Source organism: Brevundimonas sp. Bb-A, assembly GCF_009394735.1.
Classification (GTDB): Bacteria; Pseudomonadota; Alphaproteobacteria; order Caulobacterales; family Caulobacteraceae; genus Brevundimonas; species Brevundimonas aurantiaca.
Genome location: NZ_CP045456.1, coordinates 776,484 through 832,980, shown reverse-complemented (window position 1 = coordinate 832,980; position 56,497 = coordinate 776,484). Strand labels below are relative to the sequence as shown.

52 protein-coding genes (1 of these 52 running past the window's edge) are annotated in these 56,497 nt (G+C 66.3%); 29 read left to right on the top strand and 23 right to left on the bottom strand.

The genetic code is table 11. The features are described from left to right. A protein-coding gene (locus tag BSP_RS04095) for an ABC transporter permease (protein ID WP_054764582.1) crosses the window boundary here: on the bottom strand, positions 1-603 show its 5' portion. 177 nt of this gene lie to the left of the window's left edge; 603 of the gene's 780 nt are visible here — the first part of the coding sequence; the start codon lies at positions 601-603; its stop codon lies off the left edge, out of view. Positions 604-718: 115 nt separating this feature from the next. Next, entirely contained in the window at positions 719-3,850 is a 3,132-nt protein-coding gene (gene putA, locus BSP_RS04090) for a bifunctional proline dehydrogenase/L-glutamate gamma-semialdehyde dehydrogenase PutA (RefSeq protein ID WP_054764581.1), read from the bottom strand. 109 nt (positions 3,851-3,959) lie between these two features. Between putA and BSP_RS04085 the strand changes: the two genes are divergently transcribed. Both BSP_RS04085 and BSP_RS04080 read left to right on the top strand, forming a co-directional pair. Next, complete coding sequence (locus BSP_RS04085; RefSeq protein ID WP_054764580.1) at positions 3,960-4,421, top strand: Lrp/AsnC ligand binding domain-containing protein; 462 nt, start codon at positions 3,960-3,962, stop codon at positions 4,419-4,421. Positions 4,422-4,545: 124 nt separating this feature from the next. Then, complete coding sequence (locus tag BSP_RS04080; protein WP_227976034.1) at positions 4,546-6,762, top strand: AGE family epimerase/isomerase; 2,217 nt, start codon at positions 4,546-4,548, stop codon at positions 6,760-6,762. A gap of 70 nt (positions 6,763-6,832) precedes the next feature. On the opposite strand, the gene BSP_RS04075 is transcribed toward BSP_RS04080, so the two are convergent. Next, a complete protein-coding gene (locus tag BSP_RS04075) occupies positions 6,833-7,687 on the bottom strand; it encodes an FkbM family methyltransferase (RefSeq protein ID WP_082382588.1) in 855 nt (284 codons plus the stop codon). A 358-nt stretch (positions 7,688-8,045) separates the two neighbouring features. On the opposite strand from BSP_RS04075, the gene BSP_RS04070 reads away from it, so the two are divergent. The 4 genes from BSP_RS04070 to BSP_RS04055 are packed head-to-tail and all read left to right on the top strand — an operon-like array spanning position 8,046 to position 11,750. Next, positions 8,046-9,131, top strand: coding sequence for a glycosyltransferase family 1 protein (locus BSP_RS04070; RefSeq protein ID WP_054764579.1), 1,086 nt, complete (start codon positions 8,046-8,048; stop codon positions 9,129-9,131). A gap of 56 nt (positions 9,132-9,187) precedes the next feature. After that, a complete protein-coding gene (locus BSP_RS04065) occupies positions 9,188-10,687 on the top strand; it encodes a phosphomannomutase/phosphoglucomutase (RefSeq protein WP_152949386.1) in 1,500 nt (499 codons plus the stop codon). Positions 10,688-10,746: 59 nt separating this feature from the next. After that, positions 10,747-11,010 (top strand): hypothetical protein, encoded by a 264-nt coding sequence (locus BSP_RS04060; RefSeq protein WP_152949385.1) that lies wholly within the window; start codon positions 10,747-10,749, stop codon positions 11,008-11,010. After that, a complete protein-coding gene (locus BSP_RS04055) occupies positions 11,007-11,750 on the top strand; it encodes a Crp/Fnr family transcriptional regulator (RefSeq protein ID WP_152949384.1) in 744 nt (247 codons plus the stop codon). The genes BSP_RS04060 and BSP_RS04055 overlap by 4 nt, the downstream gene beginning before the upstream one ends. A 15-nt stretch (positions 11,751-11,765) precedes the next feature. Here BSP_RS04055 and glmS read toward each other — a convergent pair whose 3' ends face one another. Then, a complete protein-coding gene (gene glmS, locus BSP_RS04050; RefSeq protein WP_152949383.1) occupies positions 11,766-13,580 on the bottom strand; it encodes a glutamine--fructose-6-phosphate transaminase (isomerizing) in 1,815 nt (604 codons plus the stop codon). Between the two features lie 166 nt (positions 13,581-13,746). Here glmS and glmM point away from each other — a divergent pair, with 166 nt between their 5' ends. Then, the gene (gene glmM / locus BSP_RS04045) at positions 13,747-15,096 is read left to right on the top strand and encodes a phosphoglucosamine mutase (RefSeq protein ID WP_082382587.1); all 1,350 of its coding nucleotides are present in this window, start codon (positions 13,747-13,749) and stop codon (positions 15,094-15,096) included. A gap of 248 nt (positions 15,097-15,344) precedes the next feature. Further along, positions 15,345-17,180 (top strand): DUF885 family protein, encoded by a 1,836-nt coding sequence (locus BSP_RS04040; RefSeq protein WP_152949382.1) that lies wholly within the window; start codon positions 15,345-15,347, stop codon positions 17,178-17,180. Between the two features lie 9 nt (positions 17,181-17,189). Here BSP_RS04040 and BSP_RS04035 read toward each other — a convergent pair whose 3' ends face one another. The 3 genes from BSP_RS04035 to BSP_RS04025 are packed head-to-tail and all read right to left on the bottom strand — an operon-like array spanning position 17,190 to position 19,452. Then, positions 17,190-18,098, bottom strand: coding sequence for an NAD(P)/FAD-dependent oxidoreductase (locus BSP_RS04035; protein ID WP_227976033.1), 909 nt, complete (start codon positions 18,096-18,098; stop codon positions 17,190-17,192). After that, on the bottom strand, positions 18,095-19,243 hold the full coding sequence (locus tag BSP_RS04030; protein WP_152949380.1) for a DUF1176 domain-containing protein: 1,149 nt from the start codon (positions 19,241-19,243) through the stop codon (positions 18,095-18,097). The genes BSP_RS04035 and BSP_RS04030 overlap by 4 nt, the downstream gene beginning before the upstream one ends. Then, entirely contained in the window at positions 19,240-19,452 is a 213-nt protein-coding gene (locus tag BSP_RS04025) for a DUF2945 domain-containing protein (RefSeq protein WP_152949379.1), read from the bottom strand. The genes BSP_RS04030 and BSP_RS04025 overlap by 4 nt, the downstream gene beginning before the upstream one ends. A gap of 308 nt (positions 19,453-19,760) precedes the next feature. Between BSP_RS04025 and BSP_RS04020 the strand changes: the two genes are divergently transcribed. From BSP_RS04020 to BSP_RS04010, 3 genes are all read left to right on the top strand, one after another. Further along, on the top strand, positions 19,761-20,981 hold the full coding sequence (locus BSP_RS04020) for an NADP-dependent isocitrate dehydrogenase (RefSeq protein ID WP_152949378.1): 1,221 nt from the start codon (positions 19,761-19,763) through the stop codon (positions 20,979-20,981). 180 nt (positions 20,982-21,161) lie between these two features. Next, positions 21,162-21,743: a DUF2939 domain-containing protein gene (locus BSP_RS04015; RefSeq protein ID WP_152949377.1), complete on the top strand. Its 582-nt coding sequence runs from the start codon at positions 21,162-21,164 to the stop codon at positions 21,741-21,743. A 45-nt stretch (positions 21,744-21,788) separates the two neighbouring features. After that, positions 21,789-22,340 (top strand): DUF2939 domain-containing protein, encoded by a 552-nt coding sequence (locus tag BSP_RS04010; RefSeq protein ID WP_152949376.1) that lies wholly within the window; start codon positions 21,789-21,791, stop codon positions 22,338-22,340. A gap of 137 nt (positions 22,341-22,477) precedes the next feature. Here BSP_RS04010 and alaS read toward each other — a convergent pair whose 3' ends face one another. Beyond that, positions 22,478-25,126, bottom strand: a complete 2,649-nt coding sequence (gene alaS / locus BSP_RS04005) for an alanine--tRNA ligase (protein ID WP_152949375.1) — start codon at positions 25,124-25,126, stop codon at positions 22,478-22,480. Positions 25,127-25,317: 191 nt separating this feature from the next. Here alaS and BSP_RS04000 point away from each other — a divergent pair, with 191 nt between their 5' ends. Next, positions 25,318-25,620, top strand: coding sequence for a hypothetical protein (locus BSP_RS04000; protein WP_152949374.1), 303 nt, complete (start codon positions 25,318-25,320; stop codon positions 25,618-25,620). A 43-nt stretch (positions 25,621-25,663) separates the two neighbouring features. Here BSP_RS04000 and BSP_RS03995 read toward each other — a convergent pair whose 3' ends face one another. Next, entirely contained in the window at positions 25,664-26,530 is an 867-nt protein-coding gene (locus tag BSP_RS03995) for a pirin family protein (protein ID WP_152949373.1), read from the bottom strand. A gap of 265 nt (positions 26,531-26,795) precedes the next feature. Between BSP_RS03995 and sdhC the strand changes: the two genes are divergently transcribed. The 9 genes from sdhC (at position 26,796) to BSP_RS03950 (ending at position 35,505) form a co-directional block, all read left to right on the top strand. Next, the gene (gene sdhC, locus BSP_RS03990; protein WP_152949372.1) at positions 26,796-27,260 is read left to right on the top strand and encodes a succinate dehydrogenase, cytochrome b556 subunit; all 465 of its coding nucleotides are present in this window, start codon (positions 26,796-26,798) and stop codon (positions 27,258-27,260) included. Then, entirely contained in the window at positions 27,257-27,661 is a 405-nt protein-coding gene (gene sdhD, locus BSP_RS03985) for a succinate dehydrogenase, hydrophobic membrane anchor protein (RefSeq protein WP_152949371.1), read from the top strand. The genes sdhC and sdhD overlap by 4 nt, the downstream gene beginning before the upstream one ends. A gap of 7 nt (positions 27,662-27,668) precedes the next feature. Further along, positions 27,669-29,453 carry a succinate dehydrogenase flavoprotein subunit gene (sdhA, locus tag BSP_RS03980; RefSeq protein ID WP_054764564.1) on the top strand — a complete coding sequence of 595 codons (1,785 nt, stop codon included), beginning with the start codon at positions 27,669-27,671 and terminating at the stop codon, positions 29,451-29,453. A 12-nt stretch (positions 29,454-29,465) separates the two neighbouring features. Further along, complete coding sequence (locus BSP_RS03975) at positions 29,466-30,263, top strand: succinate dehydrogenase iron-sulfur subunit (RefSeq protein WP_054764563.1); 798 nt, start codon at positions 29,466-29,468, stop codon at positions 30,261-30,263. A 10-nt stretch (positions 30,264-30,273) separates the two neighbouring features. Further along, on the top strand, positions 30,274-30,648 hold the full coding sequence (locus BSP_RS03970) for a gamma-glutamylcyclotransferase family protein (RefSeq protein WP_227976032.1): 375 nt from the start codon (positions 30,274-30,276) through the stop codon (positions 30,646-30,648). Positions 30,649-30,768: 120 nt separating this feature from the next. After that, entirely contained in the window at positions 30,769-31,710 is a 942-nt protein-coding gene (locus BSP_RS03965) for an SIR2 family protein (RefSeq protein WP_152949370.1), read from the top strand. Further along, a complete protein-coding gene (locus BSP_RS03960; protein ID WP_152949369.1) occupies positions 31,625-34,546 on the top strand; it encodes a hypothetical protein in 2,922 nt (973 codons plus the stop codon). Before BSP_RS03965 ends, BSP_RS03960 begins: the two co-directional genes overlap by 86 nt. Before the next feature lie 178 nt (positions 34,547-34,724). Continuing rightward, positions 34,725-35,045, top strand: coding sequence for a 2Fe-2S iron-sulfur cluster-binding protein (locus BSP_RS03955; RefSeq protein ID WP_054764560.1), 321 nt, complete (start codon positions 34,725-34,727; stop codon positions 35,043-35,045). Between the two features lie 112 nt (positions 35,046-35,157). Continuing rightward, the gene (locus tag BSP_RS03950; protein ID WP_152949368.1) at positions 35,158-35,505 is read left to right on the top strand and encodes a PilZ domain-containing protein; all 348 of its coding nucleotides are present in this window, start codon (positions 35,158-35,160) and stop codon (positions 35,503-35,505) included. Positions 35,506-35,507: 2 nt separating this feature from the next. On the opposite strand, the gene BSP_RS03945 is transcribed toward BSP_RS03950, so the two are convergent. Next, positions 35,508-36,368 (bottom strand): haloacid dehalogenase-like hydrolase, encoded by an 861-nt coding sequence (locus BSP_RS03945; protein ID WP_054764558.1) that lies wholly within the window; start codon positions 36,366-36,368, stop codon positions 35,508-35,510. Positions 36,369-36,410: 42 nt separating this feature from the next. After that, positions 36,411-36,938 (bottom strand): S-type pyocin family protein, encoded by a 528-nt coding sequence (locus BSP_RS03940; RefSeq protein WP_227976031.1) that lies wholly within the window; start codon positions 36,936-36,938, stop codon positions 36,411-36,413. 108 nt (positions 36,939-37,046) lie between these two features. On the opposite strand from BSP_RS03940, the gene coaBC reads away from it, so the two are divergent. Next, on the top strand, positions 37,047-38,270 hold the full coding sequence (coaBC, locus tag BSP_RS03935) for a bifunctional phosphopantothenoylcysteine decarboxylase/phosphopantothenate--cysteine ligase CoaBC (protein WP_152949367.1): 1,224 nt from the start codon (positions 37,047-37,049) through the stop codon (positions 38,268-38,270). Beyond that, positions 38,267-38,725: a dUTP diphosphatase gene (gene dut, locus BSP_RS03930; RefSeq protein WP_152949366.1), complete on the top strand. Its 459-nt coding sequence runs from the start codon at positions 38,267-38,269 to the stop codon at positions 38,723-38,725. The genes coaBC and dut overlap by 4 nt, the downstream gene beginning before the upstream one ends. Positions 38,726-38,811: 86 nt before the next feature. Here dut and BSP_RS03925 read toward each other — a convergent pair whose 3' ends face one another. The 4 genes from BSP_RS03925 to BSP_RS03910 all read right to left on the bottom strand — a co-directional run bounded on the left by BSP_RS03925 (position 38,812) and on the right by BSP_RS03910 (position 43,114). After that, a complete protein-coding gene (locus BSP_RS03925) occupies positions 38,812-40,539 on the bottom strand; it encodes an ATP-binding protein (protein WP_194166999.1) in 1,728 nt (575 codons plus the stop codon). 102 nt (positions 40,540-40,641) lie between these two features. Then, positions 40,642-41,859 carry a beta-ketoacyl-ACP synthase I gene (gene fabB / locus BSP_RS03920; protein ID WP_152949364.1) on the bottom strand — a complete coding sequence of 406 codons (1,218 nt, stop codon included), beginning with the start codon at positions 41,857-41,859 and terminating at the stop codon, positions 40,642-40,644. A gap of 66 nt (positions 41,860-41,925) precedes the next feature. After that, on the bottom strand, positions 41,926-42,462 hold the full coding sequence (gene fabA / locus BSP_RS03915; protein ID WP_152949363.1) for a 3-hydroxyacyl-[acyl-carrier-protein] dehydratase FabA: 537 nt from the start codon (positions 42,460-42,462) through the stop codon (positions 41,926-41,928). A 79-nt stretch (positions 42,463-42,541) separates the two neighbouring features. After that, on the bottom strand, positions 42,542-43,114 hold the full coding sequence (locus tag BSP_RS03910; RefSeq protein WP_224761158.1) for an SH3 domain-containing protein: 573 nt from the start codon (positions 43,112-43,114) through the stop codon (positions 42,542-42,544). 63 nt (positions 43,115-43,177) lie between these two features. Between BSP_RS03910 and BSP_RS03905 the strand changes: the two genes are divergently transcribed. Continuing rightward, positions 43,178-44,164 (top strand): D-glycerate dehydrogenase, encoded by a 987-nt coding sequence (locus BSP_RS03905; protein WP_152949362.1) that lies wholly within the window; start codon positions 43,178-43,180, stop codon positions 44,162-44,164. A 116-nt stretch (positions 44,165-44,280) separates the two neighbouring features. Then, positions 44,281-44,532, top strand: a complete 252-nt coding sequence (locus BSP_RS03900; protein WP_054764550.1) for a hypothetical protein — start codon at positions 44,281-44,283, stop codon at positions 44,530-44,532. Between the two features lie 10 nt (positions 44,533-44,542). Here the strand turns inward: BSP_RS03900 and BSP_RS03895 are convergent, their stop codons facing one another. Continuing rightward, positions 44,543-45,280, bottom strand: a complete 738-nt coding sequence (locus tag BSP_RS03895) for a molybdopterin-synthase adenylyltransferase MoeB (protein ID WP_054764549.1) — start codon at positions 45,278-45,280, stop codon at positions 44,543-44,545. Positions 45,281-45,331: 51 nt separating this feature from the next. After that, positions 45,332-45,751 carry a BLUF domain-containing protein gene (locus BSP_RS03890; RefSeq protein ID WP_152949361.1) on the bottom strand — a complete coding sequence of 140 codons (420 nt, stop codon included), beginning with the start codon at positions 45,749-45,751 and terminating at the stop codon, positions 45,332-45,334. Between the two features lie 237 nt (positions 45,752-45,988). Here BSP_RS03890 and hslV point away from each other — a divergent pair, with 237 nt between their 5' ends. Continuing rightward, on the top strand, positions 45,989-46,543 hold the full coding sequence (hslV, locus tag BSP_RS03885) for an ATP-dependent protease subunit HslV (RefSeq protein ID WP_152949360.1): 555 nt from the start codon (positions 45,989-45,991) through the stop codon (positions 46,541-46,543). A 10-nt stretch (positions 46,544-46,553) separates the two neighbouring features. On the opposite strand, the gene BSP_RS03880 is transcribed toward hslV, so the two are convergent. Both BSP_RS03880 and BSP_RS03875 read right to left on the bottom strand, forming a co-directional pair. Then, positions 46,554-47,135: a peptidase S14 gene (locus tag BSP_RS03880; protein WP_152949359.1), complete on the bottom strand. Its 582-nt coding sequence runs from the start codon at positions 47,133-47,135 to the stop codon at positions 46,554-46,556. Continuing rightward, positions 47,132-47,359 carry a hypothetical protein gene (locus tag BSP_RS03875; protein WP_224761157.1) on the bottom strand — a complete coding sequence of 76 codons (228 nt, stop codon included), beginning with the start codon at positions 47,357-47,359 and terminating at the stop codon, positions 47,132-47,134. The genes BSP_RS03880 and BSP_RS03875 overlap by 4 nt, the downstream gene beginning before the upstream one ends. A 127-nt stretch (positions 47,360-47,486) precedes the next feature. Here BSP_RS03875 and hisS point away from each other — a divergent pair, with 127 nt between their 5' ends. Beyond that, complete coding sequence (gene hisS / locus BSP_RS03870) at positions 47,487-48,974, top strand: histidine--tRNA ligase (RefSeq protein WP_152949358.1); 1,488 nt, start codon at positions 47,487-47,489, stop codon at positions 48,972-48,974. A 370-nt stretch (positions 48,975-49,344) separates the two neighbouring features. On the opposite strand, the gene BSP_RS03865 is transcribed toward hisS, so the two are convergent. After that, on the bottom strand, positions 49,345-51,465 hold the full coding sequence (locus tag BSP_RS03865) for a M13 family metallopeptidase (RefSeq protein ID WP_054764544.1): 2,121 nt from the start codon (positions 51,463-51,465) through the stop codon (positions 49,345-49,347). A gap of 155 nt (positions 51,466-51,620) precedes the next feature. Between BSP_RS03865 and BSP_RS03860 the strand changes: the two genes are divergently transcribed. Both BSP_RS03860 and BSP_RS03855 read left to right on the top strand, forming a co-directional pair. Next, positions 51,621-53,456, top strand: a complete 1,836-nt coding sequence (locus BSP_RS03860) for a cation:proton antiporter (RefSeq protein WP_152949357.1) — start codon at positions 51,621-51,623, stop codon at positions 53,454-53,456. A 203-nt stretch (positions 53,457-53,659) separates the two neighbouring features. Next, positions 53,660-54,301: a TetR/AcrR family transcriptional regulator gene (locus tag BSP_RS03855; protein ID WP_054764542.1), complete on the top strand. Its 642-nt coding sequence runs from the start codon at positions 53,660-53,662 to the stop codon at positions 54,299-54,301. A gap of 413 nt (positions 54,302-54,714) precedes the next feature. Here BSP_RS03855 and BSP_RS03850 read toward each other — a convergent pair whose 3' ends face one another. The 3 genes from BSP_RS03850 to BSP_RS03840 are packed head-to-tail and all read right to left on the bottom strand — an operon-like array spanning position 54,715 to position 56,197. Continuing rightward, entirely contained in the window at positions 54,715-55,326 is a 612-nt protein-coding gene (locus tag BSP_RS03850; protein WP_152949356.1) for a Smr/MutS family protein, read from the bottom strand. After that, entirely contained in the window at positions 55,323-55,562 is a 240-nt protein-coding gene (locus tag BSP_RS03845) for a helix-turn-helix transcriptional regulator (protein WP_152949355.1), read from the bottom strand. The genes BSP_RS03850 and BSP_RS03845 overlap by 4 nt, the downstream gene beginning before the upstream one ends. Before the next feature lie 23 nt (positions 55,563-55,585). Then, positions 55,586-56,197 carry a DUF2975 domain-containing protein gene (locus tag BSP_RS03840; RefSeq protein WP_054764539.1) on the bottom strand — a complete coding sequence of 204 codons (612 nt, stop codon included), beginning with the start codon at positions 56,195-56,197 and terminating at the stop codon, positions 55,586-55,588. Positions 56,198-56,497: the final 300 nt, after the last annotated feature.

Genomic DNA, 56,497 nt, shown 5'->3' with positions numbered 1-56,497 from the left:
CCGATAAGCGGCAGGTATCCAATCGACCATGAAGAAGGCCCCGGAAATCGGGATCAATGCATACGATAGGACAGGAACCAAGCGCTCCATCACCTCAAACCGTATAGACAGCGCCGCAAGCGTTATGGCCAAGCCCATACCCAGCCAATTCATAATGAGCCAGCCCAGGTACAGAAGACCTGGGTCTTTCGGTAGCGCCACCTGACCGAGAAGCATGAGAATAACGTACACCACAATAAAGGCCGCGGTGGCACCAAGACCTTCTAAAATATTTCGTGCCAAATAAAGGTGGAGCACTTTTATTTGTCTGTGATGAAGAAGCCCTATATTTGCTTGCAAAGCACCCATACTGAAGCTGATCTGATGTCGCAAAAGCAAAAGAGACATGTACCCGGTCATAACAAATGGGCCAAGCCTTACCCCGTGCTCGTACTCAGGCTTGATGATCGACCACATGACCAACACGCCCAGGCAAAACAAAAGAGGCTCGCCGATGAGCCAGAAAAATCCCAACCCCTCACGACCAAATCGAGTCACGATTTCGCGCATCATCAACGCATGAATGATGCGGCGATTTCGCTTCGCTAAATTGATCACGCTCATGAGGAACGGGTGCTCGCCATCTTCGCCGTGAGCGTGACCAAGGCCGCCCAGCCCGATTTGGCGGGGAACATAGACCGGTTCGCGTTCAGTGCAAGCACCCCAAGTCCTGGGCGCCTTAAAGATTCAACAGCGCCGGATCGCCCCCCTGGGCGGCGATGTTCACGCTGATCGCCTTTTCCGCCGCATAGCGGATCAGGCTGTTCGGTCCGCCGGCCTTGGGGCCCGTTCCGGACAGCCCCTCGCCGCCGAAGGGCTGGACGCCGACGACGGCGCCGGTGATGGAGCGGTTGACGTAGACGTTGCCGGCGGGGACCAGGGCCGTCACCTCGGCGGCGAAGGCTTCGATACGGCTGTGGACGCCCAGGGTCAGGCCATAGCCGCGCGCGGCTAGGCGCGAGGCGACCGATTGCAGCTCGGACGGCTCGTAGCGGTAGATGTGCAGGATGGGCCCGAACACCTCGCGCTCCAGGAAGTCAGGCGTGGGGATTTCGGCGATGGTGGGGGCGAAGAGATCGCCCTTTTCCGAACCCAGCGGCAGGGCGGCGCGGGCGATCACCTTGGCTTCGCGGGCCAGACGTTCGACGTGGGCCTCCAGGGCGCGGCGCGATTCGGAGTCGATGACGGGGCCGATGTCGGTCTTGGGATCGGCGGGGTCGCCGACGGTCTGGACCGCCAGGGCGCCCTTCAGCCCCTCGATCAGGGCGTCGGCCGACTCCTTGGGCGCATAGAGGATGCGCAGGGCCGAGCAACGCTGGCCGGCCGAGCCGAAGGCGGACTGGATCACGTCGTCGATCACCTGCTCCTTTAGGGCCGTGGTGTCGATGAACATGCCGTTCAGTCCGCCGGTCTCGGCGATGAAGGGAATGATGGCGCCGGGGCGGGCGGCGATCGACCGGTTGATGGCGCCGGCCGTGTCGGTTCCGCCGGTGAAGGCGACGCCGTCGATCCCCGGATGGGCGACCAGGGCCGCGCCGACCGTCTCGCCGCGCCCAGGAACCAGGGCCAGCAGGTCCGGGTTCAGGCCGGCCTTGTGATACAGGCGCACCGCCTCCGCCGCGATCAGGGGCGTCTGTTCCGCCGGCTTGGCCAGGACGGCGTTGCCGGCGGCCAGGGCGGCGGCGATCTGGCCGGTGAAGATGGCCAGGGGGAAGTTCCACGGGCTGATGCAGGCGAAGACGCCGCGCCCGTGCAGGATCAGCTGGTTGGTCTCGCCGGTCGGTCCCTTCAGGGTCTGGGGCGCGGCGAAGTCGCGCTCGGCCAGCAGGGCGTAGTATCGGCAGAAGTCGGCGGCCTCGCGCACCTCGGCGACGCCGTCGTTCAGGGTCTTGCCGGCTTCGCGGCTGAGCAGGGCGACCAGTCGGTCCAGATCGGCTTCCAGGGCGTCGGCCATGGCGCGAAGGACGACGGCGCGTTTGGCTCCGCCTTGGCGGTCCCAATCGATCTGGGCGCGGCCGGCGGCTTCGACGGCGGCGTCTATGTCTGTGCTCGTCGCTTCCGAAACATGGCCCAGCACCTGGGACCGGTCGAACGGATTGGTCACCGCCTGAGGGTCGATCCCGGCGCGCAGCTTGCCGCCGATGATCGGGCCGGAGGTCAGCTTCTCGCGGTCGACCGTCTCCAGCGCCTTGGCATGGGCTTCGCGGTCGGCGGCCTGGGAATAGTCGCGGCCGAGGGAGTTCTGACGATCGCCGTACATGTCTTTGGGAACCGGAATCTTGGGGTGGCGGTCGGGCGCCTGCTCGACCAGGGAGATGGGATCGGCCGCGACGGCCGAGGCGGGCACCCGCTCGTCGAGCAGGGCGTGGACGAAGGAGGAGTTGGCGCCGTTTTCCAGCAGGCGCCGCACCAGATAGGGTAGAAGCTCCTCATGTCCGCCGACCGGAGCATAGGCGCGAACGATGACGGTCTCGTCCTTCCACGCCTCCTGCGCCGCGTCGTAAAGAGCCTCGCCCATGCCGTGCAGCCGTTGATGCTCGACGGCGACGCCGCGATCCCGCGCCATGCGGCGGACGGCGGCTAGGGTATGGGCGTTGTGGCTGGCGAACTGGGAATAGAGGGCCGGCGCCGCCTCGATCATGGCGCGGGCGCAGACCAGATAGTTCAGATCGGTCGCCGCCTTGGTGGTGAAGACCGGGTAGTCGGTGCGGCCGAAGACCTGGGCGCGCTTGATCTCCGTGTCCCAATAGGCGCCCTTGACGAGGCGCACCATCAGCCGGCGACCCGAGCGGCGGGCCAGGTCGGCGACCCGCTCAATCGTCTCCAGCCCGCGCTTCTGATAGGCCTGAACCGCCAGGCCCAGGCCGGTCCAGCCGCCCAGGCTGGGTTCGTGCGCCAGCCGATCCAGCAGCTTCAGCGATAGGGCCAGGCGGTCCGCCTCTTCCGCGTCCATCGTATAGTTGATGTCGTACTTGGCCGCGATCTGGGCCAGGCGCAGGATGCGGGGATAGAGGGTCGCCCAGACGTCGTCCTCGTGCGTCGCCTCATAGCGGGGCGACAGGGCCGACAGTTTCACCGAGACGCCATGACCGTGTTCCGGTCCCTGGCCCTTCGAGGTCTTGCCGACCGCCTCAATGGCGTCGGCGTAGATCTTTTCGTAGCGGTCGGCGTCGGCGACGGTGCGGGCGCCTTCGCCCAGCATGTCGAAGCTGCACAGCCAGCCTTCCTTGTTCGACCGTTTCAGCGCGCCCTGGATAGTGCGGCCGACCACGAACTGCTCACCCATGATCTTGACGGCGGTGGCCACCGCCTGACGGATCACCGGCTCGCCCAGACGACCGGCGATCCGCTTCAGAAAGCCCGGCAGGTCGCTGCGCGCCTGGTCGTCCACATCCACCAGCTTGCCGGTCAGCATCAGACCCCAGGTCGAGGCGTTGACGAACAGGCTGTCGGATTGGCCCAGGTGAGACGCCCAGTCGGCGGATCCGATCTTTTCCGCGATCAGCCGGTCGCGCGTCTCCTCGTCCGGCACGCGCAGCAGGGCCTCGGCCAAGCACATCAGGGCCAGGCCCTCGCGGGTGCCCAGCGAAAACTGCTGCAGGAAGCTTTCGACTACCCCCTGCTTCTTCTGGCTGCGCCGGGCGTGTTCGACCAGGGCCGTCGCCTCCGCCACCACGGCGGCGCGTTCGGCGGCGTCCAGCTGGATGCGCGCCAGATTGTCGGCGACGACCGCGCGCTCGTCGCGGAACTTGTCCCGATCCAGACCGTCCCAGGCGGCCAGGCTCGAAGGCGTGAAGGCGGGCGTGGTCATCGGCGAGAAATCCTGTGGATTTACGCCGTATATGCCGGAGTTCGTTGAAGGTGCTTCGTATGATATGAGGTTGATCCGAATATAATTCGGCGCAAGGGACCGATTTCTGATGATCGATATAGACGCCGTCGACCGCCGCATTCTGCGGGTGCTTCAAACCGATGGCCGCCTGTCCAACGCCGAACTGGCCCGCCAGTGCAACCTGTCGCCGGCCGCCTGTTTCGAGCGGGTCAAGCGGCTGCGCGAGCGCAGGATCATCACCGGCTACGCCGCTTTGGTGGACCCGGCCAAGGTCGGGCGTGACCTGCTGATCTTCGTCGAGGTCCTGCTGGACCGCACCACCGGCGACGTCTTCGAAGCCTTCGCCGCCGCCGTCCGCAGCCAACCGGAGGTGCTGGAGTGCCATATGGTCGCCGGCGGGTTCGACTATCTGATCAAGGCCCGTGTCGGCGACATGGACGCCTATCGCACCTTTTTGGGCGACGTGCTGGTGCGGATGCCCGGCGTGCGGGAAACCCGGACCTATGCGGTGTTGGAAGAGGTGAAATCGACGACGGTGCTGCCGATTTGATATCGGGATATCGAAGTCCGGTAGCCGGCTCCACACGATACAACTGAGAATCGGTAAAAGGCGTGACGGTGGAAAACGATTCCCTTAAAAGGCTTCACCATCTGACAAATCCCGGCGTAGACGCATGACCACCATCTATCCCGTCATCATGTGCGGCGGCTCCGGCACGCGCCTCTGGCCCGCGTCCCGGCCTTCGCGCCCAAAGCAGTTCATCCCCCTGGCGGGCAACAGGTCGCTGTTCCAGGAAACCGCCGCCCGGGTCGCCGAACTTGCGGGTGAAGACGGGGAACTGGTCGTGGTGGGCGGCGCGTCTCACAAGCAGACGATACTGGATCAGCTCGAAGAAATTGGCGTCACAGCCGCCGTGATTCTGGAGCCTGAGGGACGTGACTCTTCTGCGGCCATGGCCGCCGCCGCCTTGTGGACGGCGGGACGCAAACCGACCGCCGTCAACCTCTTCGTCGCGTCGGACCATCATATCCCGGACGCCGGAGCCTTCCGGCAATCCATTGCGGAGGCGGTCGCCGCAGCGGCTGAAGGGCGCATCGTCACCTTGGGAGTCGTTCCTTCAGAGCCCTCTTCCGCCTACGGCTATATAGCGCCGACAGGTCTCGGGCTTTCGAACGTGCTGGCTTTCGTAGAAAAGCCCGATCCGATCACCGCCCAACGATACATCGCTGAGGGCTACCTCTGGAACAGCGGCAACTTCATTGTTCGTGCTGATGTCTTGGCCCAAGAGATCGCTGATCGCGCGCCTGCCGTCGGAGAAGTGGTTCGTGTCGCTTTGGAACAGGCGGAAAGCGACGGATCGTGCTTGACTCTAGGCGACGGCTTCAAATCGGCTCCGAAAATTTCAATCGACTACGCCGTCATGGAAAAGACGACCCGAGCGTCTGTCCTCCCTGTCAAATTCGAATGGTCTGATCTCGGCGCCTGGGACGCCGTGCATGCGTCGGGCGAGGGCGATGTGGGCCTTCATATACTGGAAGATTCCGAAGGCTGTTTGGTCAGGGCTTGCGACGGCGTCATGGTGGCGGCCATAGGACTGAGAGATGTCGGCGTCATTGTCGAACGAGACGCGGTCCTGGTCACCGATCTCAAACGAAGCCAGGACGTCAAGCGTGTCGTCGAGCGACTGAGGATCTCGTCGCCGCAGCATCTCGATTTTCCGGCCGATCCTTCTCCTGAGTCTTTAGAAGCCGGCGCCGCCCGCCTCGCCACCTGGATGAGGCAGGCTGCCCTGCCGATCTGGTCGACGCTCGGCCAGGACGCGGCGGGCGGGTTTGAAGAGGTCCTCGCGCTGGACGGCCGCCAAATCGCTACGCCACGCCGCGCGCGCGTCCAGGCCCGCCAGTTGCAGGTGTACGCCGAAGCAGGTCGGCAGGGCTGGCGTGGGCCTTGGAGATCTGTCGTAGCCAGCGGCCTTGATCGTCTTAGGCTATCCTACTTGCGACCGGACGGACGTATGCGCACGCTGCTGTCGCCTGAGGGGAGGCCGCTCGACGAAACCGCCATGGTTTACGATCAAGCATTTTTGATTTTTGCCCTAGCAGCCATCTCCGAGGCCACGGAAAATGTTGAGTTGGAGCGTGAGGCGGCGGAGATTCACAATCTCCTGATCCAGACAGCGGACGCCCAAGGGGGGATTAAGGAAGCGGGAGGCCATCCATATCAGTCCAACGCCCACATGCATCTTTTGGAGGCGGCCCTGGCCTGGGAGCAGAGCGGCGGCAAGCCGCTCTGGAGCGCTTTGGCCGATCAGATTGTCCTCCTGGCACGCACCCGTTTCATCGACGCAGAAACCGGCAGCCTGCGCGAGTATTTCAACTCCGACTGGTCGCCTGCCAGCGGCGAGGACGGTGAACTGATCGAGCCCGGCCACCAGTTCGAGTGGGCATGGCTACTGGCGCGATATGGTAAGGCTCGAAAGGATTCGAAGGCGATCTCGGATGCATGGCGGCTTTACGAATCCGGCTTGCGTGGCGTCCCCGCCAAGCGAGGCGTCGCCATCGACGCAATGAACATGGACGGAAGCGTTCGCAATGGACGCTCTCGGCTTTGGCCCCAGACCGAATGGCTAAAGGCGTCTCTAATCCTTGCAGAACTAAACGAGGGGGGGCGACGGAATGATTGCCTCGAACAGGCAGCTCACGCACTGCGAGCGCTATGGCGGTATTTAACGCCGCAAGGTCTTTGGCGCGACAAGATGCTCGAAAATGGAAGCTTTATTGACGAGCCCGCGCCAGCAAGCTCTTTCTACCACATTATGGCAGCTTATTGTGAGTTGCGGCGGACCATGGCCGTGCTAAAATTTCCTAACTCCAAGAGTATCGATCTATAATCTTGATCTAAGAACAGAAGAAAGACACTAACAACATGAAATAGGAAAACATAAACCCGCCAGATAAAACCTAGGATATTATGACTGGCTCTGATCGAGCAATCACAAGATCACAAGCGCTCAAATTACCCAGTTGATTACACTCGACAGGCACAATTTCAGACGAAACAGAAATCCGCCAAAATTTGAACCCCATTTGGCTGAGACGATCCGCGAACTTTTGGGGGTCAGCTCTCGAACGCATCTGCACTACGTCCCACTCGATACAGAGAATAATATCCGGCTGCCTTAAGAGATTTTCCGCGCCGCCCAGGATCAAGGGTTCTGAGCCTTCGGCATCAATGCGCAGCAATCGGACAGTCGGCAGGTTGAGATCATCTAACCGAACGGTTTCCACCTCGAGCACCTGCGTGTCATTACCAAGCGTGTTTTCTCCGACGTAAATGTGGCCGCCACCCCCGTATTGCCTGGATGTCGAAAAGCGGACGAGACCGGAAGCATCACTTGCGGCCTTTTGAACGATTTGCACCCATGGCGCATAGCCGTTCAATCTGACTGATCGAGCGGATAGAGTTGCAAGCCTTGGATTGGCTTCAAAAGTGAGAACGCTTCCCTGCCGCCCTACCCGGTGAGCCATCTCAAGCGTGTAGAATCCTACGTGTCCACCGACCTCCACGACATGATCGCCAGGCCTGAGTAAACTCAATACGACTCTCTGAATCCAAGGCTCCCAAGTTCCGTGAGCAATGAGATGCGCGCATACGCTCTCCTCAAGCGGATCAACATAAATGTAATGACCACTCTTAAGTCTCGTCAGAGCCAGACCTTCTCCAAGGTAAAAATAAGGCCTATCGGTAGCCAAATTACGTTCGACAACTCTTTTCGAGCCTCGCGCCCGGAACAATGACTTCAACGATTTTTTCATAGCGCTTTCCGGCTCAAATGCGGATCAGGCGTCTGATCCCAACCCCGCCCCTCGGCTAATTTGGCCGCTTAGCTGATTGACACAGATCAAACAACTGCAAATAGCTAGATACTGTCTGTAGAATAGGCATAGATTGCGGTCGGGCGCGGCGCCCCTGAATGTTTGGCAACCATCCTTACTCTGCACGAGCCAGATTCACTGTCGCAAATCCACGTCTAATTTGGGTGCCGACTGCGCGGCTCACATTCGTCGCCAACTGACCAAATGACGGCGTAGCGACCTCTGCAGTCTCGCCATCGTCATTCGAACCGTCTAGAAGTTCCGCTCTTACTCAACGGCTCAGGGTCCGCCCGCCTCCATGCGCATCGTTCTGGCCACCGACGCCTGGGAACCTCAGGTCAACGGCGTCGTCCGCACCCTGACCCGCACGGTCGCGGAATGCCGCGGCATGGGCCATGAGGTAGAGGTCATCGAGCCCAGCCTGTTCAAGACCATCCCCTGCCCCACCTATCCGGAAATCCGACTGGCGCTGGGGGCCGAGGAAGAAATCCGCGAAATGCTGCGGGCCTTCGAGCCGGAGGCCGTCCATATCGCCACAGAGGGGCCGATCGGCATCGCCACGCGCCGCATATGCGTGGAATGGAAACTGCCCTTCACCACCAGCTACCATACCAAATTCCCGGAATATGTGTCGGCGCGTTTCCCGATCCCGGTCCAGGTCGGCTACGCCTATATGAAGTGGTTCCACAAGCCGTCGGGCCGTCTGATGGTGGCGACCCCGACCTTGCGTGACGAACTGGTCGAGCACGGCTTCAAGAACGTTTCGCCCTGGTCGCGCGGCGTGGACACCGAGGTGTTCCGGCCCGACCTCGAGCCCATCTATGAGGAGGTGGGCGCAAAGGACTGGCCCCGCCCCTTCTTCCTGAACGTCGGCCGGGTGGCGGTTGAGAAGAATATCGAGGCCTTCCTGGAGCTGGATCTGCCCGGCACCAAGATCATCGTCGGCGACGGCCCCGCGCGCGCGGAACTTCAGGAAAAATACCCCGAGGCCAAATTCCTGGGCGCGCGCTTCGGCGGCGAACTGGCTCGGTGCTTCCGGGACGCCGACGTCTTCGTCTTCCCCAGCTGGACCGACACCTTCGGCCTGGTGATCCTGGAGGCCATGGCGGCGGGCACGCCGGTCGCCGCCTATCCCGCCCACGGGCCGATCGACATCATTCCCGGGTCAAACGCCGGGGTGATCGACGACGATCTGAAGACCGCCTGCCTGAAATGCCTTGATCTGGATCGGGGGACGGTCCGGGCCTATGCGCAGAAGTTCAGCTGGCGGGCTTCGGCCGAGCAGTTCGTGGAGAATCTGCAGGCCTATCCTGAGCCCGAACGCGGCCGTTTCTGGCGACGCCTGCGCCGCATCGCCCGAATCCGCAAACGCGCCGCCGCTTAGCTCTGCGCGGCCGGCAACTCTCACCACCGATAAACTTACGCCTTCAAGGACGCTCCATGCTCAAGCCCCGCCAGGACCTGAAGCCGAACACGGCCGCCTATGAAACAGAACCCTTGGTGAAGCCGACGGGATTTCGCGAATACGACGCGCGCTGGATTCTGGAAAAGGAAATCAATCTTCTGGGGATTCAGGCCTTGGGGTTGGGGCTGGCGACCTATGTCCACGAGATCGGCGTGGCGCCGAAGATCGTCGTCGGCCATGATTTCCGCGGCTACAGCCTCAGCGTCAAACAGGCCCTGATCATCGGCCTGTTGGAAGGCGGGATGGAGGTCCTGGACGTTGGTCTGGCCCTATCGCCGATGGCCTATTTCGGCCAGTTCGCCCTCAAGGCGCCCTGCGTGGCCATGGTCACCGCCAGCCACAACGAGAACGGCTGGACCGGGGTGAAGATGGGCGCGAACAAGCCCCTGACCTTCGGCCCCGACGAGATGGGGCGGCTGAAACAGATCGTGCTGAACGGCGAGGGCGTGGCGCGACCGAACGGCAAACTCGTCCGGGTCGAGGACTTCCGGGAGACCTATGTCGCCGACGTCGCTTCCAAGGTGCAGATCAAACGCCCGCTGAAGGTGGTCTGCGCCTGCGGCAACGGCACGGCCGGCGCCTTCGCGCCCGACGCCCTGCGCCGGATGGGCGTCGAGGTGATCGAGATGGACACCGACCTCGACTACACCTTCCCCAAATACAATCCGAACCCGGAAGATCACGCCATGCTGGTGCAGATGGCTGAGCGGGTGAAGGAGACCGGCGCCGACCTGGCCCTGGGGTTCGACGGCGACGGCGACCGCTGCGGCGTGGTCGATGACACGGGCGAAGAGATCTTCGCCGACAAGATCGGCCTGATGCTGGCGCGCGACCTGTCCAAGGTCCACCCGAACAGCACCTTCGTGGTCGATGTGAAATCGACCGGCCTCTACAAGACCGATGAGATCCTCAAGGCCAACGGCGCCGAGGTCGTCTACTGGAAGACCGGCCATTCCTACATCAAGCGCAAGACGGCCGAACTGGGCGCCCTGGCCGGTTTCGAAAAGTCGGGCCACTTCTTCATGGCCGGCGACCTGGGCCACGGCTATGACGACGGCCTGGTGGCGGCAGGCGCAGTCCTGGCCATGCTGGACCGCAATCCGGGCAAGAAGCTCAGCGAGCTGAAGGCCGCCCTGCCCGACGCCTGGACCAGCCTGACCATGTCGCCCCATTGCGAAGACGAGCTGAAGTACGGGGTGCTGGAGCGGATCGTGAAGGAATACGCCGACCTGGCCGCAGCGGGCGGCGAGATCCTGGGGCGCAAGATCGTCGAGGCCATCACCGTCAACGGGGTGCGGGTGCACCTGGAGGACGGCTCCTGGGTCCTGGTCCGCGCCTCGTCGAACAAGCCCGAACTGGTCGTGGTGGTCGAGAGCATGCGCTCCGAAGACGACATGCGCGACCTGTTCCGCAAGGAGATCAAGCCGCGCCTGGCCGCCTATCCCGAGATCGGCGCCTTTAACCAGGAAATCTGAAAAGGCTGAACCAATCCGGCCGGTCGTCGCTTCTTGCAGGTCTGCTGCTGGAGGTGGGGTTGCCGCGCTATTTCTTTCATACCCAGAATAGGGAACGCATTCGCGACGACCAGGGCGAGGACCTGCCGAACGTCGACGCCGCACGAGAGGAGGCGGTCACGGTCCTGGGGGAAATTCTGCGCTATCGCAGCGCCGGATTTTGGGACACGGGCGTCTTCAGCGTCATCGTCACCGATGCAGAGGGCGTGACGGTGGTCAGTGTGACGGCCAAGGCGTCCCAAGAGGCTCCCCAGGGTTGGGCCTTGGCGGACGCCGACGAATGAACGCCGTCCCAACCCATCCGACGACAAGAACCCTGGTCGATAAGCTGGCGCTTCGCGACCGGCTGTCGCCCGAGGAGATCGCCGCCCTGGACAAGGTGCTCGGTCCGCCGAGGGAGGTCCGCAGCGGGACGGACTTCGTCCAGCGCCACAGCCATCCGACCCACAGCACCCTTCTGATCAGCGGCTTCGCAGCGCGCCATATGTCCCTGGCCGACGGCGGCCGGCAGATCACCGAGATCAATGTCGAAGGCGACTTCGTCGATCTGCACAGCCTGCTGATGAAACAGATGGATCATGGCGTGCAGGCCCTGACGGACTGCGTCATCGCCCAGGCGCCGCACGCGGAGCTTATCGCCCTTACGGAAAATCACCCGCATCTGGCCCGACTGCTGTGGCTGGACACCTTGATCGACGCGGCGATCCACCGGCAGTGGCTGGCCGTCATCGGCCGCCGCAGCGGCCTCGGCGGCCTGGCCCATCTGTTGTGCGAACTCTATTTGCGCCTTGAGGTCGTGGGACGGGCGGAAGAGCGAAGCTTAAGGCTTCCACTGACGCAATCGGTACTGGGCGACATGCTGGGCCTGTCGACCGTCCATATCAATCGTCTGGTCGCCGAGTTGCGCGCCCAGGGCCTGGTCAACTGGACCGGCGGCCAAGTCGAAATCCTGGATTGGCCGCGGCTGGCCGCGATCGCGGAATTCGATCCCGCCTATCTGCGTCTGCAGCGAGAACCGGTGTGACCCGCGCCCCGCGCGTCACTCCACCGTGACGGACTTGGCCAGATTGCGGGGCTGATCGACGTCCGTGCCTTTCTGAACGGCCGTGTAGTAGGCCAGAAGCTGCATCGGCACGGCGTAAACCAAGGGCGCGATCAGGGGGTGGCAGTCCGGGGCGTGGATACGGCGAATGCCGGCGCCGTGCGGGTCGGGGGCGTTTTCCGGGGCGATCATGATTACGGGGCCGCCGCGCGCGGCGACTTCCTGCAGGTTTGAGGCGGTCTTTTCGAACACATCGTCCAGGGGGGCCAGGGCGATGGTCGGGGTTTCCTCGTCGATCAGGGCGATCGGGCCGTGCTTCAGCTCGCCGGCGGCGTAACCCTCAGCGTGGATATAGCTGATCTCCTTCAGCTTCAGAGCGCCCTCCATGGCCAGGGGGAACATGGCGCCCCGGCCCAGGAACAGGATGTCGTCGGCCTTGGCCAGATCCTGGACCACGGCGCGGATGCTGGCGTCCATGCGCAGGGCTTCGGCGATCAGGCGAGGGCTTTCGAACAGGGCCTTGACCAGTTCCGCCTCCTGGGCCGCGTCGATCCGACCACGCGCCACGCCCGCCGCGACGGCCAGGGCCAGCAGGGCCGCGACCTGGGCGGTGAAGGCCTTGGTCGAGGCGACGCCGATCTCCGGCCCGGCATGGGTGGGCCACAGCACCTCGGCCTCACGCGCCATGGAGGAGGAGTGGACGTTGACCACCGCGGCCGTCTTCAGCCCCTGGGCCTTGCACCAGGTCAGGCTGGCCAGGGTGTCGGCGGTCTCCCCCGACTGGCTGACGGCGACGGCCAAGGTCTTGGGCGACACTGCCGGCGAGCGGTAGCGGAACTCGGAGGCGATCTCGACGTCGCAGGGCAGGCCCGCCAGCCTTTCAAAGGCATAGCGACCGATCTGGCCGGCGTAGAAGGCGGTGCCGCAGGCCACGATCTGAATCCGCTCGACGGCGGCGAAGTCGATGGCGTTCGTCTTGGCCTTTCCGGTCACCAGATCGAGGTATTCCGACAGGGTGTGCTGGACGCTGTCGGGCTGTTCATGGATCTCCTTCTCCATGAAGTGGCGGTATTCGCCCTTCTCGACCATGGCCGAGGAGGCCGAGACCTGGACGACGGCGCGTTCGACCGGCTTGCCGGCGACGTCGAACATCTGGGCGCCGGTTCGGGTGACGGCGACATAGTCGCCCTCTTCCAGGTAGGAGATCTTCTGGGTGAAGGGCCCCACGGCCAGGGCGTCAGAGCCCAGATACATTTCATCCTCGCCCCAGCCGACGACCAGGGGGCTGCCGCGGCGGGCGCCCAGGATCAGATCGTCCTCGCCGTCGATCAGCACCGCGAGGGCGTAGGCGCCGGTCAGACGGTCCAGAGTGATCTTGAACGCCTCCAGGGGGCTACGACCAGTGTTGAGCTCGGCGTCCAGCAGATGGGCGATGACCTCGGTGTCGGTCTGGCTTTCGAAGACATGGCCCTCTGCGGCCAGTTCCGCCTTCAGCTCGGCGAAGTTCTCGATGATGCCGTTGTGGACCAGGGTGACGCGGCCGGCCTTGTGCGGGTGGGCGTTGGCGGTGGTGGGCGCGCCGTGGGTGGCCCAGCGGGTGTGGCCGATGCCGACCGTGGCCTTCAGCGGCGCTTCGGCCAGGACGGCTTCCAGATTGCGGATCTTGCCCTGGGCGCGCCGGCGCTCGACCGCGCCGTCCACAACGGCGGCGACTCCGGCGGAGTCATAGCCTCGGTATTCCAGCCGTTTCAGGCTGTCGATCAGCCGGGGAACGACGGGTCCATTGCCGGTGACGCCGATGATGCCGCACATGCGCTGGGAACTCCGAAGAGGAAGGAAACAGAAGGGCGCCGCTTTGCACTGGCGGCGATCCGGGGCTAAGCCACGCATCAGACCCCACCCGCCGTCTAGGCAATCTTAAGGCGGACTGCATCAAAAATGGGGTTTCGGAACGTTACCCGAAACGAAGGACGACGCCTTGGGCGACAGGAAATATTTCGGCACCGACGGCATTCGCGGGCGCGCCAACACCTATCCGATGACGGCCGAGGTCGCGCTGCGCGTGGGTCTGGCCGCAGGGAAACTGTTCCGCACCGGCGACGACCGCCGCCATCTGGTGGTGATCGGCAAGGACACGCGCCTGTCGGGCTATACGATCGAGCCGGCCCTGGTCGCCGGTTTCGCCTCAGTGGGCATGGACGTGCGCACCTTCGGCCCGGTGCCGACGCCGGGGGTGGCCATGCTGACCCGGTCGATGCGCGCGGACCTGGGGGTGATGATCTCGGCCTCGCACAACGACTATGCCGACAACGGGATAAAGCTGTTCGGCCCGGACGGCTACAAGCTGTCGGACGAGATCGAGCTGAAGATCGAGGCCCTGATGGACGACGGCCTGGACCAGGGGCTGGCGCCGTCGAACAAGCTGGGTCGGGTCAAGCGGATCGATGACGCCCAGGCCCGCTATATCGAGATCGCCAAACAGGCCTTCCCGAAACGGCTGTCGCTACAGGGCCTGCGGATCGCCGTCGATTGCGCCAACGGCGCCGGCTACAAGGTCGCCCCCACCACACTGTTCGAACTGGGGGCCGAGGTCTTCCCCGTGGGGGTGGCTCCGAACGGGACCAATATCAATGCCGAATGCGGCTCCACCCATCCGCAAACCCTGGTCGAGGCGGTCAAACGCTACCGGGCTGACATCGGCATCGCCCTGGACGGGGACGCCGACCGGGTCATCATCTGCGACGAGAAGGGCCAGGTGGTGGACGGCGACCAGATCATGGCCCTGGTCGGCCTGGACTGGGCCCGGCGCGGCCGGCTGGCGGGCGGCGGGGTGGTGGCCACCGTCATGTCCAACCTGGGACTGGAGCGGCGGCTGAAGGCCGAGGGCCTGACGCTGGAGCGGACCAAGGTCGGCGACCGCTATGTGATGGAGCGGATGCGCGAGGGCGGGTTCAACATCGGCGGCGAACAGTCGGGCCACATCATCCTGCACGACCACGCCACTACCGGCGACGGCCTGATGGCGGCGCTGCAGGTGCTGGCGGTTCTGGTCGAGTCCGGCAAGCCGATGAGCGAACTGGCCCGCCAGTTCGACCCGGTGCCGCAGAAGCTGGAGAATGTGCGCTTCACCGCCGCAAAGCCGCTGGAGAACGAGAAGGTCAAGGCGGCCATCGCCGAGGCGGAGGCGGCGCTGAACGGCTCGGGGCGGCTGCTGGTGCGGCCCTCGGGCACGGAGAAGCTGATCCGGGTCATGGCGGAAGGCGACGATGCGGCCCTGGTGAAGCGCGTAGTGTCGGAGGTTTCGGCGGCGGTGAAGGCGGCGGGGTGACTTTCAAGACCCTCTCCCGCTTGCGGGGGAGGAGGCCCGGCGTTCGCGAAGCGAACCAGGGTCGGAGGGGGAAGTCTTCTTTCTTTAAGAGGCGGAACTTCCCCCATCGTCAGCCGTCTCGCTTCGCTCGACTAGCTGACACTTCCCCCGCAAGCGGGGGAAGGTGGTATGCGCCTGTCCGCGATTTCACTTGCGGGTCGAGACGACCGGCGCTCCATTGGGGTCAGACATACTCGCTGGGGCCTTCCATGATCGACCGTCGCCGCCTTCTTCTGTCCGCCGCTGCGGGCGCGGGTCTCGCCGCCGCCCACGGCCAGGCGTTTGCGCTGAACGCCCCGGCCGGCGACGCCGCCCAGTCCAAGGCCGCCCTGGCCGCCTTCATGGACCAGGCGTTCGAAAAGACCCTGGACCTCAGTCCCGAAACCGTGACCGCCTTCGGCCTGGACGCCGGCGCGCGCGCGGCCGCCAAGTCGCAGTTGACCGTTCCGACTGCCGAGAACGAGGAGAAGTTCCGCGCCTTCACCAGAGCCCAGCGGACCGCGCTCGGCGCTCTGGATCGGTCGTCCATGGACGCCCAGGACGGCATCTCTTACGACACCATCGCCGACAATCTGGACGGGGTGATCGCCACCTTCGCCATCCCCTACGGCCAGGGCGGATGGCCCAACCCCTACCGCGTCAGCCAGCAGGGCGGGGCCTATCAGTCGACGCCGGACTTCCTGGCCAACCAGCATACGATCCAGACGGCCGAGGACGCCGACGCCTATGTGGCCCGCGTCGCCGCCTTCGCTGACGTCCTGACCGCCGAGACCGAACGTCTGCGCGAGGACTACGCCCTGGGCGTGATCCCGCCGGACTTCATCCTGGCCAAGGCCATCGCCCAGCAGGACGGGATTCTGGCCACCGCCGCCGCCGCCTCGCCCATGGTCGCCTCGGTCGTGGACCGCACGCGGGCCAAGGGCCTGTCGGGGGACTGGGGCGCCCAGGTCGAGGCCCTGCTGACCCAAAAGGTCTATCCCGCCCTGTCGGCCCAGAACGCCCTGCTGAAGGCCGCCCTGCCGCGCGCCGGGCACGAGGCCTCGGTCCGACGCCTGCCGCAAGGCCAGCAGTATTACGCCAACAGCCTGCGCTACATCACCACCACCCGGCTGACGGCCGACGAGATCCACCGCGCGGGCCGCGCCCAGATGGCCGAGCTGACCGCCCGCGCCGACGCCCTGCTGAAGGCCCAGGGCCTGACCCAAGGCGCCGTGGCGGAACGGATTCGTGCGCTCGGTCAGGACCCGAAATACGTCTATCCCAACACCGACGCGGGCAAGGCCGAGCTGATCGAAAAGCTGAACCAGCAGATGGCCGACATGCAGGCGCGTCTGCCCGTCGCCTTCGGCCGCCTGCCCAAGGCCTCGGTCCAGATCAAGCGCGTGCCGCCCGAGATCGAGGCCGGCGCCTCCATGGGCTATTACAACGCGCCCAGCCTGGATGGATCGCGGCCCGGCATCTACTGGATCAATCTGAAGGACACGGCGGAATGGCCGTCGTGGACCCTGCCGACCCTGACCTATCATGAGGCGACACCGGGCCACCATCTGCAGATCAGCCTGCAACAGGAAAGCGCGACGGCGCCCAAATATATGAACATGCTGGGCTTCTCCAGCTATGTCGAAGGCTGGGGCCTGTACGCCGAACAGCTGGCCGACGAGCTGGGGGCCTATGAAAACGATCCGATCGGCCAGATCGGCTATGTCCAGTCGCTGATGTTCCGCGCGGCGCGCCTGGTGGTGGACACCGGCATCCACTCCAAGGGCTGGAGCCGCGAACAGGGCATCCAGTACATGATGGAGGCCTATGGCGATCAGGAAGGGGCCGCTGTGTCCGAGGTCGAACGCTATTGCGGCTGGCCGGGCCAGGCCTGCGCCTACAAGGTCGGCCACAACGAGTGGGTCCGGCTGCGCGAGAAGGCCAAGACCAGCCTGGGGGCCAAGTTCGACCTGAAAGGTTTCCACGACACGGCCCTGGCCGCCGGGGGCGTGCCCCTGTCGGTGCTGGAGCGGATCGTGGACGGCTGGATCGCGACCCAGGCTTAGTAGGGGACCCTAGTCGGCGACTGTCAGCCCGTCGATCCGGCGCAGGCGATTGTGGATGTCGGTGGCGGCCACAGCCGCCTCGGCGGTGGCGACGGCGATCTGGTTGAGACCGCGCACCACGTCGCCCGCGGCGTAGAGGCCGGGCAGGCTGGTGGCCTGATGCAGGTCGACTTCGAGCCGGCCGTCGGCGGCCAGCCGGGCGCCGAGGCCCTGCGCCAGTTCGGCGTTCGGCGACACGCCCAGGGCGGAATAGACCAGGTCGAAGGCGCGGGTCCGGCCGCCCCAGCCCAGGGCCGTGACCCGATCCTGTTCCAGCACGACGCTTTCGAGCGGCGCCGCAATCAGCTCGACGCCCAGCCGGCGCAGTTCGTCGCCCTGGGTCAGGGCGTCGGGCGGGCCGATATGGATCAGGGTCACCCGGTCCGAATAGGTGCGCAGGAAGGCGGCCTCGCGCGCGCCCTTGTCGTCCTGCCCGATCACCGCCACGGCCTTGTCCGTCGCCTCATAGCCGTCGCAGATCGGGCAGATGCGAACCAGAGAGCGCTGAACCGCCCGTTCCACGCCGGGCAGGTCGGGGTGGTGATCCACGACCCCTGTCGCCAGGAGAACCGCCCGCGCGGGCATCGACCGGCCGCCGATCCGGGCGACGAAACCGTCGCCCGCGCCGGTCAGAGTCTCAACCCGTCCAGCCTGGATGACCGCGCCGAACTCCTCGGCCTGCTCGCGCATCCGCTTCAGGATGTCGGCGCCGGAGACGCCGGAGGGAAACCCCGGCATATTGTGGCTCAAGGGAATCCAGCAGGCGCGGGGTTCGCCCGCGTCGATCACCAGGGTGCGCCGTCTGAACCGGCCCAGATAGGTCGCGGCCGTCAGGCCGGCGGGCCCGGCCCCGATGATCAGAACCTCGGGGTCCGTCATCGGGTGCGCCAGGCGACGGGCCACAGATCGGACGGCACGCCGGCGCATTCGCCCATGACGCTTTCCTGCGTCAGTGTGAAGCCCTGCCCCGTCCAGGCCCAGGTCTGGGCCGTGCCGCAGTCGCCGATGCCGCGCCCCTTGGCGAAGGCCGACAGCGTGCGGGTCTTGGGATCATAGGCGCCGTTGACGGTCGCATTGTCGGGCGTCACCGGATCGGAGCCAGGGCCTTCCGTTCCGGCGAGGATCGCAGGACGCGGATCGCGACCGCCCGGCCCCGTCAGATACCAGTTGTGAGTGACGTTATAGGCGCCTGCGCCGCAGGGCACGGCCCACAGCTCGGTCCGCGCGTCCAGTCGGGCGGAGATGACCCTGTCGCTGACGGCGGGCATGGCGGACGCTTTCAGGCAGTTTCCGACCTCGGTGCGGGCGCGCAGCGCGGCGGGCACGCGCTGGTTCTGATCACCGAACCCCGACTGGTCCACGACCGGAGCGGGGGTGACGGTCGGCAGCGGCGGCGCGATCGGAACGAGGGCGGCCGGACGCGAGCCGCGTCGGATCAGGGCGGTGGGCGTGTCCAGACGGCCCTGTTTCTCGTCGATCCACAACAGGGCGGCGGCGGCGCCGTGCAGCGAGACTTCCTGGGTGGAGGCGCCGCGAATGGTCATGACCTTTCCCTGGGCAAGGGCGTCAAGGGCGCCGCGGACCCCAGTGCGGATTTCGCCGATGGGCGCGTCGGCGTTGCTCGCCTCGCTGAGCGCGGCCGGATAAGCGCGGCCGTCGATGGTCAAGCCGAGGGGGTTGGCGCCCTTGGCGTCGCCGTCGGGCCAGTAGCCGAAGAGGATTTGCGGCTGGGCGTCCGGTCCGGGCGCCAGGGCGATACGGACCCAGCCGGCGGCGAAGTCGGGCGCGAAGCCGAAGGCCCAGCAGGTCCCGTCATTGCCGCAGGTGGCGCGCCAGTCGCGGAAGGTCTTGGTCTCGGAGCGAATTTGCAGCACCGGCGCGGCGACGGCGGGCGCCGCCGTACTGGCGGCCTTAGGCGCAGCAGGGGTCTCGGCCGCATCCTTATCGCCGCATCCGGCGACGGCGAACGCAGCCAGAACAAGAGAGGACAGGGGGACGCCGCGCGACAGTGCGTTCAGCTTCATGCCTTCTTCAACTCCGACGGCCTGTGCGCCGCGCGTGCGCCGGTCTTGGCGCTTTCGACGATATACTCCGGATTGTCCTCGGAGGCCGCAACCTTGTGGCCCTTGACCCTTGTTTCGGAGGTCACCTTCTTGACCACCTTGCCGGTCGTCACGCCCTGGCTGTGGTCCCATTTCACCTTGTCGCCGGCCTTGAATGTCTTGTCCGACATGGTTTCGCTTCCTGCTGCGTCGTTTCCTGCTCAGCGATCAGCCTGCGCATCAGTTCCGCATCGACCACCGGCGGCGCCTCGCAGAAGGTGACGATCCACTGATCCACCAGTCGGCGCTCTTCCTCCGTCATCCTGACGTCCGTGTCTGTTGCTGAGCCAAAGAGAAGTCCGGGCGCGCCAAAGGGTTCAGGCGGGATCTGCGTTATTCCGCGCGGCCACGATGGGCGGCGGGGTTTGCGCGGGCGCTTGGCCTCGCTATACCGCCGCCACGACATTCCCTTCCCCACAGTCACAGGCGGACCGCACGCATGGCCAAGATCAAGGTCGAAAACCCCATCGTCGACATCGACGGCGACGAAATGACCCGCATCATCTGGCAGATGATCAAGGACAAGCTGGTCTTCCCGTTCCTGGATCTCGAGCTGGACTATTACGACCTGGGCATGGAGAACCGCGACGCCACCGACGATCAGGTGACGATCGACGCCGCCCACGCGATCCAGAAGCACGGCGTCGGCGTGAAGTGCGCCACCATCACCCCGGACGAGGCCCGGGTGAAGGAGTTCGGCCTGAAGAAGATGTGGAAGTCGCCGAACGGCACCATCCGCAACATCCTGGGCGGCGTGGTCTTCCGCGAGCCGATCATCTGCTCGAACGTGCCGCGCCTGGTGCCGGGCTGGACCCAGCCCATCGTCGTCGGCCGTCACGCCTTCGGCGACCAGTACAAGGCCACCGACTTCCTGATGCCGGGCGCCGGCACCCTGTCGATCAAGTTCGTCGGCGACGACGGCCAGGTGATCGAGCATGAGGTGTTCAAGTCGCCGGGCGCCGGCGTCGCCATGGGCATGTACAACCTGGACGCCTCGATCCGCGACTTCGCCCACGCCTCCTTCGCCTACGGCCTGGCGCGCAACTATCCGGTCTATCTGTCGACCAAGAACACGATCCTGAAAGCCTATGACGGCCGCTTCAAGGACATCTTCCAGGAGGTGTTCGACGCCGAATACGCCGAGGAGTTCAAGAAGCGCGGCCTGACCTATGAGCACCGCCTGATCGACGACATGGTCGCGGCCGCGATCAAGTGGTCGGGCGGCTTCGTCTGGGCGTGCAAGAACTACGACGGCGACGTCCAATCGGACGTCGTGGCCCAGGGCTTCGGCTCGCTGGGCCTGATGACCTCGGTCCTGATGACGCCGGACGGCAAGGTGCTGGAGACGGAAGCCGCCCACGGCACCGTGACCCGTCACTATCGCCAGCACCAGAAGGGCGAGGCCACCTCGACCAACTCGATCGCCTCGATCTTCGCCTGGACCCGCGGCTTCAAACACCGCGCCAAGCTGGACGGCAACGAGGCCCTGGGCGTCTTCGCCGACACCCTGGAGAAGGTGGTCGTCGAGACCGTGGAGTCGGGCGACATGACCAAGGACCTGGCCCTGCTGGTCGGCGATCAACAGGGCTGGCTGACCACCGAGGGCTTCCTCGACAAGGTCGCCGAAAACCTGAAGGCCGCCCTGCCGGACGTCGGCTGAGCCCGTCCTCAAGCCGCTCACAGCGCGGTAGGACGACAGCCGTCCTCAAGCAGCGCGAAGCGCGGTAGGACACCAAGAGAGAGAGAGAGAGAGACAGCCCCGCCGGATCCGTCCGGCGGGGCTTTTCGTTGCGTCCTCCGATGGGCCGTGCATGATCGGGCCCACTGTGGGGGAAGCGACGTGAAACAGTTGTTCGGCAATCTGGTGGTACTGGCGCTCGTGACGGCGGTCGCGGCCTTTTTTGCGGCGCCGGCCGTGGGCTTTTTCGCCATCCGGTCGGCGGCGGAGGCCGGCGACGTCCAGGGCCTGACCCGGCTGATCGACTTCCAGGCCGTTCGCCAGTCGTTGCGGCCGCAGCTTAGCGGCGGGGTTCAGGCGCCGGCGCCCTCCTTCCTGGAAGACCCGATCGGGGCGGTAAGGCGCCAGATGGAGCGGAACCCGGTGCTGAACGCCCCGGACGTGGACGCCTATCTGACCCCGGCGGCCATCTCGGCCCTGACGCGGGGCGAGGGGCGCTACGCCAGCCACTGGTCCGGAGCGGTTGCGCACCCGGCGGCGGCGGACACACCCAAGCCCTGGCCTCAGCCGGTGTTCTGGAGCGTTAACCGGGCGCGGATGGCGGTTCAGGACCAGGGCGGATCGCGCACCGTCTTCACCTTTGAACGGCGGGGGCCGTTCGAATGGGTGTTGGTCCAGATCGGCCTGCCCGATGGGGCGGCGCCCGCCGCGCCCGCACCGGCCAAGCCCTCGTCGAAACCCTAGACGCAACATCCCGCCCGTCTCGACGTTTCGACTGAAGGAGCACCCATGAAGAAGATCGCCATTGGTCTGGTCGCGGCCATTCTGGGACTGGCCCTGGTCGCCTGTTTCATCTCGCCCTTCGTGGCCGCCCAGAGGCTGATCCGAGCGGCGCGGACGGGGGATGTGGCCGGCCTGGAGCAGACGGTGGACTTCCCCGCCTTCCGCGCCAGCCTGAAGGCCGAGCTGAACGCCCGGGCGGCGATGGAGATCCGCGATCGGACCGGCGAGAACCGGGCTCTGGCCGCCCTGGGCATGATGCTGGCGCCGTCCCTGGTCGAGGGCGCCGTGGACGGCCTGGTCACGCCGGAGGGCGTAGCCGCCATGGTCCGGTCGGGCGACAAGCCCCGACCCGAGAAGCCGGTCCCGTCGGCCGACACGCCGGCGACGCCGAAGGAGCGGATTCACCAATCCTGGGCCTACCGCGGCGTCAACCGGTTCGCCGTCACCCTGACCCGCGACGACCGACCCGACGACCCCCTGGTGCTGATCATGGAGCGGCGGGGGCCGTTGAGCTGGAAACTGGCGGGGGTGGATCTGACGCCGGACCCGATGGGCTAGGCGCCGCGATCGCTGGGGCGGAGCAAGACGGCTGACGATGGGGGAGGTCTCATTTCCTGAGAACTTCCCTCTCCGTCGCTGGATCGCTGCGCGATCGACGCGACACCTCTCCCGCAAGCGGGAGAGGGTCTGTCGGCTCAGCCCTTCAGCGCCTCGCGGACGGCGGCCAGGCCCTCTTCGGCCTTGGAGCCGTCGGGAGCGCCGCCTTGGGCGAAGTCGAGCTTGCCGCCGGCGCCTTGTCCGCCCATGGCGATCACGGCGGCGCGGGCCAGGTCGGCGGCGTTGACGCGGTCGGTCAAATCAGAGGTGACGGCGACGGTGACGGCGGCCTTGCCCTCGGTGACGCCGATCAGGGCGACGACGCCGGTTCCGACCTGTTTGCGGAAGTCCTCGGCCACGCCGCGCAGCCCCTTGCCGTCCACCCCGTCCAGGACGCGGGCCATCAGCTTGATCCCGCCGATCTCTTCCGGCGCCGAGGCTGCGCCAGAGCCGCCGCCCAGGGCCAGTTGCTTCTTCAGCTCGGCGACCTGTTTCTCCAGCGTCTTGACCGAACCCTGAAGGGCCTCGACCCGAGCGGGCACGTCGGGGGTCTGGATCTTGAAGTCGCGGGCCAGCTTGCGGGCCACGCCGGCCTGACCTTCCAGATAGAGGCGGGCCGCCTCGCCGGTCAGGGCCTCGATACGGCGGACGCCGGCGGCGACGCCGGTCTCCTGAACAATCTTGAACAGGCCGATGTCGCCGGTGCGGGCGACGTGGGTGCCGCCGCAGAGTTCGACCGAATAGGGGGCGTTGTCGCTGGTCAGCGACCGGCCCAGCGTCAGCACCCGGACCTCGTCGCCGTATTTCTCGCCGAACAGGGCGATGGCGCCGGCGGCGATGGCGTCGGCGGGGGCCATCAGCTTGGTCTCCGCCGGGACGTTCTGGCGGATGACCGCGTTGACCTCGGCCTCGATGGCGGCCAGCTCGTCCTCGGTCACGGGGGCGCCGTGGCTGAAGTCGAAGCGCGCGCGCTCAGAATCGACCAGCTGGCCCTTCTGGGCGACCGCCGGGCCCAGCACATTCTTCAGGGCCGTGTGCAGCAGGTGAGCGGCCGAATGGTTGGCGCGGGTGGTCATACGCTTGTCGGCGTCCACCAGTTGGGCGACGCGGGCGCCCATCTCCAGCCGGCCGGCCGTGATCTGGACCGACAGGACGTGCAGGTCGCCGGCGTGCTTCTTGACGTCCAGGACTTCGGCTTCACCGCCGGGCCATTCCAGCGTGCCCTGGTCGCCGGTCTGACCCCCGCTTTCGGCGTAGAAGGGGGTCGTGTCGAACAAGACCTCGACGATCTCGCCGGCCTCGGCCGCCTCGACGGGCGCGCCGCCGTTCATGACGGCCAGGACCTCGCCCGAACCATCTAGAGAGTCATAGCCGGTGAAGACGGTCGGCCCCATCCGGTCGCGCACGGCCAGCCATTCGCCGGCGTTGGCCGACTGGCCCGAGCCCTTCCAGTTCTCGCGCGAGCGCTGGCGCTGTTCGGCCATGGCGGCCTCGAAGCCGTCCACATTGACCGAGAAACCGCGGCGACGGGCCTCGTCCTGGGTCAGGTCCAGCGGGAAGCCGTAGGTGTCGGACAGGGTGAAGGCGGTCTGGCCGTCCAGCATGTCGCCCGGCTTGAAGCCCTGAACCGCCGTGTCGAACAGGGCCATGCCCCGGCCGAGCGTGGTGCGGAAGCGGACCTCTTCCTGTTTCAGCGTGTCCTCGATGAAGGGCTGGGCGCGGGCCAGTTCCGGATAGGCGTCGCCCATCTGATCGACCAGGGTCGGGACCAAACGGTGCATCAGGGGATCGGCCGCGCCCAGCAGGTGGGCGTGGCGCATGGCGCGGCGCATGATCCGACGCAGCACATAGCCCCGGCCCTCGTTCGACGGCGTCACCCCGTCGGCGATGAGGAAGGAGGAGGAGCGCAGGTGGTCGGCGATGACCCGGTGGCTAGCGGCCTGGTCGCCGTCGGCCTTGGTCGATGTGGCCTCTTCCGAGGCGGCGATCAGGGTCTTGAACAGGTCGGTCTCGAACACCGAATGCACGCCCTGGAGCACGGTGGTCATCCGCTCCAGACCCATGCCGGTGTCGACGCTGGGCTTGGGAAGGCTGCGAACGATCTGGTCGTTCTCCTTCTCGAACTGCATGAAGACGTTGTTCCAGATCTCCACGAAGCGGTCGCCGTCCTCATCCGGCGAGCCGGGAGGGCCGCCAGCGACCTTGTCGCCGTGGTCCCAGAAGATTTCGGTGCAGGGACCGCAAGGCCCTGAGTCGCCCATGGCCCAGAAATTGTCCGAGCCGGCGATGCGGATGATCTTGTCGTCGGAGAAGCCCGTGACCTTCTTCCAGATGGCGGCGGCCTCGTCGTCGTCGATATAGACGGTGACCAGGAGGCGCTTGGGATCCAGGTCGAAGTCCTGGGTCACCAGTTTCCACGCCCGGTCGATGGCGTGTTCCTTGAAATAGTCGCCGAAGGAGAAGTTCCCCAGCATCTCGAAGAAGGTCAGGTGGCGGGCGGTGTAGCCGACATTGTCCAGGTCATTGTGCTTGCCCCCGGCGCGGACGCATTTCTGCGAACTGGTGGCGCGCGGATAGGGCGGCTTGGACGCGCCGGTGAAATAGTCCTTGAACGGCACCATGCCCGCATTGACGAACAGCAGGGACGGATCGTTCTGCGGCACCAGCGGCGCCGAGTGAACCTTCTCGTGACCGTCGGCCGCGAAGAAGTTCAGATAGGTGGCGCGGATCTCGTTCAGGCTGGGCATTTGGGCGTGTCTTCGGCTCGGCGGTCGCTAAGGAACCGGCGTCATATAGGGTTTTGTCGGGGAACGCATCATCCGCGCGCTGTGTGGCGGCTCCGAAAGGGATGCTTCGGCGGCAATATACAGATTGAACTAGAAGTTGATCTGTACGCATATTTAGCGTGCGCAATTTCGCGCCTCTGGAGAGGACTGAAATGAAACGCGTTCAAAACCTCGCAATCGCCATCGCTGCCGTCGGGGCGACCACGGTGGCGTTCGGCCCCGCCGAAGCCTTGGTTCGGGAATCCTGGGATCCCAGCCTCGTAGCCTATTCCTATGTCTACTATGCTGACGCAGCAAAGACGGAAGTGCTTGGCTACGCTTGGGATACGTGCGGCGAAGGCGGCGGCAACGTGTATGTGCTTAAGCCCTATATTCCGACGCCCTATTACGATGAGACACCTGCCTTTGTGTGCTCTGGCATGGGCCCGTATCTGCCGCCCGACTGGCCTTACTGATCGGCAAGGGGCGGTTCGGTGAACCGCCCCTGTTTCATGCGCCTCACACCCACGGCGGCGGGCCGAACTTTCCGGACTGGTAGTCCTGAATGGCCTGGATGATTTCTTCGCGGGTGGTCATGACGAAGGGGCCGTGGCTGAAGACCGGCTCCTTGATCGGTTCGGCGTGGCCCAGCAGGACGACAGCGTCGGTCTCCGCCGTGATCTCGACCCAATCGCCGTCGCCCAGGGCGGCCAGGTTCCATTCGGGCACGGGGGTTCCGGCGACGGAGAGCTGGCCCTTGATCACATAGAAGAAGACAGTGCGGCCGGGCGCGACCGGGACTTCGAACCGAGCGCCGGCGGGCAGGCGGACGACGGCCAGATGGATGTCGATCAGGGACTGGATCGGCGCCCTGACGCCCATCCATTCGCCCGAGACGGGCTCGACCGTGACCCCGCCCTCGGTGGTGAAGGTCGGAATGTCGGCGGCCTGAAGCCCCACATAGGCGGGCCGGGTCATCTTCAGCCGGGACGGCAGGTTCACCCACAGCTGCAGGATCTCCATCGGCCCGCCGTCGCGCTTGAAGTCGGCCGGCGACAGTTCGGCGTGGATCAGGCCCGAGCCGGCGGTCATCCACTGGATTCCGCCGGCCTTGATGATGCTCTCGCCGCCGCCGGAGTCGTTGTGGGCCAGTTCGCCGTCCAGGATGAAGGTGACGGTCTCGAACCCCCGGTGCGGGTGGGGGCCGAAGGGCAGGCCGGCGTTGTTCGGCGGATAGGTCTGGGGGCCGTGATGGTTCAGGAACAGGAAGGGATCGACCTGATCCAGGCCCGGACCGGGCACCGGCCGACGCGTGGTCAGGTCGCCGATGTCGTCGCGGTGGGCCGGATGCAGCCGAAGGACGGGGCGGGGCGTGGTCTCGGTCATGGGCCCCATATAGGGGCAGGCGCGGCTTTGGCGAGCTTGGCGGCGCGCAGCGATCCAAAACCCAGGGCGCCGCGTAAAACCTGCATCTCAGGCGGAGCGTGGATCGATCATGCCTTGAATATCGCGATTTCGACACGCATCGGCCTGAGCGACGCTAGAATCCGCTAAGTGATCAACGGTCCGTTGACACCGTCCCTCTAGGGTCACAAAAGCCTTCGCAACCGCACACGGCGATTGAATTCATTCGCTTTTGAGAAGCATTCGCATGACTCAGCCCAAGCCGAACCCGGGGGTTGCATCGGGCGACCGAACCGGTCGTTTCGTCATCCAGCCCAACGGCCATCTGACCCCGCTCTCGCCCCATATGGGAATCTGGCGCTGGCACGTGACCATGGCCGCCTCGATCCTGTTCCGCGCCACCCTGATCGCGGCCAGCGTCGGCCTGGTCTTCGTCGTCGCCTGGCTGGGCGCCCTGGCCTTCGGGCCCGAGGCCTATGAGACGGCCCTGGCCCTGGCGGGCTCGCCGCTGGGCCTGTTCGTCGGCTTCGGCCTGACGGTGGTCCTGTTCTCCTTCATCCTGAACGGCGCCCGCCACACGATCAACGACACCGGCAACGGCCTGACGATCAAGTCGGCGACAACCCTGTCCAACATCGCGGTCTGGGCGCCGGTCCCCCTGGCGATCCTGTTCTGGGTCGTTCTGTTCGCTGTCGGGAGGGTTTCGCTGTGAGCGGCGCCGCCAAGTTCAAGAACAACGTCAAGATTTCCGAGCGCCACGGCGGCGGCGAATGGCTGACCGAGCGGGTGCTGCTGACGGCGCTGCTGCCGCTGGGCGTCTGGGTCGCCTCGACCGGCTTCACCCTGGCGGGCGCCTCCTATGACGCCGTCATGACCTGGTTCGCCAGGCCGCTGAACGCCGGCCTGACGGCGGTCACGGCGGTGCTGCTGTTCGGCTACCTCAGCCTGGCCTGGAAGGTCATCCTCGAGGATTATGTGCCCCAGATCGGCGCCCGCAAGGCCCTGACGGGCCTGCTGAACCTGGTCCTTCTCGTGCTGGCGGCCGCCAGCGTCTTCTTCATCGTGCGGCTGGCGCTGGGTTCTGCGCCCCTGCCCGCCGGTTTCGGAGCCTGATCCCCAGATGGCCGCTTACGAACTGATCGATCACGAATATGACGTCGTCGTCGTCGGCGCCGGGGGCTCCGGCCTTCGTGCGGCCCTCGGCGCCGCCCAGCAGGGGCTGAAGGTCGCCTGCGTCACCAAGGTCTTCCCGACCCGCTCCCACACCGTGGCGGCCCAGGGCGGCATCTCCGCCTCGCTCGGCAATATGGGCGAGGACAGCTGGCAGTGGCACATGTACGACACCGTCAAGGGGTCGGACTGGCTGGGCGACCAGGACTCGATCGAATATCTGGTCCGCAACGCGCCCAAGGCCGTCTATGAGCTGGAACACTGGGGCGTGCCCTTCTCGCGCACCGAGGAAGGCAAGATCTATCAGCGCGCCTTCGGCGGCATGACCCGCAACTTCGGCGAAGGCCCGGTGCAGCGCACCTGCGCCGCCGCCGACCGGACCGGCCACGCCATCCTGCACACCCTGTACGGCCAGTCGGTGCGCCGCGAGGTGAAGTTCTTCATCGAATATTTCGCGCTGGACCTGATCATGCAGGACGGCGCCTGCACCGGCGTGACGGCGCTGCAACTGGACAACGGTCAGCTTCACCAGTTCCGCGCCAAGATGGTGGTTCTGGCGACCGGTGGATACGGCCGGGCCTATTTCAGCGCCACCTCGGCCCACACCTGCACCGGCGACGGCAATGCGATGGTGCTGCGCGCCGGCCTGCCGCTGCAGGACATGGAGTTCGTCCAGTTCCACCCGACCGGCATCTACGGCGCCGGCTGCCTGATCACCGAGGGCGCCCGCGGCGAGGGCGGTTATCTGACCAACTCGGAAGGCGAGCGCTTCATGGAGCGTTACGCCCCCACCGTGAAGGATCTGGCCCCCCGCGACATGGTCAGCCGCTCCATGACCATCGAGATTCGCGAAGGCCGCGGCGTGGGCCCGAACAAGGACCACATCTTCCTGCACCTGGACCACCTGGATCCGAAGATCCTGCACCAGCGCCTGCCGGGCATTTCCGAAAGCGCCAAGATCTTCGCCGGCGTGGACGTGACCAAGGCGCCGATCCCGGTCCTGCCGACGGTCCACTACAATATGGGCGGCATTCCCACGAACTATCACGGCGAGGTGCTGACCCTTCGTGATGGAAACCCCGACAGCGTCGTGCCCGGCCTGATGGCCGTTGGCGAGGCGGCCTGCGTCTCGGTGCACGGCGCCAACCGCCTGGGCTCCAACTCCCTGACCGACCTGGTGGTGTTCGGCCGCGCCGTCGGCCTGCGCTGCGGCGAGGTGGTGGACAAGGCATCGGCCGTGCCCAGCGCCTCCAAGGCCCAGACCGACGCCCACCTGGCCCGACTGGACCGCTTCCGCAACGCTGACGGCTCCACCCCGACGGCTGAGCTGCGGCTGGCGATGCAGAAGGCGATGCAGGCCGATGCGGCGGTGTTCCGCACCGGCGACACCCTGCAACAGGGCACGGACAAGCTGCGCGCCATCGACGCTGCCGGTTCCGACATCAAGACCACGGACCGCGGCCTGATCTGGAACACGGATCTGATGGAAACGCTGGAGTACGACAATCTGATCGCCCAGGCCGTCGTCACCATCGAGAGCGCCCTGAACCGCACGGAATCGCGCGGCGCCCACGCCCGCGAGGACTATCCGGACCGGGACGACGCGAACTGGATGAAACACACCCTGGCGTGGAAGCGCCCGGGCGAACAGGTCCAAATCGACTACCGCCCCGTGCACAATTACACGATGTCCGACGACATCGCGTACATCGAGCCCAAGGCTCGGGTTTACTGAGGTCGAACGCAGATGGTTCAACTCTCCCTCCCCCGCGGCTCCAAGCCCACCAAGGGCAAGGTCCACAAGGCCCCGGCCGGCGCCAAGAACGTCAAGACCTACAAGGTCTACCGCTACGACCCCGAGGTCGACGCCGACCCGCGCTGGGACGTCTATGAGGTCTCGTCCGACGATCACGGGCCGATGCTGCTGGACGCCCTGATCCACATCAAGAACACCATCGACCCGACCCTGTCGTTCCGGCGCTCGTGCCGGGAGGGGATCTGCGGCTCCTGCTCGATGAACATCGACGGGCGCAACGCCCTGGCCTGCACCAAGGGCTGGGACGAGTGCGCCTCGCACAACATCACCATCTCCCCCCTGCCGCACCAGCCGGTGGTCAAGGACCTGGTGACGGACCTGAGCCTGTTCTACGCCCAGTACGACTCCATCCAGCCCTATCTCCAGTCGGACGAGCCCGACCCGGAGAAGGAACGGCTCCAGACCCCGGCCGAGCGCGAAAAACTGGACGGCCTGTACGAGTGCATCCTGTGCGCCTGCTGCTCCACCTCCTGCCCCAGCTACTGGTGGAACCAGGAGGAATATCTGGGCCCGGCGGCCCTGCTGCAGTCCTATCGCTGGATCGCCGACAGCCGCGACGACGCCACCCAGAAACGTCTGGACGACCTGGAAGACCCGTTCAAACTGTACCGCTGCCACACCATCATGAACTGCGCCCAGGTCTGCCCCAAGGGGCTGAACCCGGCCAAGGCCATCGCCGAAACCAAGAAGCTGATGGTCGCCCCCGGCCGCAAGAAACAGGCGGCCTGATCCAGACGGCTTGGCCGCCGCCGCCGCCGCCTCCATGACCGCCGGGAGCCTGCTGTTCGCCTATGGCACGCTGCAGGACCCGGCGGTCCAGACGGCCGTCTTCGGCCGCGATCTGGGCCCCGGCGCCCCGGACCGACTGAGCGGTTTTCGCCTGTCGCACATCCCCGTCGACGACCTCCAGGTCACGGCCGAGACCGGCCTGACCCGTTATCCGATCCTGATCCCGACGCCGGACGCCGCCCCGCCCGTCCCCGGCCGCCTCTACCCTGTGACCCCCGCCGACCTGACCGCCGCCGACGCCTATGAGGGCGAGGCCTATCGCCGGGTGCGCCTGACGACGGAGGCGGGGGCGGAGGCGTGGGTGTATGTGGCGGCGGAGGGGTGAGGGGCAGGGTGGGCCAGCAGCGGGTATTGGAAGGCCGAACTCCAGACATTCAGTTTGGTGGCTGCACGGCGGCACGGAGATCAATATACAACCGTCGCTTACACGGTCAGGATAGACCTTATGCGGTTCTTCGAAGGCGGCCCCTCCATCCCCGATTCGCTCCTCGCAAGCCGTGACGAGGGACAGGTCCTCTTCTTTTGTGGTGCCGGCGTTTCTCGGGCTCGCGCCAATCTTCCGGATTTCGCCGGTCTCGCCACGGCCGTCGCAGACGCGCTCGGCTCGTCGCGCGAAAGCTCGGCCCGGAAGCTTCTCGCACTAGCGACCTCGGACTCGAACCGCATCGACGGGATCGGCGGACTGCTGCCGACGGATCGGGTGTTTTCGCTGCTTGAACGCGAGTTCGAGGTGGAGGACGTCCGTAACGCCGTCGCCCAAGCGCTGCGCTATCCGCCGTCAGTGGACCGCTCGGCCCACCGGACTCTGCTCGATCTCGCGCGAGGGCCGGATGGCGCGGTCAGATTGGTCACCACCAACTATGATCGTCTGTTCGAAGAGGAAGACCCGGAGGCCGGCTATTACGTTCCCCCGGTTCTGCCGCGTCCAAACCGGCCGCAGGAGTGGAGCGGCATTATCAATCTCCACGGGCGACTGGGCGACGACTTCACCGCGCCTCCGCCGAGCCAGGAGTTCGTCCTGTCGAGCACCGACTTCGGACGCGCTTATCTTTCCGACGGATGGGCGACCGCTTTCATTCGCGGCCTCATGGAGCCCTTTCAACTGGTCTTCGTAGGCTATGCGGCGGATGATCCTCCGGTCCAATATTTGCTCGAAGCGTTGAATGGTCGCTCGGAAGGTCGCCTTTATGCCTTTCAATCCGGTCAACCGGACGTTGCTCGGGCGCTGTGGTCGAGTAAGGGCGTTGAGGCGATCCCCTACTCCGCGAAGGACCAGCACAAGGCGCTTTGGAGCACGCTGGATGCTTGGGCTGACCGCGCCCGCAGCCCCGAGGGGGTGGCGCAAGAAACTCCTGAGACGTGCGGTCGAGGGCCCCGCGGCCCTTGACCCGTTCGAGCGCGGTCAGGTCAAACACCTCGTCTCGTCTTCATCCGGAGCGCTTGCTTTTCTGGGCGCATGCCCGCCGGCCGACTGGCTTTGCGTGTTCGATCCGGCGCTCCGATATGGTGCTCCCCTGCGCGATGTGACCGGCGCCATCGCTTGGGACCCGTTCGACGCCTTCGGTCTCGACGACGATGATCCGCCCCAGCGGAACGCGGACGACCGACTAATGGGGCGCAATGCAATTCCGGCGTCGGCATGGAGCGCTCTAGTCTCTAATCCAATTGATCGCTCCGCTCTGGACGACTGGAGTGTAGCCTCGATCTCGGGCCCGCGTGCTATCAACCGGCCATCCCTGCCGCCGCGCCTCGGGCGATTGGCGCAATGGATCGGTCGCGTCGCCGACAATCCTGTGACGCCTTGGTGGGCAGCCTCGGCGGGCGGTTTGCACCCGGATATCATCCGCCAGGTTCGCCTAGGCCGCCTTGAAAATGCGTCTGACGCGGTGCGGCGGGCCTGGTCCCTGATAGCGACCCACCATGAGCATTCTGAATCAGACTTCGACATGCGTTGGCTCGAGTTCTCGGAGGAGATCAAGGCCGCCGGCTGGTCAGAAGCAGCCCTCCTGAGGTGGGCGGACCTTCTGGCACCTCGGATCACTATTCAATCCGTCAGGGGCGCTCCTCCACGCGCCTTGGTCGAGGGTGAGCCTCTAACGTGGCGAGGCATATTGGGAGCAGACGTCGATTATCCGGACGAACGGGATCGACCGCCGCTTCCCGACGGTCTTCTGCCGCTCGCAACCAGCCTTGTGCGCCTGCAGCTCCAAGACGGCCTTCGTTTAGAGGCCTACGCACGCGAGTTCGTCTACCTCAACATTCCGCCGATCCGACCGGACCCGACTATCGAGGGCGGTACCTATTCGCGTGATTACGGGATTTCCAAGCTGCTGTTCCGCTATGTCGAGCTATTGCGGGGTTTGGCGCGGGCAGACCCAACGCTGGCGATGGATGAAACTGGCGCCTGGCCTAAAGACGAGCTCTTTGATCGACTGCGGATCTGGGCCATGGGCGAGTGGAGCTTCTGGCCGGTCGCAGATGTCGCCAAGCAGATTAGGGACATGGCCGGCGAGAATCTTTGGTCGATGCACGGTCAGAGGGACCTACTTCTGACGCTGAAGGCCCGTTGGCCTGAACTGTCAGCCACCGATCGAAAGGCGATCATTTCCCGCCTTTCCAAGGGCCCTGAAGATCGCGACAGCGACGATGGCGAAGCCCAGCGACGGGCGCGCAAGGCGTCGGCGTCTCTGACCGTTCTGGAATGGCTCGCTAAGGAGGGCTGCTATCTCGGTCCAACCTACCTCACACTCAAGACCCGTCTCCGTCACGTCGCGCCTGAGTGGCGTCCCGAGTGGGCGGACCGCGCGGCCGAGTCCTACGAGGGGTCCGTTGGCTTCGTCGGTTCGGACGAGGATACGACCGTCCTCGAGGACGCGCCCATCCGAGAGATTCTCTCTCGCGCCTCTGAGGCTGGTGGTCGCGACTGGCGGCGACTTACCGAGCGCCGCCCCTTCAGCGGCCTCGTGAAGCAGCAACCCGCCAGAGCGTTCAAAGCGCTGATGACGAGCGCGGCGGCTGGAGATCATCCGGCTTGGGCTTGGGAGGCCTTCTTCTGGGACGAGGGGCGCAAGTCGGACAGCACGAGGCTTCGTGCGGTGATCGGGGAGCGACTGGCTCGCCTGCCGGATGACGTCGTCTGCGCCCATATGCGAACCGTGACCCACTGGCTGCAAGCCGCGAGCAAAAATATGCCGGTACCAGGCGCGGTCTGGTTCTCTCGTCTATGGGACAAGGTGCTGGACGTCTTGCGGACGACGCCTGAACTAGGGCGGTCCAGCGTCAGCAGCTCCAGCCGCAAGGAGTGGGTGACCGAAGCGCTCAATTCGCCGGGTGGCGATCTCGCGATGGCCTTGATGGAGATGGACGGGCGTCTGAACGAGGACGCCAAGGTTTTTGACGCCAGCTGGCTCGCGCGCATTGAGACCCTTCTCTCGGTCCCCGGGGTCGTCGCCCGTTCCGCTGCAGTGATCCTTTTAAGAAATCTGGGCTGGTTCTACTACTGGGCACCGGACTGGTCCGCCCGGTGGCTGTTGGCCCTCCTCAACGGCGATGAGGACGACCAGGACGCCTTCTGGGATGGGCTGCTGTCAGCTGGAAGACCTCCGCCCGCAGGTCTGTATGAACGTCTTCGGCCCGAGATGATCGCGCTCGCCGCGAGCCAGCCGAGCCATGACCAGGCTGAACGCTTAGCCGGCATTTTGTTGAGCGGCTGGGGAAGTCGCCGACGCGACCGAAGCCGCTATGTATCGGACGCCGACATGCGAGAACTCCTCATTATTGCGGGCGACGACTTTCGGTCCAACATCCTGTTCGCATTGGACCGGTGGGCGCGTACAGAACCGCCGTGGCGGAAAAATTTGCGGTACTTCCTCGCACGCGTTTGGCCTCGGCAGCGGGTCGCTAAGACGCCACGGATTTCCGGGCATCTGTTCGACATTGCTATCGAGAGCGAGCGCGGCTTCGCTAGTATGGTCGATCTGGTCGTACCGCTCATGACCGCAGTCGAACGAAACACGCTGTTCCTTTTCAAGGTCACCCGCAACAAGAGCTGGATCGAGAAGCAGCCGGTCGCCCTGCTCAAGTTGATCTATAAGGCTTTACCGAGGGATGCGGGAGAATGGCCCTATGGCGCTGAAGAGGCGGTGAACCGGCTTTCGCAACAGCCTGCCGTCGCCGTCGATAGCCGGATGATCGAGCTGCGTCGTAGACTGGCTGCACGCTAGCGGTAATCGGACGCCTGGTCATTGCCCGCGAATCCGGCCCGAGTGCAGTGGACGGTGGCGTCCGATGATACCCTTCCGAAGCTCTTGAGAGTCAGGTCCCGCCCCCTGCGCTCCCTTTCAGTCGCCCCCAGCCCCCATCCGCCCTTGCGCCTACGCCCCGGCTTGATATGAGCGGGCCATGGCCAGCATCACCTATATCGAGCATGACGGAACCGAGCACGTGGTCGACGTGAAACCGGGGCTGTCCGTCATGGAGGGCGCGATCCGGAACAATGTGCCGGGGATCGATGCGGATTGCGGCGGGGCCTGCGCCTGCGCCACCTGCCATGTCTATGTGGATGAAGCCTGGCGCGAGGCGACGGGCAAACCCTCGGCCATGGAGGAGTCGATGCTGGACTTCGCCGAGGAGGTCGAGCCCAACAGCCGGCTGTCGTGCCAGATCCGGGTGTCGGAGGCGCTGGACGGCCTGGTCGTGCGCTTGCCGCAGAACCAGCACTGAGAACCCGCCCTAAGAACCCGCCCCAAGACCCCGTACTGAGGTCAGGCCGCCCGGCGCCTTTGTCGTCGGTGCGCGTTGCAGGACGGCAGTGTTTCCAAGGCCGAGTTTCCCCATGCGTCTGTTCGGATCCAAGCCCGCCCTGCCCGCCGATCGACGCGGCGAGGCTCGTCGCACCGTCAATGCGCGCGGCGTGGTCAGCGCGGCGGGGCTGGAGACGGTCTGCGTCATCGTCGATCTGTCGGACACGGGAATGCGGCTGAGGCTGGACCGCAGCGCGGCCCTGCCGGCCCAGGTGGTGGTGATCGATGTGGCCGAGGGCCTGGCCTATGAGGCGACCCTGGTCTGGCAAAAGGGGCAGGAGGCGGGTCTGAAACAGACGGGCGCCAAATCCCTGCGCGGCCTGGCGCCCGCCCGGCTGGCCGGGGCGCGCGACGCCTGGGTGAGGGCCGGGGGCCGCTAGGCCTACATCCCCGCCGGCATGGCCCCGGCGTTGATGGCGATCCGGCCGATCAGCCCCTTGACGATCAGGTCCAGGGCAGACCCCTCGCGATAGTCGGCGGCGGCGACGAAATTGACCCGATCCTCCGAGATCAGGGAATAGACCTTCTTCTGGTCCTTCTCGTTCGAGCGCGGGTCATAGACGGCGATCGAAAAGCCGCCCTTGGTGTGCATCATCTTCATGGTCGGCACGTCGGTGTCGCCGTCGCCGATGAAGATCATCCGGTCGAAGGGGACGGGCCGCTGGTCGTCGGGGATGAAGTGGTTGATCCGCTCGTGCTCCCAGTGGTTCTTCACCCCCTTGTTGATGCGGAACAGATACTGGGTCTTGGTGGTGTAGTTGACGCCGACCGCCGGCCAGGCCGCCTCGCCCTTTTCGTCATAGACATAGTGGGAGGCGAAGACGTGGGTCAGGGCGGGCCGGATCGGCGTGCCGTCGATCATCTCCTCCAGCCCGGCCGAGACGATATAGTGTTCGATCTCCAGCCCGTATCGGGCGCCGAAGGCGTTCATCCGGTCGAACCAGCTGAGGTCCTTCAGACCTTCGAACAGGGCCACCGCCTCGCCGTGGCGACGCAGGGTCTCGCGCGTCACCGGGGCGCCGTTCTGGCGCGCATGGTGCAGCATCAGCTGCATGTACATCAGTATGCCGTCGCCGTCGGCGTCCTTGGTCAGGGCCTCGGCCTCGCCCCAGAAGGCGCCGACGTCCATGCCCACCGAGGGGATGAAGCTGACCTCCTGCATGTTGCCGCGCGCCAGCGTCCCGTCGAAATCATAGATCAGGGCGGTCTTGAGCGGGGGCGCGGCAGAGGGGGCGTCAGCCATGGGCGAGGTCCGGAAGATCGGCAGGGAACCCCGCCCTCTATATCAGCCGGCCTCCTGCGTCGATCTCCGCCTCTGACCGAAGGTCGGGGCCGCGGCCTTCTGCTCGGCCCAGTAGTCGGCCCCGGTGGTCGGTTTGAACATGGTGCGGGGCGTGCCGTCCTTGGCCACCACGGCGAAGGTGTTGGTCGAGGCCTGATAGATCAGGGTGTCGCCGTTCGGCCGTTTCACGGTCTCGGCGTCGCCGGGCGGCCGGGTGGTGAAGGCGGTCACCTTGTCCAGATAGGCTTCGGCCGAGGTCGCGCCGAAATCGGCGCCGTTGCGCGCATAGAGGCGGGCGATCTTGGCGTCCACCGTTTCCCGCCGGTTGGCGGTCAAGACCGGCTTGGCCGTTTCCGCCGCCGGCGCCTCGACCGACCCAGACGACGGATCGCCGGCCCCGACGGGCGCCGACGCCGTCCGATCCCGCGTCTGCACCGCAGAACTGTTGTCGCAAGCCGCCAGACCCATAACGCCGCACAGCATCAAGCCAAACGAGACCGGAACGGCCCCTCTTATCCTCAGCGCGATCATCTTCCCCTCCGACACTCGCTTAGGGCGACGTAAGCACAACTCGATTGTTCGCACAATGTTCTTTTTGATCGTCTCGACGCCGTCGCCTGAGACCGCTAGAGCGGGGCCATGGACATGCGCGCGCTTACCGACCGAAAGGTGCTGCTGATCGTCGGCGGCGGCATAGCGGCCTATAAGGCGCTGGAGCTGGTGCGTCTGATCGCCAAGGCGGGCGGCGAAACCCGGGTTATCCTGACCGAAGCGGGGGCCGAGTTCGTCACCCCCCTGTCCCTGGCGGCGCTCAGCGGCCATCCGGTGCGGTGCGGCCTGTTCCACCCGGACGACGAGACCAGCATGGGCCATATCGAGTTGTCGCGCTGGGCCGATCTGGTGGTCGTGGCGCCGGCGACGGCCGGGCTTATCGCCAAGGCGGCCAATGGAATCGCCGACGACCTGGCCTCCACCACATTGATCGCCACGGACAAGCGGGTGCTGCTGGCGCCGGCCATGAATGTGCGGATGTGGGAGCATCCGGCGGTCCAGGCCAATATGGAGCGGCTGAAAAGCTTCCCCGGCTTCCACGGCGCGGCCGTGGTCGGGCCGGAGGAGGGCGAGATGGCCTGCGGCGAGTACGGACCCGGCCGAATGGCCGAGCCAGCGGCCATAGTGGAGGCGATCCAGAACCTGCTGACGTGCCCCAGACCCTTGGCCGGACGAAGGGCGGTGGTCACGGCCGGCCCCACCTTCGAGCCGATCGACCCCGTGCGCGGCCTGACCAATCGCTCCAGCGGCAAACAGGGCTACGCCGTCGCCGCCGCCCTGGCCCAGCGGGGGGCGGAGGTGACGCTGGTGTCCGGCCCCACGGCCCTGTCCGCTCCGCCCGGCGTCACTCGGATCGAGGTGGAAAGCGCCCTGGAGATGCAGTCGGCGACGCAAGCCGCCCTGCCGGCCGACATCGCCGTTCTGTCGGCCGCCGTGGCCGACTGGCGGGTGGACACCGTCGCCGGGGGCAAGATCAAGAAGGGGCCGGGCGGGCCGCCGACCCTGGCCCTGATCGAGAACCCGGACATTCTGGCCGGGGTCGCCGCGCCGGGACCGAACCGGCCCGCCCTGGTCATCGGCTTCGCCGCCGAGACCACCGATCTCGAGGCCAACGCCCGCGCCAAATTGTCGAGGAAGGGCTGCGACTGGATCGTCGGTAACGACGTCTCGGACGAGGTGTTCGGATCCGACGGCAACGCCGTTCTGCTGGTCACGGCCAAGGGCGCCGAGGCCTGGCCCCGCCAATCCAAGACCGCCGTCGCCGCCGCCCTGGCCGACCGTATCGCCGACCACTTCAAGAGCGCCCAATGACCGACGCCGTCTCCGTTCAGATCCTGCGCCTGCCCCACGCAGAGGGCCTGCCCCTGCCCGCCTATGAGACGGCCGGGTCGGCGGGCATGGACCTGCGCGCCGCCGTGCCCGAGGATCAGCCCCTGACCCTGGCGCCGGGCCGGCGCGCCCTGGTGCCCACGGGGCTGAAGATCGCCCTGCCTTTGGGCTATGAGGCCCAGGTCCGCGCCCGCTCGGGCCTGGCGCTGAAGCACGGGATCATCTGCCCCAATGCGCCGGGCACGATCGACAGCGACTATCGCGGCGAGTGCGGCGTCATCCTGGCCAATATCGGCGATGAAGACTTCGTCATTCGCCGAGGCGAACGCATCGCCCAGCTGGTGATCGCCAAACACGAACGGGCGGACTGGATCGAGGTCGAGACCCTGGACGACACGGCGCGGGGCGCGGGGGGGTTCGGATCGACGGGGCGGTAGGGCTCACCTGAAGGCGGGACCACGGCCTCAGGCCGGCCTTGTCGGAGACGGCGCCGCCCCGGCGCGCTGATCCGATTGCGCGCCGCTCAGGCCGTCGCGGCCAAGGCGGCCTCGCCTCGCACGGCCGCCTCCAGCGCCGAGGCGAGGCGCGCCGGGTCGATCGGCTTGGTGACGAAGTCGTCCACCCCCACCGTCGCCCACGCCGCGCGATGGGTCTCCAGGGCGTTGGCCGTCAGGGCGATGACCGGCGTGCCGGCATTGGGCCCTTCCGAGCGAATGGCCCGCGTCGCCGTCAATCCGTCCATAACCGGCATCTGCATGTCCATCAGAATGGCGTCGAACCGGCGCAGGGCCGCCGCCTCCACAGCCTCCTGACCGTTTTCGGCGAAGGTCAGGACACACCCCATGGGCTCGAGCAGCAGGGCCACGATCCGACGATTCACGGGGTGATCGTCCACCGCCAGAATGTCCAGCCCGTGTGCGAAGGTCGAGGGTGCGCTGACCGCCAGGGTCGCCGAGGGGGCGGCGGCGATCCCCATCGGCAGATCGACCGTGAAGATCGAGCCTTCTCCCAATCGACTTTCGACCGACACGGACCCGCCCATCAGCTGGGCCAGTTTGCAGGTGATGGCCAGGCCGAGGCCTGAGCCCCCGTGCCGGCGCGTCACCCCCGCATCGACCTGTTCGAACACGTCGAAGACATAGGGCAGGCGGTCGTCGGGAATACCGCATCCGGTATCGGTCACCGCGACGGTCAACCGGCCCAGGGCGGCGTTCCAGCGGGCCCGGACCTCGATCCGTCCCGTCGCCGTGAACTTGACGGCGTTCGAGACGAGATTGAACAGAATCTGTTGCAGCCGCAGCGGATCGGTCCGCACGTGGCGCGGCAGGTCGTCAGGCAGGGAGACCTCAAAGGCGACGCCGGCGGCCTGCGCCTTGGGCGCCCACATCCGCTCGAGAGCCTTCAGCTTGTCCACCAGATCGACGGGCGCCTCTTCCAGCTCCATCTTTCCGGCCTCGATCTTCGAAAAGTCGAGAACGTCGTTCAACAGGCCGATCAGAACCTCGCTGGCGTCCTTGAGCATCACCACGTGCTCTTTCTGCGCCGGATCGAGCTGGGACCGTTCCAACAGATTGGCCGAAGTGACCACCGCATTCATGGGGGTGCGGATTTCGTGGCTGACCACGGCGAGGAAGTCGGATTTGGCGGCGCTGGCCACCTCGGCCCTGCGGCGCTCCTCCTGAGCTCGGTCGTTGGCGATCTGAATGGCGCGGTTGGTCTGTGAACTCTGCCGCACCGCGACCAGCAGATGGGTCATGTACAGGACGCAACCCACGGCCACGAGAAGATCGGTCGGCTGGCCCAGGACATAGCCGTGGATGACGGGCAGGGCCAGAAAGTAGACGACGGGCGGCGTGGCGGCGCTGATGAGGATTTCACGCTCATGATAGAGGTGTATGGTCACATGAAGCAGCGCCCCTGCGATTAGGATGCTGCCGAACACCATCTGGGACCCACCCCCGTCCGCCCACAGATAGGCGGCGATGGCGGAATAGAAGATGCTGTTTACGAACAGGCTGATGCAGGCGGCGATCCTGAGCCCCCGCGAGGGCGTTCCCCCTCCCAGCCTGCGGATGGCGCCGAAGACGATCCAGTCGGCCGACTGTCCGGCGAAGACCAGCGCCAGCCAGATCGCCGGCCATTTCGACGGCGCTAGCGCCCAGACGGTGCAGGCGATGAAGACGGCGAAGCCGACCCTGACCTTAATTTCGCGTTGCCTGGCCTCGGCGATCCGTGCGTAACGCGCGTGCATTCTTGTGTTTCTCCCGGCCTGCAGCATGCACGGGATTCCCTAACCGCGGCTTTCGCCGGGCTGAGGGACACTACCTAAGGGCGGAGGGTCGCCCCTCCGCTCTTAAACCTTCGACAGGATCAGGGTTCCGTTGGTGCCGCCGAAGCCGAAGCTGTTGGACATGACGTGGGTCAGCTCGCCCTCGTGGCGCTGACGCAGGATCGGCATGCCCTCGAAGGCCGGATCAAGGGTCTCGATATGGGCGCTCTCGGCGGCGAAACCGTTCTGCATCATCAGCAGGCAGTAGATGGCCTCTTGAGCGCCCGCCGCGCCGAGCGAGTGGCCCGTCAGGGACTTGGTCGAGGAGATCATCGGCATCTGATCGCCGAAGACGGCGCGCACGGCCTCCATTTCCTTCGAATCCCCGACCGGGGTCGAGGTGCCGTGCGGGTTCAGATAGTCGATCTTCGGATTGCCGGCCTGTTCCAGTGCGATCTTCATGCAGCGCTGGGCGCCCTCGCCCGAGGGGGCGACCATGTCATAACCGTCGGAATTGGCGCCATAGCCGGTGACCTCGGCATAGATGGTCGCGCCGCGCGCCTTGGCCCGCTCGTATTCCTCCAGCACCACTATGCCGGCGCCGCCGGCGATGACGAAGCCGTCGCGGTTGACGTCATAGGCGCGCGAGGCGACCGAGGGGGTCTCGTTGAAGTTCGACGACATGGCGCCCATGGCGTCGAACATGTTCGACATGGACCAGTCGATGTCCTCGCAGCCGCCGGCGAAGACCACGTCCTGCTTGCCCCACTGGATCTGTTCGACCCCGGCGCCGATGCAGTGGGCGGAGGTCGCGCAGGCTGAGCTGATCGAATAGTTGACGCCGCGCATCTGGAACCAGGTCGACAGCACGGCCGAGGGGCCTGAGGCCATGGCCTTGGGCACGGCGAACGGTCCGATCCGCTTGGGCGAGGTCTTTTCCACCGTGGTGGCGGCGGCCTGAAGAATGACCTGGGTCGAGGGGCCGCCCTCGCCGACGATCAGGCCGATGCGGTCGTCCCGGATTTCCTCGGCCGTCATGCCCGACGACTTCAGCGCCTCTTCGAAGGCGATATGGCCCCAGGCCGTGCCGTTGGCCAGGAAGCGGGCGGCGCGGCGGTCCACCAGTTCCTCCCACGGGCCGATCTTGGGCGGGGCCCAGACCTGGCTGCGGAAGCCGTATTTGGCGTGATCAGGCGCATGGACGACGCCCGAACGGGCTTCGCGCAGGGACTGGGTCACCTCTTCGGCGCCGTGGCCGATGGAAGAGACGATGCCCAGGCCGGTGACGACGACACGACGCATGGTGTTTCCTTACTCTAGCTTCTCGACCCTGGGGGTCTTCCGCGCTGTCCGCGGTTATATAGGTGTTCAGGCGCCCGCCTGCTCGTCCTTGGCGGCGCCGAAGAGTCCCACCCGCATGTCATTGCAGGTGTAGATGACCTCGCCGTCGGCCTCCAGCACGCCGTCGGCTATGCCCATGACCAGTTTGCGATTGATCACCCGTTTCAGGTCGATCTTGTACACGACCTTCTTGATGTCCGGCGTCACCTGGCCGGTGAACTTGACTTCGCCGACGCCGAGCGCTCGGCCGCGGCCGGGCCCGCCGATCCAGCCCAGATAGAAGCCGACCAGCTGCCACATGGCGTCCAGACCTAGGCAGCCGGGCATGACCGGATCGCCGATGAAGTGACACTGGAAAAACCAGAGGTCGGGATGGATATCCAGCTCGGCCTCCACATAGCCCTTGCCGTGGGCGCCGCCGTCGGCCGTGATCTGGGTGATCCGGTCGAACATCAACATAGGCGGCGCAGGCAGTTGGGCGTTGCCGGGACCGAACAGTTCGCCGCGCCCGGAGGCGAGAAGGGCCTCGTGATCGAAGGACGAGGGATATTGGGACTGGGTCAAGGCGATTCCGTCAGGTCTGCTGTTGCCTGCGGGTTACACGACCGCGCCGCTTCGCTCAACAGCGGCGGTCATCGACCCTTCAGCCTCGACCGGTTCCCGCAGGCCGGTTGGCGTTGCATAGCGCGCGTTGCTGGACGCCGAAGACGGCCCTTTCCTGAATCCAGCCGCGCAGGCGGCGCGCCCGCACCCGGCACCAGCCGTCCTCACATTCGTCCAGCGACACCAGGGACCGGGGCGACAGGCGCGCACGGACCGCCGAGGCCTGGGACTTGCCGGCGTGGATCATCACCTCTTCGGCCGAGGTGTTGAAGACATAGCGGCGGCCGGAAGAGACGGTGCGGTGAATCCAGGCCACGGCCCCGTCCGGATCGCAGATCTTTCGCCATTCGGTCGTCTCGGCGATCACCTGGACCGGCAGGCCGGCGGCGCGATACTCCCACAGGATCGGATAATCCAGCCCCGGCCCCTGGCGGGCGCGGACGTGGGAGGACTTCAGCGAGATCCAGCGCGGCACCTCCAGCCCCGTCGGGGTGGGGCGCCCATCGGGCATGGTCGCGCCGGCGCCGGCCATCACCCCCAGGCCCAGAACGGCCAGGGCGACGGCGGTGCGGCGTCGCAGGCTTTGGAAGATGGCGGCGGCTTTGCTAGACACAGTTGGAACGACCCGTCGCGCGGGCTTCGATCCTGAACCATCGCCCGCTAACCAAGGCCCGCAATGTCCGTTCGCAAGCTTAAGGTCGTATTAACCAGACGCCTGCCGGACGCGGTCGAAACGCGGATGCGCGAACTGTTCGACGCCGAGCTGAACCTTAAGGACCAGCCGATGGACCGGGCGGCGCTGGAGGCGGCGGTTCAGCGGGCGGAGGTCCTGGCGCCCACCATCACCGACCTCATTGACGCAGACCTGATCAACGGCGCCGGCGAACAGCTGAAGATGATCGCCAACTTCGGCGCCGGGGTCGACCATATCGACGTCGAGGCGGCCGTGACGCGCGGCATCATCGTCACCAATACGCCCGGCGTCCTGACCGAGGATACGGCCGACCTGGCCATGAGCCTGATCCTGGCCGTCAGCCGCCGCATCGTCGAAGGGGCCCAGGTGGTAGCCGAAGGCCGTTTCGAGGGCTGGACCCCGACCTGGATGTGCGGGCGCAAGCTGTGGGGCAAGCGGCTGGGGATCGTCGGCATGGGCCGGATCGGCCAGGCCCTGGCCCGTCGCGCCAAGGCCTTCGGCCTGCAGGTGCATTACCACAATCGCAAGCCCGTCTCGGACCTGATCGCCGAGGAGCTGGGCGCCACCTATTGGGACGACCTGGACCAGATGCTGGCGCGGATGGACATCGTCTCCTTGAACTGTCCAGCCACACGGGAGACCCATCATCTTCTGTCGGCCGAACGCCTGGCGCGGCTGCAGCCCCATGCCATCCTGATCAACACCGCGCGCGGCGAACTGATCGAAGAGGCGGCTCTGGCCCAGGCGGTGGCGGCGCGGGCGATCGCCGGCGTGGGCCTGGATGTATTCGAACATGAGCCGGCCATCCATCCGGGCCTGATGGGCCATCCCAACGTCGTCCTCCTGCCCCACCTCGGTTCGGCGACGCTGGAGGCGCGCCAGGACATGGGCGACCGGGTCATCGCCAATGTCATGACCTTCCAGAACGGCCATCGCCCGCCCGACCGGGTCATTCCGGCGATGCTTTAGGACCTGCGATTTCACAGGACTGTCGGGGGGGCCTCACACCCCTGTCGAAAACGCCGATCACTGGAGGAACCGCCGCGATCAGGGATCGTTTCGGCGGCCTGTAAGGGAAGCGTGCGTTGGACTCCTACTATTGTATCGTCAACCTGCCGGGTGTTCCGGTGCGTGACATCTGCGTTCTGAAGGCCGAGGACGATCGCGCCGCCGACCGGGCCCTGGCCGATGTGGCGGCGACTTGGCCGGGATTCGAAACTCTTTGCCTCTATTGCGGCGAGCGGCTGGTGACGGTGCTCAGCAATCCTGCCCTGGGCTTCGCCGCTCCCCTGCCCGAGTTGGCCCTGGACGACGTGCGGTTCGAAACCGCCGCCTGAGTCGGACAAATCAGCCGCCGCAAACCGGGCATGCGGGATCAGGCGCGATCCGCACCGTTCGCGCCGTTCCCGCCAGGCCGTCATAGATCAGCAGCCGCCCCTGAAGGCTCTGACCCGCGCCTACGATCCATTTGATCGTCTCCAGGGCGGCCATCGAACCGATCACCCCCGCCAGGGCGCCGACGACCCCCACGCGCGCGCAGGTCTCCGCATCCGGCGGAACCTCGGGCGTCAGGCACTGATAGCAGGGCCGACCCGCAAACACCCCCACCTGACCGCTCCACCGACCCAGGGCGCCCGAGACCAGGGGCTTGCCCGCCGCCACACAGGCGGCGTTGACCGTATGGCGCGTGGCGAAGTCGTCGGTCCCGTCCAGAACCAGATCGAAGTCGGCGATCAGGCGCGCTGCGTTTTCGGGCGTCAGACGTTCGGCGAAGGTCTGGATCGCGACATGCGGATTGAGGCCGGCCAATCGGTCCCGCGCCGCCTCCACCTTGGCCCGACCCACGTCGGCGGTGGCGAAAAGGATCTGACGCTGAAGATTGGACAGGGCCACGACGTCGTCGTCGATCAGGCCCAACGTCCCGACGCCCGCCGCCGCCAGATAGAGGGCGGCCGGCGCTCCGACCCCGCCCGCGCCGACGACCAGGACGCGGGCGCGCTTCAGCGCCTGCTGCCCCGGCCCTCCGACCTCGGCCAGCACCAGATGGCGGGCGTAGCGTTCGACTTCATCGTCAGAAAAGGCCATGCCCGTCTCTAGACCGTCGGCGAGGGCGGTGGAATGGCGCGTGCGGCCCCGTCAGCGCGTCCCATCGAGGGCCAGACGGGCGTCGGCGATCACCTGATCCACTTCGAAGGTCACTTCCGACAGGAGCCGCGTCCCGGCCAAACGGGTCAAGATCGGTTCAAGACTGGGCAGGGGGTCGATCTGGGCCATGGCCCATTGCGGAAAGAGACGCCGGTCCACCGGCGTATCGACCAGGACCCGAATATTCTGATGACGGCGGTCGGCCGCCAGCCGGCCCATCAACCGCTCCAGATCAACCCGCCCGCCTTCCAGCAGCTGGAAGAATCGGTCCTGATGCCGCAGCAGGAAACCGGTCACGTGGTCGCGCCGATTGTTCCGATCCGAGGCCCCGATGATGTCGATCAAGGGCAGAAGCCCCGCGCCCGCGTCGCCCACGGCGTCGCTGACATAGAAGATGCGAAACAAACTCATAGGGTACTCATACGCTTAACAACTCGACCGACGAAAAAGGCTCTAGGAGCGAGAGGGTTAACGAAGCCCCCTTGGTTCGACCCATCGCACACTGCGGCCGGCGCCGCTCTCGCTTAGGTTAAGGCTGACGGACGCCGGAACCTCTGCGGTAGCCAGGTAAGGCCAAGGAAATGTGACACACCCCTCAACAGGCGAGCGAGGCTTGATCGCGACGGGCCGCCGCTCCATCTGCGGACCATGACCCAATCCAATTTTCCCGACTGGCACGGCACCACGATACTGGCGGTTCGCAAAAACGGCCGCACGGTGATCGCCGGCGACGGTCAGGTCTCGATGGGACCGACCATCGTCAAGGGCGCGGCGCGAAAGGTGCGGACCCTGGCCGGCGGCAAGGTTCTGGCGGGGTTCGCCGGGGCGACGGCCGACGCCTTCACCCTGATCGAACGCCTGGAGGCCAAGCTGGAGCAGTACCCGGACCAGCTCGCCCGGGCCTGCGTCGATCTGGCCAAGGACTGGCGCACAGACCGCTATCTGCGGCGGCTGGAGGCCATGCTGCTGGTGGCGGACAAGACGTCGATCTTCACCGTCACCGGCGTGGGCGACGTGCTGGAGCCGGAGCATGGGGTCGCGGCCGTCGGTTCGGGCGGCAACTACGCCCTGTCGGCGGCCCGCGCCCTGATCGAGGAAACCGATCTGGACGCCGAGGCGATCGCCCGCAAGGCCATGAAGATCGCCGCCGAAATCTGCGTCTACACCAACGGCAATCTGACGGTGGAGACCCTGGGGGACTGACGCCGCGGGGTCACAGCACGCCGGCGACCAGGCCGAGGGCCTTCGCCTCCTGAGCCTCGATGTACCAGTTCTCCGGCGCGCGCCGAAGCACCTCGTCCATGGTGACGGCGCTGCCGCGCACCAGGTTCTCGAACCCTTCGTTCTGGATGGCGATGGAGTGCTCAAGTTCGTTCAGCATCGCCTTGACCGAGGCGATGCAGGTGGTCAGCGGCCCGGCGATGTGGAGCGTCTTGTCCATCTTTCGCTCATGGATCATCACCCGAGCGCCGCGCGTCAGATAGCGGTTTTCCACCGCAAAAAAGCTCATGAAGGTCGCGCCGGCCGAATAGATGGCGGCCTTGCCCAGAAAGACCAGCCGGCGCGCGGGGTTGATGTCGCTCTGAAACCGCACGTCCTCGCCCATCATCCGCGCCACCTCCGGATCGCCGCCCAGGGTGGACAGTTCGATCACCACCAGACCGCTGTCGGGCGCCTGGGTCAGTCGGTCGCGGAACCGGTCGTACATGGCGTAGTCTACGGCGCCGGCCAGAAGGATGCGCGGGGTGTCGAAGGCCGAGGCGTCGAGCGGACCCGAGGGGGCGGCGCCGATCATCGCGCGTCCTGGATGTCAGCGTCGTCCACCGGATAGCCTTCGGACGAGGCCCAGGACTTGGCCTCGTCCAGCGAGAAGAAGGCCCGGTTTCGCAGACGGCGCGCGCCCTGGTCGTCGATCAGTTCGCACTCATACCACCGGATGGTCCGCCGGTCGGAGGTTCTGCAGGTCCGCGTGAAGACAAGGGCGTGGGGGATCATGGCGCTGAAACGGCGACGGCCCACGCCTGTTCCGTCTGTGTAGGCGTTTTTCCTTTAAGGTCAGTATATTGCACAGGCTGAGGCAAAGACGGCGCCGCCACTCGGCGCCGGAGCATTTGCGCCGCGCCGCCCCTTGGCTTAAGCGCCCGGCATGACCGACGCCCCTCCTCGCCCCCTCGCCCGCAATCCACGCGGCTTCGCCGACAAGCGCGGCCGCGACCTGACCGCCGAACGCCGCATCGTGGCGCGCGTGTCGGAAGTCTATGAGCGCTGGGGCTTCGAGCCGCTGGAGACGCCGGCCTTCGAATACGCCGACGCCCTGGGCAAGTTCCTGCCTGACGCCGACCGGCCCAATGAGGGGGTGTTCGCCCTTCAGGACGATGCGGGTTCGGACGAGCCGGGCGAATGGATGGCCCTGCGTTACGACCACACCGCCCCCCTGGCCCGGTTCGCCGCCCAGACCTGGGAGACCCTGCCCAAGCCGTTCCGCCGCTACGCCTATGGGCCGGTGTGGCGAAACGAAAAGCCGGGTCCGGGCCGGTTCCGCGAGTTCTGGCAGTGCGACGCCGACACCGTCGGCTCGGACCGGCCCGAGGCCGACGCCGAGATCATCGCCATGGCCTGCGAAGGCCTGGGCGCCGCCGGCCTGGACGCGGGCCAGGCCCAGATCCGCGTCTCAAACAGAAAACTGTTCGACGGCCTGTTCGACGCGGGGGGCGTGACCGACGCGGGTCAGCGTCTGACGGCCCTTCGCGCCATCGACAAGTTCGACCGGCTGGGCTGGGAAGGCGTGGTTCAGCTGCTGGGCGAAGGGCGACTGGACGAGTCCGGCGACTACACCAAGGGCGCGCGGCTGCCCCCAAAGGTCACGGGCGCAATCGAGGCCTTTCTGGCGTCCGCCAACACGCCCGGCCTGTCCCGGGCGGCGACCTTGGAGGCCGTAGCCCGGTCCGGCGACCTGGGGGCGGCGGGCGATGCGGCGCTGAGCGAACTGGCGGCGATCGACCGGGCGCTGAACGCCATGTCGGTGGGCCAGAACGCCGTGAAGTTCGACCCCACCATCGTGCGGGGCCTTGAGTATTACACCGGCGCCGTCTTCGAGGCGGAGCTGTTGCTGGAGACGACCGACGACAAGGGGCGGCCGGTGCGATTCGGCTCCATCGGCGGCGGCGGCCGCTATGACGACCTGGTCGCGCGCTTCACCGGCCAGAGCACCCCGGCGACCGGCTTCTCCTTCGGGGTCTCGCGCCTCGCCTCCGCCCTGCGCGCGGCCGGACGCGGCGCGGAGGACGCCGTGCGCGGGCCGGTCGTGGTCATCGTCTTCTCCGAAGAGGACATGGCCCACTATCTGACGGCCGTCGCCGAACTGCGCGGCGCGGGGATCGCGGCCGAACTCTATCTGGGACGGGCCGGGATGAAGGCCCAGATGAAATACGCCGACCGCCGCGGATCGCCTGCGGTCGTCATCCTGGGCGGGGACGAGATCGCCGCCGGCGAGGTCACGATCAAGGACCTGGACGCCGGGCGCGCCGCCGCCGCCGCCATCGCCGACAATGACGCCTGGAAGGCGCAACGGCCGGGGCAGATGCGTGTCGCCCGAACGGCACTGGTCGGCGCCCTTCGAGCCATTATCGAATAAGCTTCGATAAATAACTCTGAGCAGGGTGAGTTATCGACGATAAGTCGAAGAAAGTTCGATTCCGTCCGAGAAGCCCGTTGACGACCTCGGGGGGGTTGCGTCAAATGAACTCACTCGAGGGCAAGCGTTGCTCAAGCGCGCAGCACTCGAAGGCGTTTCGGGGAGGAAACGTCCGCTCTTTAAAGAGCGCGAAAGCCCGCTGCGATGTATCCCCCGCAGCGGGCTTTTTCGCGTCTGGAGTCCAGGCCGACATCGAAAATTTGCAGAAACTGTCGCGGCCATCGACCAATTTTCAGTCTGATGTGTCCAAGGGCTCATGAAAAAAGGCCGGGGCGAACCCCGGCCTTTTCCCGTTTTGCGATCCGGCGACCTACCAGATGCGGACGCGCTCTTCCGGCGTCAGATAGTATTTCGTCCCCGGCTGGACGTCGAAGGCGTCGTACCAGGCGTCGACGTTGCGCAGCGGGCCGATGACCCGGAACTGGGCGGCCGAGTGGGGATCGGTGGCGACCTGCTGCTTCAGGGCCTCGTCGCGATATTTCGACTGCCAGACCTGGGCCCAGCCGTAGAAGAAGCGCTGGTCCCCGGTTGTGCCGTCCAGCACCGGGGCCGGCTGGCCGTTCAGCGACAGGTGATAGGCTTCAAGACCCACGGCCACGCCCGAGGCGTCGCCGATGTTCTCGCCCATCGTCAGGCCCGGATTGATCTTATAGCCGGCGATCGGCTCATAGGTGGCGTACTGGGCGCCCAGACGGGCGGTCAGGGCTTCGAAATTGGCCTTGTCCTCGGCCGTCCACCAGTTGCGCAGCACGCCGTCGCCGTCGGACTTGGAGCCCTGGTCGTCGAAGCCGTGGCCGATCTCGTGGCCGATCACCCCGCCGATGCCGCCGTAGTTGACCGCCGGGTCGCCGTTCGGATCGAAGAAGGGCGGCTGCAGGATGGCGGCCGGGAAGACGATCTCGTTATTGGCCGAGTTATAGTAGGCGTTGACCGTCTGGGGGGTCATGCCCCACTCGGACTTGTCGACCGGCTCGTCCAGGCGGGCCAGATCGTAGTTCCATTCGAACAGGCCGCGACGCTCGGCGTTGCCGACCAGGTCGTCGGCGCGGATCTCGAGACCCGAATAGTCGCGCCACTTGTCGGGATAGCCGATCTTGACGGTGAATTTGCGCAGCTTCTCCTGCGCGGCCGCCTTGGTCTCGTCGCCCATCCAGGTCAGGTTGTCGATCCGGTGCGACAGGGCCGTGCGCAGATTTGCGACCAGCTCTTCCATCTTGGCCTTGGATTCGGCCGGGAAGTACTGGGCGACATAGAGCCGGCCCGTCGCCTCGCCCAGCGAACCCTCGGCGAAGGAGATGGCCCGCTTCTCGCGGGTGCGCTGCTCGGGCTGGCCCGACAGGTCGCGGGCGCGGAAGCCCCACTGGGCGTCCGAGAACCGCTTGGACAGCAGGGGCGCCATGTCGTCGGCGGTGTGGAAGGCTTCCCAGGCCTGGAGCAGTTCGACCGGCGTCTCGGCGTAGATGGCCGCGATCTTGGGCATGGCCGTGTCCTGACGCACGATCAGGCGCGGAACGCCGCCCAGCTTGGCCGCGTCGAAATAGGACTGCCAGGCGAAGCCCGGCGCGTCTTCAGCCAAGCGAGCGATGGTGTATTCGTTGTAGGTGCGGTCGCGGTTGCGGTTCTCGACCGGGCTCCAGTGGGCCTCGGCGATCTTGGTCTCCAGGGCGACGATCTGGGCGGCGGTCTCGGTCGGATTGGCCCAGCCGATCATGCCCAGCATGTCGGCGACATAGGCCTGGTACTTCTCCTTCTTGTCGGCGTAGCGGGCGTCCAGATAATAGTCGCGGTTCGGCAGGCCGATGCCCGACTGACCGGTGGAGACGACGTAGCGCGTCGGCTGTTTGGCGTCGATGGTGATGCCGCTGCCGAAGAAGGAGCCGCCGAAACGGCCGACCGTCTGGCCCATGTAGACGGCCATCTTCTCATGACTGTCGGCGGCGCGGATGGCGGCCAGATAGGGCTGCAGCGGCTGGGCGTCCAGCTGTTCGATCCGCGCCTCGTCGATGTAGGAGCGATAGGCGTCAGCCACCTTGGCCTCGTCGGAGCCGGGCGTCAGATCGGTGCGCGCGGCCAGGCCCAGCACCAGCTCCTTCATCCGGTTGTCGGACAGTTCGCGCAGCAGGGCGAAGGAGCCGTAGCTGGTGCGGTCCGATGGGATGACGATCTTGTCGATCGCGGTCCCGTTGGCGTAGCGGAAGAAGTCGTCGCCCGGCTTCACCGAGGTGTCGCGGCCGGCCATGTCGAAGCCCCAGGTCCCGTACTTGGGCGCCTGGGTTCCCTGCCAGCCGGCGGCCGTCTCTTCGCCCGAGAAGAGCGAGACGACGGAGCAGGTTTCGTCCAGGCAGGCGTGGTCGTGATCGACGTCCTGGGCCAGGGCGGCGGCCGGCAGCAGAAGGGCGCCGACCGCGGCCCCGATAAGCAGTCTTTTCATCACTCTATCCTCGGTTCCACCCCCCACGGGCGGGTCGGAGCGGACCCTAGACCCGACGCGGGGCCTGTCGCCTTAAAAAAAGTTCATGAAAGCGCCGCGACCTCTCGCCACAGGCGCCGGTTCCGGGTCACATGCCGGCAGAGCTCGGAGGGCGAATGCAGACGCACGGCGGCGACTATAAGGATCTGGTGGTGTTTCTGGCGGCCGCCGGGGTCATGGTGCCCCTGGTCAATCGTCTGAAGATCAGCCCCGTCCTGGGTTTCCTGGCCGCAGGGGTGGTGCTGGGCCCCGACGGCCTGGCGCGCTTCGCCGACCGGCTGCCCTGGTTGTCCTATTTCACCATCAGCGACCCCGGCCAGCTGGCCCAGCTGTCGGAGCTGGGAGTCGCCTTCCTGCTGTTCATGATCGGGCTGGAGCTGTCGTGGGAACGGCTGCGGGCCCTGCGACGGCTGGTGTTCGGCCTGGGGCTGATGCAGGTGGCGGCCTGCACCCTGGTGCTGGCGGGCCTGTTCATGCTGCTCGGCCAAAGCCTGGTCAGCGCGGCCGTCCTGGGCATGGGCCTGGCCCTGTCGTCGACGGCGGTGGTGATGCCGGTTCTGGCCGAGGGCGGACGGTTGAAGACCAGTGTCGGCCGATCCACCTTCGCCGTCCTGCTGGCTCAGGACCTGGCCGTGGCCCCCATTCTGATCACCGTCAGCGTGATGGCGGCCCTGGCCCAGGGCGGGGGAACGCTGGACCCCGCCGTCCTGGGCCGCGCCCTGTTCACCCTGGTCCCGGCGGCGATGGGCCTGGGCCTTCTGGTGCTGCTGGGCCGGGTGGTGCTGCGGCCCATGTTCCGGTCGGTGGCGCGGGCGCGCAAGGCGGCCCAGGGCGGGGAGCTGTTCGTCGCCGCCAGCCTGCTGGTGGTGGTGGGCGCCGGCCTGGCGGCCCAGGCGGTCGGCCTGTCGATGAGCATCGGCGCCCTGGTCGCCGGGGTGCTGCTGGCCGAAACCGAGTTCCGGCGCGAGGTGGAGGTGTCGATCGAGCCCTTCAAGGGCCTGCTGCTGGGGGTCTTCTTCGTCGGGGTGGGGCTGGGGCTGGACCTGGGCGCGGTGGCGGCCGATCCGGTCCTGCTGTTCGGCCTGGCCCTGGCCGTCACAGTGGTCAAGACCGGCGTCATCTTCGCCCTGGCCCGGCTGTGGGGCATGGGCGCCCGGCCCGCCCTGGAGACGGCCCTGGTGCTGGCGCCGGCGGGCGAGTTCGCCTTCGTCGTCTTCGCCACCGGCATGGTGGAGGGCATCGCCCCGCCCGCCCTGACCAGCACAGTGGCCCTGTCGGCGACCCTGAGCATCTTCTCCATCCCGCTTCTGGCCCTGCTGGGCCAGAGGCTGTCGCGCGCCAAGGCCCCCGACCGCCCGACCACGCCAGAGGGCGCCGCGCCGCCGGAACAGGCGGACGGGGCGGTGATCGTCGTCGGCTTCGGCCGCGTCGGCCGCCTGATCGGCGAATTGCTGAAGGCGCACGACCAGCCCTTCATCGCCCTGGACACGGACGCTGCGGCCGTGGCGGCGGGGCGTCGGGACGGGTTCGACGTCTTCTACGGCGACGCCGGCCGGCCCGAGATGCTGTCCCATTGCGGGGTTCAGACCACCCGCGCCCTGATCGTCACCATGGACGCGCCGGGCAAGGTTGATGAGGTGGTGACGGCGGCCCGCGCCCTGCGCGAGGATCTGATCCTGATCGCCCGTGCGCGCGACGACCAACATGCGGCGCGCCTGTACGCCCTGGGCGTGACGGACGCGGTGCCGGAGACGACCGAGGCCAGTTTGCAGTTGGCCGAGAACACCCTGGTCGATCTGGGCGTGCCCATGGGCCGGGTCCTGGTCTCCATCCATGAGAAGCGCGAACAATTCCGCAAAGCCTTCCAGGCCGCCATGCCCGCAGGAGGACGCAGTAGAACCACCCGCGCGTTGAGAATGTCCCAAATCAATACAGCCAAGCTGAAAAGTTAACCTTGAATATTCTCTCGCCTCACAGGAGAAAAATCGGCCGACCCATTTTCGTCATGGTTCCGTGATGCAAGCCGTCCCTCAGTATCGCGCCGATGACGAGGTCGGGGCCGCAACGCCTCTCCCGTCAGCTCAAGGCGCTTCACCCAAAGTCAACTCGGACCGCCTAGGCGCATCCGAAATTGCGTAGAGTTCAACCTGATTTCATGACCGAATCCGCCCTATCGACCGAAGCTGCGCCCCGCCTGAACCGTCGTCAGGCGGCCAAGGTGCGGACCCGCCAGAAGGTTTTGGACGCCGCCCGCTCCCTGTTCGCTGAGCGGGGCTATGAACCCGCCACCATCCGCGACATCGCCAAGGGCGCGGGCATGTCGACCGGCGCGGTCTTCGCCAACTTCCAGGACAAGGCCGAGCTGTTCGAGGCGGTCCTGACCGAGGACATGTCGCGCCTGGCCGAGGTGGTCGAGGCCGGGGCGCCCGAGGGCGAGCCGGTCCGCCAGCGTCTGCTGGGCGCGCTGAGCGCCGGCTATCATTCGTCGCTGGAGCATCTGCCCCTGTTCCAGGCCATCGTCGCCCGATCCTGGTTCCAGCCCCTGGCGGCCGAGATGCGCGCCCGGGCCGCGACCAAGAAGCTGCTGCTGACCATCGGCGATATTCTTCAAGAGGCGGTCGCCAAGGGCGAGCTTCGCCAGGACGCCGATCTGCGCCTGTTGGTCGAGCTGATCTGGGACGCCTATCTGTCCAACTATCGCCGCGCCGCCTATGACGAATGGGACGCAGCCGCCCTGTCGGACCATATGGGCAAGCAGATCGACGTCATCCTGGCCGGGGCCCTGTCGGCCAAATAGGCCGCCTTTCCCTTTTCAGAGCGCCCTTCAGGCCCGCCCGCGCCCGTCGCCGGCGGGCCTTCGTCCGTCTGGGGCCGGGCCTCGCATCGGACCGAGAAAAAACAGTCCGATGAGTCCCATCGGTCCGACGCCGCGATCGCGGTTTCGGGCATCGAAAAAGACTGTCCGATGTGTCCGATGTGTCCGATGTGTCCGACGCCCTTTGTTTTCAAAGCGGATTTTTGGCGCATCGTATCGGACAGTCTGATCGGCGTCCGGCGGGCGGGAGGCGGAGAGACGTCCAGAGCCGCACAATGTCAAAGACCGGGCCGCAAGCCTAACACGGTTTCGAGGGGCGCCGGGTCGAGGCCGCCCGTGAGAGCCTGTCCCTTGAAAAGCCAGGACCTTGTCTTTGAACTTGCGAGGATCGACCCTCAGCCGCGGCGTTTCAGGGTGACGTAGAAGGCGCCGTCGCCGCCGTGGCGCCGATGGGCCGAGGTGAAGCCCGAGACCACGCCGCGCAGGGCCGGCGACTGCATCCATTCGGCGAAGGAGGCGCGGATGATCCCGCCGCCCAGCCGCCCTTGGCCGGTGATGACCAGGACCGCCCGCAGGCCGCGCGCCTGGCAGCCGGTCAGAAAGGCCCGCAGCTGGTCCTCGGCCTCGAACCGGCCGAAGCCGTGCAGGTCGATCCGGGCCTCGATCGGATCGCGCTCGCGCGACAGCCGCTGTTTGCGGCGGGGCTCCAGATCCTCGGGCGCGGGCCGGAGGCGAGAGGGCGCGGGGCGAACCGGGAGGCGGGGCTCGGACGTGGGCTCGGTGCGGGCGAACCGCGCCGGAGAGGTCTTGGCCGGGGGCTTTTCCGCGCGCGACAGAGGGTGGTCCGGGATCGGGGCGATCAGATGGGCCGGCGCCTCGGCGCCGGGCGTGACCCTCGCGGCCTTGCGCGTTCGGGGCGTCGAGACCGTGCCGGTGATGCGGTTCCAGATGCGACGGTCCTCGGGCGTCAGGCCGTTCTCGTCCCGGCCGGAACCCTTGCGCCTCATGCCGCTTCGTCGTCCTCGATCGGGTCGGCGGGACCGGGTTCATGGGCCAGGAGATCGCCCGGCTGGCAGTTCAGTTCACGGCACAGGGCGTCCAGGGTGGAAAACCGCACCGCCCGCGCCTTGCCCGTCTTCAGGACCGACAGATTGGCCACCGTGACCCCCACCCGGTCGGCCAGCTCGGTCAGCGACATGCGGCGTTCGACAAGGACGCGATCAAGCTGGACGCGGATGGCCATGGGGAAGTCCTAGCGGAAACGGTTCAGATCGTCAGTTCGGATTCGCGGCGCAGCCGCGCGCCCTCGCGAAAGACCTCCGCAAGGACGAAGACGATCAGGACGGAAAACACCGGGGTCAGCAGTTCGCCCAGCCCTTGCGGGTCCATGACGCCGGGCGCCAGGCGGGCGGCGACGAAGCCCTGGGCCAGCCAGACCCCGCCGGTGACCAGGGCCAGGATCAGGCCGATCTGGCGCAGGCGGCGCACATTGGCCGGATGAAAGGGGTCACCCATGATCAGAGTACGGAAGATGAGGCGCAGGCTGCGCAGAATCAGCATGAAGCCGCCGAAATAGGCGGTGGCCGCCCCCAGGCCGAACAGCAGAAGCAGCCGGGTCAGGGGCAGTTGGCGGCCGCCGGTCTCGCCGCTGACGGTGATGTTCACATTGTCCAGCGGGATGAAGACGGCCGCGATCAGCAGCAGAAGAAGAAGGCCGGTGACCAGCCAGAGCAGGACATAGGCCACGTCCAGGGCCACCTTCAGCACGCTGGAGACCGAACCCGGTCCCAGGGCGCGAAACGGGGCGGTGATCGGGGCCCACAGCTGCGGCGTGCGCCCCTCGCCTCGCTTCAGCAGATGGGGCAGGGGCAGGCGCATGGTCGATCGGTGCTCAGGCCGGAAGGAAGGACGCGGCGGCTGCGCGGGGTCCGGCGAACCCGCACGCAGCCCTATACATCGCGATCTTCGTCAAGGTCGTCAAAGCTCTCGTGATCGATAAGGACTGGACTTGAGGTCGATCAGAAGGCTTGGACCAGGATGGCGACCAGGGCGGTCGGCAGGGCGGCGATCAGAACCGTGTTGACGAAGGCGGCGCCGACCTTGTCCAGCAGCAGCGAGAGGTTCATCGTATGCATAATGTGTCTCCGTTTTTCCTGTTGGGCGATCATCGCCCGGTTT

Bases quoted from the DNA above. Each gene is read 5' to 3' on its own strand.
- putA (WP_054764581.1), bottom strand. From the start codon at position 3,850: ATGACCACGCCCGCCTTCACGCCTTCGAGCCTGGCCGCCTGGGACGGT.
- BSP_RS04085 (WP_054764580.1), top strand. From the start codon at position 3,960: ATGATCGATATAGACGCCGTCGACCGCCGCATTCTGCGGGTGCTTCAA.
- BSP_RS04080 (WP_227976034.1), top strand. From the start codon at position 4,546: ATGACCACCATCTATCCCGTCATCATGTGCGGCGGCTCCGGCACGCGC.
- BSP_RS04075 (WP_082382588.1), bottom strand. From the start codon at position 7,687: ATGAAAAAATCGTTGAAGTCATTGTTCCGGGCGCGAGGCTCGAAAAGA.
- BSP_RS04070 (WP_054764579.1), top strand. From the start codon at position 8,046: ATGCGCATCGTTCTGGCCACCGACGCCTGGGAACCTCAGGTCAACGGC.
- BSP_RS04065 (WP_152949386.1), top strand. From the start codon at position 9,188: ATGCTCAAGCCCCGCCAGGACCTGAAGCCGAACACGGCCGCCTATGAA.
- BSP_RS04055 (WP_152949384.1), top strand. From the start codon at position 11,007: ATGAACGCCGTCCCAACCCATCCGACGACAAGAACCCTGGTCGATAAG.
- glmS (WP_152949383.1), bottom strand. From the start codon at position 13,580: ATGTGCGGCATCATCGGCGTCACCGGCAATGGACCCGTCGTTCCCCGG.
- BSP_RS04040 (WP_152949382.1), top strand. From the start codon at position 15,345: ATGATCGACCGTCGCCGCCTTCTTCTGTCCGCCGCTGCGGGCGCGGGT.
- BSP_RS04035 (WP_227976033.1), bottom strand. From the start codon at position 18,098: ATGACGGACCCCGAGGTTCTGATCATCGGGGCCGGGCCCGCCGGCCTG.
- BSP_RS04030 (WP_152949380.1), bottom strand. From the start codon at position 19,243: ATGAAGCTGAACGCACTGTCGCGCGGCGTCCCCCTGTCCTCTCTTGTT.
- BSP_RS04025 (WP_152949379.1), bottom strand. From the start codon at position 19,452: ATGTCGGACAAGACATTCAAGGCCGGCGACAAGGTGAAATGGGACCAC.
- BSP_RS04020 (WP_152949378.1), top strand. From the start codon at position 19,761: ATGGCCAAGATCAAGGTCGAAAACCCCATCGTCGACATCGACGGCGAC.
- BSP_RS04010 (WP_152949376.1), top strand. From the start codon at position 21,789: ATGAAGAAGATCGCCATTGGTCTGGTCGCGGCCATTCTGGGACTGGCC.
- alaS (WP_152949375.1), bottom strand. From the start codon at position 25,126: ATGCCCAGCCTGAACGAGATCCGCGCCACCTATCTGAACTTCTTCGCG.
- BSP_RS04000 (WP_152949374.1), top strand. From the start codon at position 25,318: ATGAAACGCGTTCAAAACCTCGCAATCGCCATCGCTGCCGTCGGGGCG.
- BSP_RS03995 (WP_152949373.1), bottom strand. From the start codon at position 26,530: ATGACCGAGACCACGCCCCGCCCCGTCCTTCGGCTGCATCCGGCCCAC.
- sdhC (WP_152949372.1), top strand. From the start codon at position 26,796: ATGACTCAGCCCAAGCCGAACCCGGGGGTTGCATCGGGCGACCGAACC.
- sdhA (WP_054764564.1), top strand. From the start codon at position 27,669: ATGGCCGCTTACGAACTGATCGATCACGAATATGACGTCGTCGTCGTC.
- BSP_RS03975 (WP_054764563.1), top strand. From the start codon at position 29,466: ATGGTTCAACTCTCCCTCCCCCGCGGCTCCAAGCCCACCAAGGGCAAG.
- BSP_RS03965 (WP_152949370.1), top strand. From the start codon at position 30,769: ATGCGGTTCTTCGAAGGCGGCCCCTCCATCCCCGATTCGCTCCTCGCA.
- BSP_RS03960 (WP_152949369.1), top strand. From the start codon at position 31,625: ATGCTTGGGCTGACCGCGCCCGCAGCCCCGAGGGGGTGGCGCAAGAAA.
- BSP_RS03955 (WP_054764560.1), top strand. From the start codon at position 34,725: ATGGCCAGCATCACCTATATCGAGCATGACGGAACCGAGCACGTGGTC.
- BSP_RS03950 (WP_152949368.1), top strand. From the start codon at position 35,158: ATGCGTCTGTTCGGATCCAAGCCCGCCCTGCCCGCCGATCGACGCGGC.
- BSP_RS03945 (WP_054764558.1), bottom strand. From the start codon at position 36,368: ATGGCTGACGCCCCCTCTGCCGCGCCCCCGCTCAAGACCGCCCTGATC.
- BSP_RS03940 (WP_227976031.1), bottom strand. From the start codon at position 36,938: ATGATCGCGCTGAGGATAAGAGGGGCCGTTCCGGTCTCGTTTGGCTTG.
- coaBC (WP_152949367.1), top strand. From the start codon at position 37,047: ATGGACATGCGCGCGCTTACCGACCGAAAGGTGCTGCTGATCGTCGGC.
- dut (WP_152949366.1), top strand. From the start codon at position 38,267: ATGACCGACGCCGTCTCCGTTCAGATCCTGCGCCTGCCCCACGCAGAG.
- BSP_RS03925 (WP_194166999.1), bottom strand. From the start codon at position 40,539: ATGCACGCGCGTTACGCACGGATCGCCGAGGCCAGGCAACGCGAAATT.
- fabB (WP_152949364.1), bottom strand. From the start codon at position 41,859: ATGCGTCGTGTCGTCGTCACCGGCCTGGGCATCGTCTCTTCCATCGGC.
- BSP_RS03905 (WP_152949362.1), top strand. From the start codon at position 43,178: ATGTCCGTTCGCAAGCTTAAGGTCGTATTAACCAGACGCCTGCCGGAC.
- BSP_RS03895 (WP_054764549.1), bottom strand. From the start codon at position 45,280: ATGGCCTTTTCTGACGATGAAGTCGAACGCTACGCCCGCCATCTGGTG.
- BSP_RS03890 (WP_152949361.1), bottom strand. From the start codon at position 45,751: ATGAGTTTGTTTCGCATCTTCTATGTCAGCGACGCCGTGGGCGACGCG.
- hslV (WP_152949360.1), top strand. From the start codon at position 45,989: ATGACCCAATCCAATTTTCCCGACTGGCACGGCACCACGATACTGGCG.
- BSP_RS03880 (WP_152949359.1), bottom strand. From the start codon at position 47,135: ATGATCGGCGCCGCCCCCTCGGGTCCGCTCGACGCCTCGGCCTTCGAC.
- hisS (WP_152949358.1), top strand. From the start codon at position 47,487: ATGACCGACGCCCCTCCTCGCCCCCTCGCCCGCAATCCACGCGGCTTC.
- BSP_RS03865 (WP_054764544.1), bottom strand. From the start codon at position 51,465: ATGAAAAGACTGCTTATCGGGGCCGCGGTCGGCGCCCTTCTGCTGCCG.
- BSP_RS03860 (WP_152949357.1), top strand. From the start codon at position 51,621: ATGCAGACGCACGGCGGCGACTATAAGGATCTGGTGGTGTTTCTGGCG.
- BSP_RS03855 (WP_054764542.1), top strand. From the start codon at position 53,660: ATGACCGAATCCGCCCTATCGACCGAAGCTGCGCCCCGCCTGAACCGT.
- BSP_RS03850 (WP_152949356.1), bottom strand. From the start codon at position 55,326: ATGAGGCGCAAGGGTTCCGGCCGGGACGAGAACGGCCTGACGCCCGAG.
- BSP_RS03845 (WP_152949355.1), bottom strand. From the start codon at position 55,562: ATGGCCATCCGCGTCCAGCTTGATCGCGTCCTTGTCGAACGCCGCATG.
- BSP_RS03840 (WP_054764539.1), bottom strand. From the start codon at position 56,197: ATGCGCCTGCCCCTGCCCCATCTGCTGAAGCGAGGCGAGGGGCGCACG.